This is a genomic window from Pseudomonas sp. SLFW, from assembly GCF_009905615.1.
Lineage (GTDB): Bacteria > Pseudomonadota > Gammaproteobacteria > Pseudomonadales > Pseudomonadaceae > Aquipseudomonas > Aquipseudomonas bambusae.
The window spans coordinates 1-56,251 of sequence record NZ_JAAAKW010000022.1 but is presented as its reverse complement, the minus strand read 5'-3'; the positions used below and the strand labels follow the sequence as shown (position 1 = coordinate 56,251).

The 56,251-nt window shown below is 61.8% G+C and carries 52 protein-coding genes and 2 riboswitches (1 of these 54 cut by a window edge); of the genes, 21 read left to right on the top strand and 31 right to left on the bottom strand.

Annotation, left to right across the window (positions count from 1 at the left end; translation table 11 throughout):
* A protein-coding gene (locus GVN17_RS25735; protein WP_166598099.1) for a serine hydrolase crosses the window boundary here: on the bottom strand, window positions 1-688 show its 5' portion. The gene continues 566 nt to the left of window position 1, outside the view; 688 of the gene's 1,254 nt are visible here — the first part of the coding sequence; its start codon is at window positions 686-688; the stop codon falls past the left edge of the window.
* Window positions 689-843: 155 nt separating this feature from the next.
* Window positions 844-1,863, bottom strand: a complete 1,020-nt coding sequence (locus GVN17_RS25730) for a branched-chain amino acid aminotransferase (protein ID WP_166598098.1) — start codon at window positions 1,861-1,863, stop codon at window positions 844-846.
* Window positions 1,864-2,168: 305 nt separating this feature from the next.
* Between GVN17_RS25730 and GVN17_RS25725 the strand changes: the two genes are divergently transcribed.
* The 3 genes from GVN17_RS25725 to GVN17_RS25715 all read left to right on the top strand — a co-directional run bounded on the left by GVN17_RS25725 (window position 2,169) and on the right by GVN17_RS25715 (window position 4,884).
* Complete coding sequence (locus GVN17_RS25725; protein ID WP_166598097.1) at window positions 2,169-2,561, top strand: VOC family protein; 393 nt, start codon at window positions 2,169-2,171, stop codon at window positions 2,559-2,561.
* Between the two features lie 304 nt (window positions 2,562-2,865).
* On the top strand, window positions 2,866-3,690 hold the full coding sequence (locus tag GVN17_RS25720; RefSeq protein WP_166598096.1) for an HDOD domain-containing protein: 825 nt from the start codon (window positions 2,866-2,868) through the stop codon (window positions 3,688-3,690).
* A gap of 348 nt (window positions 3,691-4,038) precedes the next feature.
* On the top strand, window positions 4,039-4,884 hold the full coding sequence (locus GVN17_RS25715; protein ID WP_166598095.1) for an NAD-dependent protein deacetylase: 846 nt from the start codon (window positions 4,039-4,041) through the stop codon (window positions 4,882-4,884).
* A gap of 6 nt (window positions 4,885-4,890) precedes the next feature.
* Here GVN17_RS25715 and GVN17_RS25710 read toward each other — a convergent pair whose 3' ends face one another.
* The 4 genes from GVN17_RS25710 to GVN17_RS25695 form a co-directional block, all read right to left on the bottom strand.
* On the bottom strand, window positions 4,891-6,039 hold the full coding sequence (locus tag GVN17_RS25710) for an MFS transporter (protein WP_256665385.1): 1,149 nt from the start codon (window positions 6,037-6,039) through the stop codon (window positions 4,891-4,893).
* Window positions 6,040-6,194: 155 nt separating this feature from the next.
* The gene (treS, locus tag GVN17_RS25705) at window positions 6,195-8,264 is read right to left on the bottom strand and encodes a maltose alpha-D-glucosyltransferase (RefSeq protein ID WP_166598094.1); all 2,070 of its coding nucleotides are present in this window, start codon (window positions 8,262-8,264) and stop codon (window positions 6,195-6,197) included.
* A gap of 159 nt (window positions 8,265-8,423) precedes the next feature.
* Window positions 8,424-9,071 (bottom strand): LysE family translocator, encoded by a 648-nt coding sequence (locus tag GVN17_RS25700; protein ID WP_166598093.1) that lies wholly within the window; start codon window positions 9,069-9,071, stop codon window positions 8,424-8,426.
* 69 nt (window positions 9,072-9,140) lie between these two features.
* Window positions 9,141-9,581 (bottom strand): carboxymuconolactone decarboxylase family protein, encoded by a 441-nt coding sequence (locus GVN17_RS25695; RefSeq protein ID WP_166598092.1) that lies wholly within the window; start codon window positions 9,579-9,581, stop codon window positions 9,141-9,143.
* 204 nt (window positions 9,582-9,785) lie between these two features.
* Here GVN17_RS25695 and GVN17_RS25690 point away from each other — a divergent pair, with 204 nt between their 5' ends.
* Complete coding sequence (locus GVN17_RS25690) at window positions 9,786-11,219, top strand: PLP-dependent aminotransferase family protein (protein ID WP_166598091.1); 1,434 nt, start codon at window positions 9,786-9,788, stop codon at window positions 11,217-11,219.
* Window positions 11,220-11,231: 12 nt separating this feature from the next.
* Here GVN17_RS25690 and GVN17_RS25685 read toward each other — a convergent pair whose 3' ends face one another.
* Window positions 11,232-11,657 carry a carboxymuconolactone decarboxylase family protein gene (locus GVN17_RS25685; RefSeq protein WP_166598090.1) on the bottom strand — a complete coding sequence of 142 codons (426 nt, stop codon included), beginning with the start codon at window positions 11,655-11,657 and terminating at the stop codon, window positions 11,232-11,234.
* Between the two features lie 523 nt (window positions 11,658-12,180).
* On the opposite strand from GVN17_RS25685, the gene GVN17_RS25680 reads away from it, so the two are divergent.
* Entirely contained in the window at window positions 12,181-13,764 is a 1,584-nt protein-coding gene (locus GVN17_RS25680) for an aldehyde dehydrogenase (NADP(+)) (protein ID WP_166598089.1), read from the top strand.
* A 293-nt stretch (window positions 13,765-14,057) separates the two neighbouring features.
* Window positions 14,058-14,399, top strand: a complete 342-nt coding sequence (locus tag GVN17_RS25675) for an FKBP-type peptidyl-prolyl cis-trans isomerase (RefSeq protein WP_166598088.1) — start codon at window positions 14,058-14,060, stop codon at window positions 14,397-14,399.
* Window positions 14,400-14,643: 244 nt separating this feature from the next.
* Here GVN17_RS25675 and GVN17_RS25670 read toward each other — a convergent pair whose 3' ends face one another.
* The 14 genes from GVN17_RS25670 to GVN17_RS25605 all read right to left on the bottom strand — a co-directional run bounded on the left by GVN17_RS25670 (window position 14,644) and on the right by GVN17_RS25605 (window position 29,416).
* Window positions 14,644-17,037 carry a hybrid sensor histidine kinase/response regulator gene (locus tag GVN17_RS25670; RefSeq protein WP_166598087.1) on the bottom strand — a complete coding sequence of 798 codons (2,394 nt, stop codon included), beginning with the start codon at window positions 17,035-17,037 and terminating at the stop codon, window positions 14,644-14,646.
* 79 nt (window positions 17,038-17,116) lie between these two features.
* Entirely contained in the window at window positions 17,117-17,578 is a 462-nt protein-coding gene (locus GVN17_RS25665) for a response regulator (RefSeq protein WP_166598086.1), read from the bottom strand.
* Between the two features lie 19 nt (window positions 17,579-17,597).
* Window positions 17,598-19,853: an ATP-binding protein gene (locus GVN17_RS25660; protein WP_166598085.1), complete on the bottom strand. Its 2,256-nt coding sequence runs from the start codon at window positions 19,851-19,853 to the stop codon at window positions 17,598-17,600.
* Between the two features lie 151 nt (window positions 19,854-20,004).
* Complete coding sequence (locus tag GVN17_RS25655; protein ID WP_166598084.1) at window positions 20,005-21,945, bottom strand: response regulator; 1,941 nt, start codon at window positions 21,943-21,945, stop codon at window positions 20,005-20,007.
* Window positions 21,935-22,810: a sensor histidine kinase KdpD gene (locus tag GVN17_RS25650; protein WP_166598083.1), complete on the bottom strand. Its 876-nt coding sequence runs from the start codon at window positions 22,808-22,810 to the stop codon at window positions 21,935-21,937. Before GVN17_RS25650 ends, GVN17_RS25655 begins: the two co-directional genes overlap by 11 nt.
* Complete coding sequence (locus GVN17_RS25645) at window positions 22,803-23,816, bottom strand: ATP-binding protein (protein WP_166598082.1); 1,014 nt, start codon at window positions 23,814-23,816, stop codon at window positions 22,803-22,805. The genes GVN17_RS25650 and GVN17_RS25645 overlap by 8 nt, the downstream gene beginning before the upstream one ends.
* Window positions 23,807-24,211 (bottom strand): anti-sigma regulatory factor, encoded by a 405-nt coding sequence (locus GVN17_RS25640; RefSeq protein WP_166598081.1) that lies wholly within the window; start codon window positions 24,209-24,211, stop codon window positions 23,807-23,809. Before GVN17_RS25640 ends, GVN17_RS25645 begins: the two co-directional genes overlap by 10 nt.
* Window positions 24,208-24,570, bottom strand: coding sequence for an STAS domain-containing protein (locus tag GVN17_RS25635; RefSeq protein WP_062381930.1), 363 nt, complete (start codon window positions 24,568-24,570; stop codon window positions 24,208-24,210). Before GVN17_RS25635 ends, GVN17_RS25640 begins: the two co-directional genes overlap by 4 nt.
* A 4-nt stretch (window positions 24,571-24,574) precedes the next feature.
* Entirely contained in the window at window positions 24,575-25,426 is an 852-nt protein-coding gene (locus tag GVN17_RS25630; protein ID WP_166598080.1) for an STAS domain-containing protein, read from the bottom strand.
* A 254-nt stretch (window positions 25,427-25,680) separates the two neighbouring features.
* Complete coding sequence (locus tag GVN17_RS25625) at window positions 25,681-25,959, bottom strand: DUF1652 domain-containing protein (protein WP_166598079.1); 279 nt, start codon at window positions 25,957-25,959, stop codon at window positions 25,681-25,683.
* 295 nt (window positions 25,960-26,254) lie between these two features.
* Window positions 26,255-26,734, bottom strand: a complete 480-nt coding sequence (locus GVN17_RS25620; protein WP_166598114.1) for a hypothetical protein — start codon at window positions 26,732-26,734, stop codon at window positions 26,255-26,257.
* A gap of 152 nt (window positions 26,735-26,886) precedes the next feature.
* A complete protein-coding gene (locus tag GVN17_RS25615) occupies window positions 26,887-27,132 on the bottom strand; it encodes a hypothetical protein (RefSeq protein WP_166598078.1) in 246 nt (81 codons plus the stop codon).
* 94 nt (window positions 27,133-27,226) lie between these two features.
* Complete coding sequence (locus GVN17_RS25610; RefSeq protein WP_166598113.1) at window positions 27,227-28,342, bottom strand: DUF1615 domain-containing protein; 1,116 nt, start codon at window positions 28,340-28,342, stop codon at window positions 27,227-27,229.
* A gap of 72 nt (window positions 28,343-28,414) precedes the next feature.
* Window positions 28,415-29,416, bottom strand: a complete 1,002-nt coding sequence (locus tag GVN17_RS25605; protein WP_166598077.1) for a GlxA family transcriptional regulator — start codon at window positions 29,414-29,416, stop codon at window positions 28,415-28,417.
* A gap of 103 nt (window positions 29,417-29,519) precedes the next feature.
* Here GVN17_RS25605 and GVN17_RS25600 point away from each other — a divergent pair, with 103 nt between their 5' ends.
* The 6 genes from GVN17_RS25600 to GVN17_RS25575 all read left to right on the top strand — a co-directional run bounded on the left by GVN17_RS25600 (window position 29,520) and on the right by GVN17_RS25575 (window position 36,200).
* Window positions 29,520-30,065 carry a cysteine hydrolase family protein gene (locus tag GVN17_RS25600; protein ID WP_166598076.1) on the top strand — a complete coding sequence of 182 codons (546 nt, stop codon included), beginning with the start codon at window positions 29,520-29,522 and terminating at the stop codon, window positions 30,063-30,065.
* Between the two features lie 555 nt (window positions 30,066-30,620).
* Entirely contained in the window at window positions 30,621-32,024 is a 1,404-nt protein-coding gene (locus GVN17_RS25595; protein ID WP_166598075.1) for a sodium:solute symporter family protein, read from the top strand.
* A 64-nt stretch (window positions 32,025-32,088) separates the two neighbouring features.
* Entirely contained in the window at window positions 32,089-33,042 is a 954-nt protein-coding gene (locus GVN17_RS25590) for a 2-hydroxyacid dehydrogenase (protein ID WP_166598074.1), read from the top strand.
* Between the two features lie 166 nt (window positions 33,043-33,208).
* Window positions 33,209-33,853: an HAD family phosphatase gene (locus GVN17_RS25585; protein ID WP_166598073.1), complete on the top strand. Its 645-nt coding sequence runs from the start codon at window positions 33,209-33,211 to the stop codon at window positions 33,851-33,853.
* 263 nt (window positions 33,854-34,116) lie between these two features.
* Window positions 34,117-35,337 carry a putative DNA modification/repair radical SAM protein gene (locus GVN17_RS25580; RefSeq protein WP_166598072.1) on the top strand — a complete coding sequence of 407 codons (1,221 nt, stop codon included), beginning with the start codon at window positions 34,117-34,119 and terminating at the stop codon, window positions 35,335-35,337.
* A complete protein-coding gene (locus tag GVN17_RS25575; protein ID WP_166598071.1) occupies window positions 35,334-36,200 on the top strand; it encodes a TIGR03915 family putative DNA repair protein in 867 nt (288 codons plus the stop codon). Before GVN17_RS25580 ends, GVN17_RS25575 begins: the two co-directional genes overlap by 4 nt.
* A gap of 267 nt (window positions 36,201-36,467) precedes the next feature.
* On the opposite strand, the gene GVN17_RS25570 is transcribed toward GVN17_RS25575, so the two are convergent.
* Together GVN17_RS25570 and GVN17_RS25565 are read right to left on the bottom strand one after the other, a co-directional pair.
* The gene (locus tag GVN17_RS25570) at window positions 36,468-37,505 is read right to left on the bottom strand and encodes a dienelactone hydrolase (protein WP_166598070.1); all 1,038 of its coding nucleotides are present in this window, start codon (window positions 37,503-37,505) and stop codon (window positions 36,468-36,470) included.
* Between the two features lie 380 nt (window positions 37,506-37,885).
* The gene (locus GVN17_RS25565; RefSeq protein ID WP_166598069.1) at window positions 37,886-38,491 is read right to left on the bottom strand and encodes an FMN-dependent NADH-azoreductase; all 606 of its coding nucleotides are present in this window, start codon (window positions 38,489-38,491) and stop codon (window positions 37,886-37,888) included.
* A 129-nt stretch (window positions 38,492-38,620) separates the two neighbouring features.
* On the opposite strand from GVN17_RS25565, the gene GVN17_RS25560 reads away from it, so the two are divergent.
* Entirely contained in the window at window positions 38,621-39,529 is a 909-nt protein-coding gene (locus GVN17_RS25560) for a LysR substrate-binding domain-containing protein (protein ID WP_166598068.1), read from the top strand.
* A gap of 24 nt (window positions 39,530-39,553) precedes the next feature.
* On the opposite strand, the gene GVN17_RS25555 is transcribed toward GVN17_RS25560, so the two are convergent.
* On the bottom strand, window positions 39,554-40,639 hold the full coding sequence (locus GVN17_RS25555; protein WP_166598067.1) for a hypothetical protein: 1,086 nt from the start codon (window positions 40,637-40,639) through the stop codon (window positions 39,554-39,556).
* 71 nt (window positions 40,640-40,710) lie between these two features.
* Here GVN17_RS25555 and GVN17_RS25550 point away from each other — a divergent pair, with 71 nt between their 5' ends.
* Window positions 40,711-41,055 (top strand): MmcQ/YjbR family DNA-binding protein, encoded by a 345-nt coding sequence (locus GVN17_RS25550; protein WP_166598066.1) that lies wholly within the window; start codon window positions 40,711-40,713, stop codon window positions 41,053-41,055.
* Between the two features lie 18 nt (window positions 41,056-41,073).
* On the opposite strand, the gene GVN17_RS25545 is transcribed toward GVN17_RS25550, so the two are convergent.
* Together GVN17_RS25545 and GVN17_RS25540 are read right to left on the bottom strand one after the other, a co-directional pair.
* Window positions 41,074-41,508 (bottom strand): DUF1294 domain-containing protein, encoded by a 435-nt coding sequence (locus tag GVN17_RS25545; RefSeq protein ID WP_371928618.1) that lies wholly within the window; start codon window positions 41,506-41,508, stop codon window positions 41,074-41,076.
* 4 nt (window positions 41,509-41,512) lie between these two features.
* Window positions 41,513-42,343: an undecaprenyl-diphosphate phosphatase gene (locus GVN17_RS25540; protein WP_166598065.1), complete on the bottom strand. Its 831-nt coding sequence runs from the start codon at window positions 42,341-42,343 to the stop codon at window positions 41,513-41,515.
* A 336-nt stretch (window positions 42,344-42,679) separates the two neighbouring features.
* Here GVN17_RS25540 and pnuC point away from each other — a divergent pair, with 336 nt between their 5' ends.
* Both pnuC and GVN17_RS25530 read left to right on the top strand, forming a co-directional pair.
* On the top strand, window positions 42,680-43,243 hold the full coding sequence (gene pnuC / locus GVN17_RS25535; protein ID WP_166598064.1) for a nicotinamide riboside transporter PnuC: 564 nt from the start codon (window positions 42,680-42,682) through the stop codon (window positions 43,241-43,243).
* Between the two features lie 6 nt (window positions 43,244-43,249).
* On the top strand, window positions 43,250-43,774 hold the full coding sequence (locus GVN17_RS25530) for an AAA family ATPase (protein WP_166598063.1): 525 nt from the start codon (window positions 43,250-43,252) through the stop codon (window positions 43,772-43,774).
* Between the two features lie 254 nt (window positions 43,775-44,028).
* Here the strand turns inward: GVN17_RS25530 and GVN17_RS25525 are convergent, their stop codons facing one another.
* A complete protein-coding gene (locus tag GVN17_RS25525; protein WP_166598062.1) occupies window positions 44,029-45,348 on the bottom strand; it encodes a sigma-54 dependent transcriptional regulator in 1,320 nt (439 codons plus the stop codon).
* Between the two features lie 388 nt (window positions 45,349-45,736).
* Here GVN17_RS25525 and GVN17_RS25520 point away from each other — a divergent pair, with 388 nt between their 5' ends.
* The gene (locus tag GVN17_RS25520; RefSeq protein WP_166598061.1) at window positions 45,737-46,003 is read left to right on the top strand and encodes a hypothetical protein; all 267 of its coding nucleotides are present in this window, start codon (window positions 45,737-45,739) and stop codon (window positions 46,001-46,003) included.
* A 57-nt stretch (window positions 46,004-46,060) separates the two neighbouring features.
* Here GVN17_RS25520 and GVN17_RS25515 read toward each other — a convergent pair whose 3' ends face one another.
* The 4 genes from GVN17_RS25515 to cobW form a co-directional block, all read right to left on the bottom strand.
* Entirely contained in the window at window positions 46,061-46,723 is a 663-nt protein-coding gene (locus tag GVN17_RS25515; RefSeq protein WP_166598111.1) for a VWA domain-containing protein, read from the bottom strand.
* Between the two features lie 2 nt (window positions 46,724-46,725).
* Window positions 46,726-47,736 carry an ATP-binding protein gene (locus GVN17_RS25510; protein ID WP_166598060.1) on the bottom strand — a complete coding sequence of 337 codons (1,011 nt, stop codon included), beginning with the start codon at window positions 47,734-47,736 and terminating at the stop codon, window positions 46,726-46,728.
* 186 nt (window positions 47,737-47,922) lie between these two features.
* The gene (gene cobN / locus GVN17_RS25505; RefSeq protein ID WP_166598059.1) at window positions 47,923-51,696 is read right to left on the bottom strand and encodes a cobaltochelatase subunit CobN; all 3,774 of its coding nucleotides are present in this window, start codon (window positions 51,694-51,696) and stop codon (window positions 47,923-47,925) included.
* A gap of 2 nt (window positions 51,697-51,698) precedes the next feature.
* Window positions 51,699-52,769 carry a cobalamin biosynthesis protein CobW gene (gene cobW, locus GVN17_RS25500; RefSeq protein WP_166598058.1) on the bottom strand — a complete coding sequence of 357 codons (1,071 nt, stop codon included), beginning with the start codon at window positions 52,767-52,769 and terminating at the stop codon, window positions 51,699-51,701.
* Window positions 52,770-52,900: 131 nt separating this feature from the next.
* A riboswitch (cobalamin riboswitch) is annotated at window positions 52,901-53,122 on the bottom strand.
* Window positions 53,123-53,189: 67 nt separating this feature from the next.
* Window positions 53,190-53,403, top strand: a riboswitch (cobalamin riboswitch).
* 96 nt (window positions 53,404-53,499) lie between these two features.
* Between cobW and GVN17_RS25495 the strand changes: the two genes are divergently transcribed.
* From GVN17_RS25495 to cobM, 4 genes are all read left to right on the top strand, one after another.
* Window positions 53,500-53,685, top strand: a complete 186-nt coding sequence (locus tag GVN17_RS25495) for a CbtB domain-containing protein (RefSeq protein WP_166598057.1) — start codon at window positions 53,500-53,502, stop codon at window positions 53,683-53,685.
* Between the two features lie 11 nt (window positions 53,686-53,696).
* Window positions 53,697-54,422, top strand: a complete 726-nt coding sequence (locus GVN17_RS25490; protein ID WP_166598056.1) for a CbtA family protein — start codon at window positions 53,697-53,699, stop codon at window positions 54,420-54,422.
* Window positions 54,422-54,823: a cobalamin biosynthesis protein gene (locus GVN17_RS25485; protein WP_166598055.1), complete on the top strand. Its 402-nt coding sequence runs from the start codon at window positions 54,422-54,424 to the stop codon at window positions 54,821-54,823. Before GVN17_RS25490 ends, GVN17_RS25485 begins: the two co-directional genes overlap by 1 nt.
* A 140-nt stretch (window positions 54,824-54,963) precedes the next feature.
* The gene (gene cobM / locus GVN17_RS25480; RefSeq protein WP_166598054.1) at window positions 54,964-55,710 is read left to right on the top strand and encodes a precorrin-4 C(11)-methyltransferase; all 747 of its coding nucleotides are present in this window, start codon (window positions 54,964-54,966) and stop codon (window positions 55,708-55,710) included.
* Window positions 55,711-56,251 lie beyond the last annotated feature (541 nt).

Below are 56,251 nucleotides of genomic sequence, written 5' to 3'. Positions count from 1 at the left end.
TCATCGCCGCCCCCGGGGTCTGGGCAATCTGCGCCCGCAACAACGCGCGGCGGTCGGATGAAGGGTCGGTAAACGCTTCGCTCCATTTCACCCCGGACGTCATCGTCAGCACGTTGCGAATCGTCACACCCTCGTAAGCGCTGCCCTTGAGGCGCGGCACATAGTCGACCACCGCATCGTCGAGGCTTTTGATCGCGCCATCATGCAGCGCCACAGCCGCCAGCGTAGAGGTGACGGACTTGGCCATGGACATCGACATCCAGCGGGTCCTGTCGGTGTTGCCGCGCTGGTAGGTCTCGTAGGCGACTTTGCCGTCCTTGATCACCAGCATCGCGGTAATGCTGTCCACCGCGACGTAGTCGAACAGGTCGTACTTCTTGCCTTCGTAGGTGAAGTGGACGTTGTCCAGCTGTCGAGGCGCTTTCGGCAGGGCGTAAGGATGGTCACTGCCGTCGATCGTGCGCGTGGGAAATAGTCGATCGATGTTGCGGTAAGTGCTGACCGCGAGGTCAGGCAGCATCGTGCCTTCGTAAATCTGCTCGACGGTGCCGATGGGTTCGTGGGCGTGGGGGTACTCGTAATCGTCTTTGGCCCAGGCATCGGGCACAGCGCCGAGGGCGAACAGGCCAAGGGAAACGGTGAATGGCTGCAAGCGCAGAAAAGGACGGGAAACCGCTCGTGACAGCATAAAACATCCTTGCTTTTGCGTTGAAATCGGACCGATTGGCCACTGAATCGAAGGTGCGGTTTACCACGGTTCGATGACAGGATTCAAAATCAGGCGCAAAAAAAACCACCGCGCGAGGGCGGTGGCTTCTTTATCGAGCGTGGATCAGATCAGGCTCAGACCTTGACGACCCAGCCCGCCGGGCCTTCGATCTCACCAAACTGAATGCCGGTCAGCTCTTTATACAGACGCTGTGTCACCGGACCCACTTCGGTCTCGCTGTGGAACACGTGCAGCTTGTCTTTGTAGCTGATGCCACCGATCGGCGTGATCACCGCAGCGGTCCCGCAGGCACCGGCTTCCTTGAACTGATCCAGCTTGTCGATGAAGACTTCGCCTTCGGTCACTTTCAGGCCCAGACGGCTTTCAGCCAGCTCGATCAGCGACAGACGGGTGATGCCCGGCAGCACGGAAGGCGATTTAGGCGTGATGAACTGGTCATCGTGGGTGATGCCGAAGAAGTTGGCCGAACCGACTTCCTCGATTTTCGAGTGCGTCAGCGGGTCCAGGTAGATCGCGTCGGCGAAGCCGTTTTTCTTGGCTTCGCTGCCCGGCATCATGCTCGCCGCGTAGTTGCCGCCGACTTTCGCAGCGCCGGTGCCTTGTGGCGCGGCGCGGTCGTAGCTGGAGATCACGAAGTTGTGTGGCTTCATGCCGCCCTTGAAGTAAGGGCCGACCGGGATGCAGAACACCGAGAAGATGAACTCGGGCGCTGCACGCACGCCGATGTTGTCACCCACGCCGATCACGAATGGACGCAGGTACAGCGCGCCGCCCGTGCCGTAAGGCGGGATGAAACGTTCGTTGGCGCGGACCACTTCTTTACACGCTTCGATGAACTGTTCGGTCGGAACGTGAGGCATCAGCAGACGCGAGCAGCTGCGTTGCATGCGCGCGGCGTTCTGGTCCGGGCGGAACAGGTTGATCGACCCGTCCTTGGCACGGTAGGCCTTCAGGCCTTCGAAACATTGCTGGCCGTAATGCAGCGCGGTCGAGCCTTCGCTGATGTGCAGCACGTTGTCTTCGGTCAGGGTGCCTGTGTCCCACTCACCGTCGCGCCAGTGAGCCAGGTAGCGCTTGTCGGTCTTGATGTAGTCGAAACCCAGCTTGTCCCAATTAATGCTTTCGTTACCCATGACACCCTCTATTTCCTGGCCAGCGCGCCCGCAGGTGGGGGCTGGCGTTTCATCAATATGGTCGTGAAGGCTCGGCCGAGGGAACGGCCCCCACCGATGTTGCGCCATATTACTGATTTTTTGCCGGACAAACTGCCTTCAACGCTTAACAAGCAAAAAAGAGCACCCAACCGCCTTTAGGCCCTCTTCAAAAACCGCCGCCAAGCTGCGAACCTGACGCCTGTTGCCGTTGGTCCGCCGGCAGTTCGAGGCGGTGGCGGAACACGCAATCGATTCCACAGAGCCTCGTTCAGCAAGGAAAGCCCATGACCGATCTGCCCAAACACGGCGCCGTCCTGTTCGCCAAAGACTTGCCCCGTGTCGCCGCGTTTTATCGCGAACTGCTGGACATGACGCAGACCGTCACTGAAAAACGGTTGATCGTGCTGGAGTCGCCGACCTACCAACTGGTGATTCATGGCATTCCGAAAGCGGTTTCCGACCGGGTCATCATCAGTTCTCCGCCGCAGCGGCGCGTGGACCTGCCCATCAAGCTGGTGTTTCCCGTGAAAAACCTGGCAGACGCCCGCGCAGCGGCGGTCGCGTTGGGTGGGCAGGTGGACGCGCCGGCCGGGCAGTTCACCGCCCGCGGCTTCACCGCCTGTGACGGGTTCGACCCGGAGGGCAATGTCGTACAGTTTCGCGAACCGGCGCCGTGATTGTCAGTAAATGGATGGACATCTGCAGGCGCGAATTCATTCGCGAGCGGCCGATGCGGCCGATAGATCTACATCGTCTGATACATCTTTCGTCGGTATGCCGCCCAGAATGAATTCGCTCCCGCAGGGACTGGGCGTCGCCATGCAGTGCGTCATTTGACGTTCCTGCAGGTCTCGGGGTGTCACAGGGTTCTGTGGATGCACCCGAGATTTCGTGCCGCCTGTATCAAAAGCTTCTCAACCGCCGTGCAGATTCGCCATTTTTGCCTATCGTTGGTAATTCATATGAAACAGGAGCACGTCCATGGGTATCGAGCAACTCTTCGCGGATTTGGGCAGTCTTCCGAGCATTCCCAAAGTGGCTCAAGACCTGATTCAACAGTTCGACAACCCGTCGTCGAACATTGAGAGCATCGCTCGCAACATCCAGAAGGACCCGGTGATTTCCGCCAAGATTCTGCGGCTGGCCAACTCGGCGCGGTTTCGCGGGGCGCGGGAGTCTTCAAGCATCGACGACGCGGCCATGCGCCTGGGCTTCAATACCCTGCGCACGCTGGTGCTGGCGTCGGCGGTGACCGGGGCATTCAAGGCGGGGCCAAGCTTCGACCTCAAGGGCTTCTGGCTGAAAAGCTTTCAAGTGGCGGGGATTTGTCGCCTGCTGGCCAAGCAGTCGGGCGCCGACGCGGAAATCGCTTTCACGTGCGGCGTGATGCATGACATTGGCGAGCTGCTGATCCAGACCGGCGCGCCGCAAGTGGCCGAGCGCATCAATAGCGCCACCAGGACCGGCACCACCAGCCGGGCCGCCATCGAGACCCTGCAACTGGGCTTCGGTTACCCGGAAGTGGGTGCGGAGCTGGCCCGTCGCTGGCAGTTGCCGCCGGTGATCCAGCAGGCGATTGCCTATCAAGCCCGCCCGATGCAGGCCCCCGGCGACGCGACCCAAGCCCGGATCGTCGCCCAGGCGCTGACCGTGTCCGATGCGCTCGAAAGCAACGGCGGCGCGACACCGCAGGCGCAGCAGTCCATCGAAGGGCCGCTGTTTGAAGGCGTTGATCTGGATGCGCTGTTCACGGCATTGCCTGCGGTACTGGAGGCGGACAAAGCCTTTGCGGAGTTGCTGAGCTGATTCCCCCTCTCAGGTCTGACGAATGACCTGTGGGAGCGAATTCATTCGCGAATCGGCAGTACAGACGACGGAGAGGTTGCGCCTGTACGGGCCTTTCGCGAATGAATTCGCTCCCTCAGAAAGCCCAATGTTCGTCTCGAAAACGGGCGCGCCGCTGAACCTGTAGGAGTGAGCTTGCTCGCGATTACGGAGGGTCAGCCAGATGGGTGATATCTGGCCCACTGCAATCGCGAGCAAGCTCACTTGTACAAAGAGCCATAGCATCGATTTCAAGGCAATACCTGCTCTGCACAAATCCTCCACCTCGTTTAGTATCAGCCCACCCGCCACGATCACGAGGCCCCGCGCATGTTCGATACGCCTGCCCTTTCCCACCTCGAATCCCTCCTGCACTGGATGAGCAGACGCTCGTTCACGGTGTTGACGGGCGCAGGCATCAGCACCTCGTCCGGAATCCCCGATTACCGTGACAGCGAAGGCGTGCGACGGGGTCGGCAGCCGATGATGTTTCAGGAATTCCTCAACGCCCCCGAAGCGCGCCGCCGGTATTGGGCGCGGGCCATGCTCGGGTGGCCACGTGTTCGCGCTGCACACCCGAACGCGGCTCACGGAGCATTGGCCGCGTTGCAACAACACGAACTGATCCGGGGCGTGATCACCCAGAACGTAGACACGCTCCATGACCGAGCGGGCAGTCATGACGTGATCGAACTGCACGGCAGCCTGCACTGGGTGCTGTGTCTGGATTGCCGTCAGCGCACCGAGCGCGACGTGATCCAGCTGACGTTACTGGAGCAGAACCCCTACCTGGCCGGTGTCGATGCGGTTCAGGCCCCGGATGGCGACACCTTGCTCGACCCCGCCTTTGAAGAACGCTTTCAGGTGCCCCACTGCCCTCATTGCGGCGGCGAACGCATGAAGCCGGACGTGGTGTTTTTCGGCGAGAACGTTGCGCCGCCCACGGCGGCCAAGGCCATGGACCGGGTGGAAACCTCGGACGGTTTACTGGTGGTGGGGTCGTCGCTGATGGCATTTTCGGCGTTTCGCCTGTGTCGGCGCATCGTCGAACAAGGCAAACCGCTGATCGCCATCAACCTCGGCAAGACCCGGGCGGACGACGTGCTGGACCTGAAGATCGAAGCGTCCTGCGAAGTGCTACTGCCCGAACTGGCGCAGCGGCTCATCGCGCATTGAACCGGCTCAGCCCTTGGCCAATGCCCGCGCGCTGAGCACCTGCGCCAACAGCAAGGTGCCGACGCACAACAGTGCGTCGCGCAAGCCGACGAAGTGTGCGGCAAAGCCGATCAGCGCCGGCCCCAGCAGAATCCCGCAATAACCGATTCCGGTGATGACCGCGATGCCCAACCCGGCGGGCATCGCTGTTTGCGCACCGACGATGGAACAGTAAACCGGGAACGTGTTGGACAAACCCAGACCGATCAACGCAAAGCCGAGCAAGAACAGCGGCCACGGTTGTAACAGCACCGCCATGGCAAAACCGAGCATGACCAGCAGGCCGCCGCCGATCAGCAGTTTCACCGCACCGAAGCGCTTCCTCAAGGCATCGCCGGAAAACCGGCCCGCTGCCATGGCAAGCGAAAACACTGCGTAAGCGCCCCCCGCGACCGACAGGTCAATCTGATGAGCACGGTTGAGAAACACTGCGCTCCAGTCAAGAATCGCGCCTTCCACCAGCAACGCAATGAAGCACAGCAGGCCGATGATCAGCACCTTCACCGTCGGCCATGAGAAAGGCGTCGAAGGGTCGTCCGCGCTGAATGGCAGCAAGTATCGGGCCTGGCTCAGCAACGTGCCCGCGACAATTACCACCATCACCGACACGGCGAATAACGGCGACGCGCCACTCCACAGCATCAACCCCATGGCGCCCGCACTGACGATCCCGCCCAGACTGAACAGCCCGTGAAACCCTGACATCAGCGGGCGCCGATGATCCTGTTCCACCATCAGTCCTTGCACGTTCATCGCCACGTCGATGCTGCCCAACCCCGCCCCGAAAACCGCCAGGGCCAGGGCGAGCGCAGTGAACGACGACAGCGTGGCAAGCAGCGGCAACATGCTGCAAATCAAGGCCCCGCCGATCAGCGCCACGAAGCGGCAGCCCTTGCGCGTGGTCAAGGCGCCAGCCAGTGGCATCGCCAGCATCGAACCTACGCCGAAGCACAGCAACAGCAACCCCAATTCGGCCTCTTCCAGCCCCGCACGGTCCCGGGCAAACGGCACCAACGGCGCCCACGCCCCGAGCGCCATGCCGGACAGCAGGAACGTCAGGCGGTAGCTCCAGAGGTGAATGAGGGTCGGTCTGTGAGCGGGTTGGGCGATGGACAAGGGAAGTTTCCAGAATATTGAGGGCAGTTCACATTGTGGGAAACGCCGGAGGTTACGACGGCAGCGAAAGCGGTGGATCAGTCACAGACAAACTGCCTGACAGTCCGCTTGGCCGCCGTCGTAACCTCCGGCGCCCCCCACAGGGTTCGCAGCCTTTACATCATCGGCGCCACCATGCTCACGACCCGCAACGCCAAGCCTTCGTAGGCATCCAGCGTAATGGTGAACTCACCCTCTTCCGTCAGATCGCCCTCGACCCGCTCGTTGATGATATCCACCACCGGCCCCGGTGCGATGCCCGGCAGGTGCAGGGTTTCGACGATGGATTCGGCGCTGAAGTTGAGCGCGGTGATCTGCGTGCCTTTCCCGGCCGGCAGTTCGTGGACCATGATCAGCAGGCCCGGATGCTCGACGTCAGGGATCATAATCTGGCGACTGGCGGCGATGTCGTAGGCGCGGCGCACGGCGAGGATTTTCTTCAACTGCGAGGCGAACGAGTCCGGCCGTTGCAGCTGTTCGACCAGGCTGCCGTATAGCGCGGTCGGACGCGGCATGCCGCCCGCTGAGGTTTCAGCGCTGGGGTCCAGGTCCACCAGATCGTAGGCGCCGCGATGAATCCAGCGGGTGTCGCCATCGCCCATCAGGTGCGCGACCTGCTCGGCGGGCAGCGGCAGCGCCCCCACCAAATCCCAGCCCGACAGTGCGAACACCCCCGGCTGCATGGCGTTGAACATCACCAGCAACAGGTGGATGTGCTGAATCTTGTTCACGTCGTCGGCGGTGATGGTGTCCAACTCACGAATGCCCAGCGCCGCTGTGATAATGCTGGCGGTGGTGCACGACACCCCATTGGTCACGAACTTGAGGTTGTAAGGCGCATGTTCGCCAGCGAGGCGTTCATACATCTCTTCGCGAATGTGCTCGCGCAGGATATTGCCGGGAAAGGTCTGGCCCATGTACAGGTATTGATCATGGGCGTGCAGCGTCCAGAAATGCACCAGCTCCAGGGTCAGCTCGTCGTGGTTCTGCAAAGCGTGGATCAGCGACGCGGGATCGATCCCGAAGTCATGGACCTGGCGCAGCATGAGCCGCAAAAACTCGGTGCGGCCGGTCAGCAGCGCGTGCTGGTAGGCCGGACGGGTGATGAAGTCATAGGACAGGTCGGCGCCGCCGTGGGACATGGCAGCGATGTCGTCGATGGTCAGGTTCAGCTCCTGAAAACTGAAGCCCCCGGCCTTGCGGATCGCGCCCGCCAGCAACTGGTTGCCGGTAATCGCCAGCGGATGGCTTTCCGACCACGCGGTGCCATCGGCCTTGCGCTCGACGCCAAGGAAGCCGTTGGCGTCGAGACGCAACACCCGCGCGCCCATCACGTCGATGGCGTGCAGCGCGTCGCCGATGATCATCTGTTGCGCGGCGAAGCTCGGGTCCAGCCAGTTCAGCGACGGTTGGCCTTCCTTGAAGTAATGCAGGTACACCCAGCGCCGGTCTTTGCCGTCCACGCCGGTGATGACAGGTGTGGTGCTCCAGTCGGTTTCCTTGACCCCCGGTTCGAAAAAGATCACCCGCTGCAGCTGACCGACGATGTAATGCTTGTCGCGCAAGGCATCCACGGTCGCGGGCGGCAGGTTGATGGCGTCGCGCCCAGCGGGGACGTCGGGCAGCAGCGACCAGTCTTCTTCTTTGATCTCGACCATGTGGTACAGGCCGGGATATTCCTCGTAGGCCAGCTCGGCCAGACGGAAATCCGCGCCTTTGCCGGTATGGGACGGGATCACGTCATCGACGATCACCGCGTTGTGCGCGGCGGCGATGCGGCTGAGGCTGAGAAACTGCGCGTCAGTGCCCAGTTCGGCATCGACCTCGAAGCTGATGCGGTCGAAATTGCCGTCGATGCTTGGGGTTTTCTGCCGCCCCTTGAGGCCACCGGAGGCTTTGAGCGGGCCGTTGTGGATGCCTTGAATGCCAATCTCGGACAAGGCGTGCCAGAGCTTTTCATCCCCCAGTGCTTCCAGCACCGAGCCGCCTTCACGGGTGATGATCGACGCCGGGTAGGCGGTGAACCACACCGACGCAATCGCTGAAGCGTCCCGAGGGCGGGCCTGCGCGTAAGGCCGTTGCCAGAGCCGCCCCTGGCCGCCATAGAGCTTGGCGCGTTGTTGTGCGGCGTTGAGCATCGATTGCTCAACCAGCCATTCCACGTACTGCTTGTCCGGTGTGGTCATAGGGTCCAGGGTTCCGTCTTCAAAGGGATTTGGAGAGGTCGTCCCACACGCTCAAACGCGCGGCTGGGGACGATCCTGTCTACGCCGTTGCTTATGTCTATGAGCGCCCATGGACGTAAACGTTCGGTGTTTGAAGAACAGATGGCGCCTCGGTTCGGCTTACCCCCGCGTCGCGTTGACGATGAATTCGTGATACCCGGACACGATCACGAACACAGCGAAGTAACAGAAGATCGCTGCCGACACCCAGTACGAGTATTTCAGCAGCCGATCCCCCAACAATCGCCCGCCATGGCTGGCCGCGAAGCAGATGAACACGCACCAGGCCACGCCCGCGCTGAAGAAACCGGACAGAAAAAACGCGGTGCTGAGGGAGCCGTGTCCGCCCGCCCGCGAGATCAGCGTCCCGCCCACTGCCGCGAACCAGAGGATGGCCGTGGGCGACGACACCGCAAGAAACACCCCTCGCGAAAACTCCCTCAACCCAGAGCGATTGTCCGCCTCCCCGGCCACGGCCAGGCCACCGTGGCTGGACAACGCGGCAATCACCATCTTCACCGCGAAGCCGATCAACAGCACCGAACCCCCGAGCCATAACCCCCAGCGCACCCATTCGTATTGCAACAGCACGGTCATGCCCGCCAGCGCCAGAATGGCGTAGAACAGATCACCGAAACAGGTGCCCAGCCCCAGCCAGAACCCTTGCAGATAGCCCCGTTGCATCGCCAGCGTGATCATCGCGATGTTGGCCACGCCAATGTCCAGGCACAACGAAAGGCTCAGCAAAAAGCCGCTGGTGAACTCCATGTGTGATATCCGTCCGGCTGCATTTGAAAGGGGGTAAAAAAAGCAGCGGGCAGGATAGCGGGTTTGCCCTCAAACCGCAGGCCCCTTGCGAAACCCCACGGCCATGCGATTCCAGCAGTTGATGGTGGCGATCCCCACCGTCAGGTCCACCCGTTCCCGCTCGGAGAAATAGGCGCACAATGCTTCGTACAACGCCGCCGGTGGCCCCTCCGGTGACAACAACGTTACCGCCTCACACCACGCCAGCGCCGCCCGCTCTCGCGGCGTGAACAGGTCCGACGTGCGCCAAACCGTCAGCGCATGCAGACGCTGCGGGCTTTCACCGTTCAGACGGGCGTCGGTGGCGTGCATGTCGGCGCAGAATGCACAGTCGTTGAGCTGCGAGACGCGTAGCTTGATCAGCTCCATCAGCGGTCTTTCAATGCAGAGGTCGAAATTGGCCGCTTCCAGCAGGATGAGCGCTTTGAGCGCTGCCGGGGATGCGGTGTAGTAGTCCAGACGAAGCGCCATGGGAGCTCACGGTTTCTCAATGATCACGGCCCCCAGCCTAAGGGGCGGCGCGGACGGACGCGACGTCCAATCCCGAAGGTTTTCACCGCACCATTGCGCATCGGTCAGGAGACCAATTGCCGGTTTTTTCGCTGCGCAGCTATACCGCTTCCTCGCCCACTGACTAGAATTCCGGATCGTGGACGCTGAGCCTGGGAGCTGTGCGTGGAACTTCACATCGTCATTCAAGGCCGCAAGGACCTGGCGAATCAGCTGTACCAGCAACTGCGCGACAGCATCGAATCCGGGCGCCTGGCCGCCGGGGTTCAACTGCCTCCGAGCCGCCTGCTCGCGGCGCAATTGGGATTGTCCCGCAAGACCATTTCCGACACTTATAGCCGGCTGACCTACGAAAACTTTCTGGTGGGTAAGATTGGCAGCGGGACATTCGTCAACACCCTGAGCGCTCAACCCCAACGCAGCTCGACTCGCTCGGACCTCGCCAGTCAAAAGGTGGTGAGAAAGTGGCAGGACATCTCGCTGCCCCTGAGACACCCCACGCTGGAGGGCACGCTGCGGTGCGACTTCATTGGTGGCGCCACGGCCAAGACCCAATTCCCCCATGACGACTGGCGACGCTGCACCCAGTACGCCTTGCGGCAGATGTCTCAGGCCCGGGGTTTCTACAGCCAGCCAGAAGGCGTCGCGCCGCTGCGTCACGCCATCGCCGGACACATCGCGTTTGCCCGTGGCGTGAAATGCAGCGCCGACGACGTGGTGGTGTGCAACGGCGCGCAGCAGGCGCTCGACCTGATTGCCCGCGTCTTGCTCGAGCCCGGTTGCACCGTGGCCATGGAAGACCCCGGCTACACCCCGGCGCGGCTGCTGTTCGCGGCTCAGGGCGCGAATGTGGTCAGCGTGCCGGTGGACGAAGAAGGCATCATCGTCGACGGCATTCCCGAGGACGCCCACGTGATCTACGTCACCCCGTCTCACCAGATGCCGCTGGGCATGCCCATGAGTGCGGCGCGTCGGGAAGCCTTGCTGGAGAAGGCCAGCCGTATCGGCGCGATCATCATCGAGGACGATTACGACAGCGAATTTCGCTACGAAGGGCGCCCCACGGATTCGTTGCAGAGCATGGATCGGTTCGGCGTCGTGGCGTACGTCGGGACCTTTTCCAAAACCCTATTGCCAGAGCTGCGGTTGGGCTATGCGGTGCTGCCGAGCGCCATTCTGGAGGCCGTGATCAAGGCTAAACAGCTGACCGACTGGCACACCAGCACCCTGCCCCAATGGGCCTTGGCGAAATTCATCAGCGAGGGGTTGCTGAACAAGCACATCCGCCGCTGTCACGGGATCTATGCCGGGCGTCGCGAGCGGATACTGGCGCGTCTGGCGGGCGACCTGTCGCCCTGGCTGGAAGCGATTCCGTGCACGGCGGGCTTTCACATGGCAGTGATGTTCAAGGTGCCGATCAACCTGCGGCTGTTGGTGGAGTTGGCGCGCAAGGTCGAGATCGGGCTGTACCCGCTGACCGGTTTCTATCACAGCGCCCCAACCCGGGATGGCCTGATGCTGGGGTTCGGTGCCATCGAAACCCTCGACATCGACCCGGCGCTGGACCGGTTGCGGGATGTGCTGGGACAGATTGCGTAGGACGCCCGGCCGTCAGCGGAAACACACTGTCAGCCGGTTCCAACTGTTTACGGTGGCAATCAACAACGTCAGGTCCACCCGTTCGGCTTCGCTGAAGCGCTGCGACAGTTGGTCATAATCGGCGTCGGGGGCGTGGCTCGCAGCGATTCGGGTGATGCACTCGGCCCAGTTCAACGCCGCCTGTTCGCGGTCGCTGAACAAGGGAGATTCACGCCACACCGCCACGGTATAGAGCCTGCGCTCGGACTCTCCTTGCAGACTCGCCTCATGGGCGTAGCGATCCACCGATGCCGCGCACCCGTTGAGCTGCGAGACCCGCAGTTTCACCAACGCCACCAGCGACGCTTCCAGGGGCAAATGACTCACAGCCTGCTCCACGGCTTGCATCGCCTTCATGGCCGTGGGTGATGCCTGATGAATATCGGTTCGGGACGGCATGTCGATGCTCGGAATCGTGGGCAGATGGCGAGGTTATGCGTTGGACGCTGCGGGTAAAACGGCCAATTTGGTGAAAGCTCAGGGGGCCATTGTCGGGGGCGCCCGCAGGATCGCCGCGTTCGGCAAGCCCGCCTGCTACAGGGCACGACGGCGCGCCGGGATCTCGCGTCTGGCCTCGATCTTCTGTGGGAGCGAATTCATTCGCGAAAGGGCCGGTTCAGCCGCTACATCTCCACCGCCTGTCCCCCCTTTGTCGGAATGCAGCCCAGAATAAATCCGCTTCCACAGAGGTTTGCGGCGTGCTGCCATGCTGCGAACGACACAACCCGTGCCGCTACCCTTGAGTGTCGGCATCCAACCGGAATCGCCCCTTCCCTTGCGGCCACAAAAATGCAGTTGTATGATGACTGTCAACTGCGATGACCCGCCCGGCGTTATCGGCGGCACGCTTCACGCACTTTTACCGATTCCTCGTCAGACACCTTGTCCGACCGTTTCGACCCAACAATAACAGGAGAAGCAGATGCCTAATGTTCTCGGCCAGAACTTCATCGGCGGCGCCCGCAGCGGCCTCGGCGAAGCACGCCACAAGAGTCTGGATGCCACTACTGGCGAAGCCCTGCCTTACGCTTTCCATCAGGCCACGGACGGCGAAATCGACGCTGCCGCCCTCGCTGCCAAAGACGCTTTTCTCGACTACCGCCAGTTGAGCCCGGCTCGCCGCGCTGAGTTCCTCGACGCTATTGCCGACGAGCTGGATGCATTGGGCGATGACTTCGTCGCACTGGTCTGCCAGGAAACCGCATTGCCTGCGGGTCGTATCCAGGGCGAGCGCGGTCGTACCAGCGGCCAGATGCGTCTGTTTGCCAAAGTCCTGCGTCGCGGCGACTTCCTCGGCGCACGTATTGACCAGGCCCTGCCGGATCGCAAACCGCTGCCTCGCGTCGACCTGCGCCAGCTGCGCATCGGCGTCGGCCCGATTGCTGTCTTCGGTGCCAGCAACTTCCCGTTGGCCTTCTCCACTGCCGGGGGCGACACCGCTTCCGCATTGGCGGCCGGTTGCCCAGTGGTGGTCAAGGCCCACAGCGGCCATATGGCAACCGCTGACCTGGTCGGCCAGGCCATCGTGCGTGCCGCCGACAAAACCGGCATGCCGAAAGGTGTGTTCAACATGATCTTCGGCAGCGGCGTCGGCGAAGGTCTGGTCAAGCATCCGGCGATTCAGGGCGTGGGTTTCACCGGTTCGCTGCACGGTGGCACCGCCCTGTGCAAACTGGCCGCCGAGCGTCCACAGCCGATTCCGGTGTTTGCCGAAATGTCGAGCATCAACCCGGTGGTGTTGTTGCCTGGCGCTCTGACAGCCCGTGGCGCGACCATTGCCGGTGAGCTGGCGGCGTCCGTTGTGCTGGGCGCAGGCCAGTTCTGCACCAACCCGGGCGTGGTCATCGGCATTCGCTCCCCTGCCCTGACCGCGTTCACTGAGCAGCTGAAAGAGCACATGGGCGGGCAAGCGCCACAGACCATGCTCAACGAAGGCGGCCTGCGCAGTTACGGCAAGGGCGTGCAGAAACTGCTGGCGCACCCGAGCGTCACGCACTTGGCGGGCAAACCGCAGGAAGGTCGTCAGGCGCAGCCGCAGCTGTTCAAGGCGGACGTGAGCATGCTGCTGAACGGTGACGAACTGCTGCAGGAAGAAGTTTTCGGCCCGACGACGCTGCTGATCGAAGTGGCGGACGACGCCGAACTGAAAGCGGCGCTGCAAGCGTTGCGCGGCCAACTGACCGCCACGCTGATCGGTGAAACCGCTGACCTGCAGAAATACCAATGGCTGGTGCCGGTGCTGGAAGAGAAAGTCGGCCGCATCCTGGTCAACGGCTACCCGACCGGTGTGGAAGTGTCTGACGCGATGGTCCACGGTGGCCCCTTCCCGGCTACTTCCGACGCGCGGGGCACCTCCGTCGGCACCCTGGCCATCGACCGTTTCCTGCGTCCGGTCTGCTACCAGAACTACCCGGACAGCCTGCTCCCGGCCGCGCTGCAAAACGCCAACCCGCTGGGCCTCAAGCGCCTGGTGAATGGCGAGTGGAGCAGCGACGTCATCGCATGATGATGGCTTGATCCGCTAAACGAAAACGGCGCGCCTCTCGCAGGACGCGCCGTTTTTTATGCCCCCCAAAGGGTTATCCGTGGGGAGTTGAACGCGTGTCCGCAAATCCGTCCTCTGTGGGAGCGAATTTATTCGCGAATAATCTCCCAGACGATAGACAGGTGTCGGATGTACCGCCCTCTCGCGAATGAATTCGCTCCCACAGTGAACCCCGTCGCGCTGATGAATATTGCCAGCGATGCACCACGCCATTAGCATCCCCCGCCTGCTTCGGTTTCCACGAGAACGACACCATGAACGACGAACTCCAGATCATCGACCTGCAAGAAGGCACCGGCAAAGTGGCGGTCAAGGGGGCGCTGATCACCACGCAATACACCGGCACGCTGGAAGACGGCACCGTGTTCGATTCCTCCTGGGAACGGGGCAAGCCGTTTCAGTGCGTGATCGGCACAGGTCGAGTCATCAAGGGCTGGGACATCGGAATCATGGGGATGAAAGTCGGCGGCAAGCGCAAGTTGCGGGTGCCGTCCCGTTTGGGTTACGGCGAACGCAGCATGGGAGCGCACATCACGCCGCATTCGAATCTGATTTTCGAGATTGAGTTGCTGGAAGTGCTGACACGGGAGGACTGACCCGGCACCGGTCGCTTCTGGCCGCAGGCCGTGGGAGCTGGCTTGCCTGCGATCTGGCGCGCAGCGGCAGCAAAATCTGATCATGCGTTGTGTCAGGTAAAAAGAGTCGCGAGGTTTTGCTGCTGCTTCGCAGCAGATCGCAGGCAAGCCAGCTCCCACGGCCTGCGGCCAGAAGCGAATCGTGCGGGTTTCGTGCCCCAGATTCAGCCCTGCCGATGAGCCAGACACCAATGTGCGGTGGGGGCTAAGACGCCACGCCCGCCCCGTTCTTCGTCAACACATTCGCCAACTTGCGCGCCAGTTCTTCTTCCTTGTAGGGCTTCTGCACGATCAGCTGCTGATCGACGTCAAGGATGTCGATGTCGGCGAACCCGGTGATGAACATGATCGGCAGCCCCGGATGGTCGCGCCTCACGATCTCGGCCAGTTCGGCGCCGGTCATGTTGGGCATGGCGAAGTCGGTCAGCACCAGCTCGATGCCGCTGTCGATTTTCTTCAGCGCTTCATCGCCATTTTCCGCTTCGACGACCGAATACCCCAGCGAACTGAGCATCATGGCGGTCACCGAACGCACTTCGGGATCATCGTCCACCAGCAGGATCGTGCGATGCAGGTCGTCGGCGTCGGCGTGGCCCGGCATGTCGGACACGCTGACCATCGGTATCGCGGTACGAGCGATGCTCGGCAAGAACACTTTGATCGTGGTCCCGGCGTTTTCGGCGGTGTCGATGCTCACGCCACCTCCGGACTGCTTGGCGAAACCGAACACCTGCGCCAACCCCAAACCGGAGCCTTTGCCCACCGCCTTGGTGGTGAAGAACGGCTCGAAGGCCTTGGCCAGCACCTCTTCACTCATGCCACAGCCGGAATCGCTGACCGACAGCACCACGTAAGCGCCGGGGTCCGGGTCTTCGGGGCGTTGCGGCAAGCGGTAGACGATCTCGTTCCAGGTGCTCAGGCGCAATTGCCCGCCCTGAGCCATGGCGTCCCGGGCGTTGATCGCGAGGTTGAGGATGATCATCTCCGTCTGCGTCGGGTCCACCAGCGCACTCCACAGGTCATCTGCCAGTTCGGTCTCCACCCAGACACTGCCGCCCAAGGCCCGGGCCAACAACTCGCGCATGCCGCCAATGGTGTCATTGAGGTTCAGCGCCACCGGCTCCAGCCGCTGACGGCGCGAGAACGACAGCAACTGGCTGGTGAGCTTGGCGCCGCGCTCGCCTGCCGAGCGGATGTTTTGCAGGCGCTGAGGCGATTTGGTGAACACGCCTTTTTCCAGGTCGCGTGCGAGGAAATTGGCGCTGGTGAGGATCACGGTAAGCAAGTTGTTGAAGTCGTGGGCCACGCCCGCCGTCAACTGGCCCACCACCTCCAGACGCTGCATCTGCTGCAACGCCGCTTCGACCCGTTCGCGCTCACGAATCTGGTCTCTCAAACGTTTGTTGGTGGCCGCCAGTTCATCGACCACCGCCCGTTCGCTGGTGATGTCCCGCACGGCGGCATACATCAGGCCCTCGTCAGGCACGATGGTCCAGGACAGCCAGCGGAAACTGCCGTCGGCGTGGCGCATGCGATTGACGAAACGGGTGGTGACATTGCCTTGGGCAACGCTCGCGGTCTCGCGCAAGGTCGCTTCGAGGTCGTCGAGATGAATCAGCTCGCCCAGCGATTGCGCGTGAAAATCAGCGCGGGTCCAGCCCAGCGTCGCTTCCCAGGCAGGATTGAGCGCGATGGGCGTCATGTCGAAGCGCAGCACGCCGAGCAGCTCTCGGGACAGCTCCCAGGTGCGGTCGCGTTCGCGGGTGCGCTGGACCACGCGCTCACCGAGAATTTCATTAAGCTGATGCAGCGCCTGCGTCGCCTGCTTGCGTTCGCTAATGTCCTGCATCACCCCGGTGAAACGCACGCATTTACCGTCTTCGAACAGCGAGCGACCGTTGGAAAACACCCAACGCTCGGTGTCTCCCTCGACCAGCAGGCGGTGTTCGATCTGGAAGCCGGTATCGGCGGCAAGGGCTGCCATGACCTTGCTTTGCAGCAGGTCGCGGTCATCGGGGTGGCAACGGGAAAACATGAACGCCATGCTCACCGGCGCGTCGGCCGGCACGTCGTAAAGCGCCTTGCAGCGCTCGTCCCACAGGAGGGTCTCGGTACGCGGGTCGTAGGTCCAGACGCCCATTTCCGCCGCTTCAATGGCCAGATGAGCGCGGACCTCGGCATCCTGCAACGTCGCCTCGGCGCGCTGGCGTTTTTCCCGTTCGTGGACCTCGGAGACCGCACGAATCACGGCCTTGGGCAGCATTTTCAGGTTTTGCTTGAGCACGTAATCGATGGCGCCCATGCGCATCATCTCGACCGCGTGCTGTTCACCAAAAATGCCGGAAAGAAAAATGAAGGGCGTCTGCGGCGCAAGACGCAACGCGCTATTGAGCACTTCGGGCCCGGAGGAGCCAGGCAGCAGGTAATCGCTCAGGATCAGGTCGAAACGCCGGACCAACAGTTCCCGCTCCACCTCCTGGTGGTTGTAGACCAGGGTGGCGTCGATTTTCAGCCCACTGCTTTCCAGCGTGAGCAGGGTCAGTTCGGCGTCGTGCGGACTGTCTTCAACCAGCAGCAGTTTGAGAAGCGATAGCGGCATGAATAGTCGTCGTGTATTGCGCAAAAAACCATCGCCGCCAGCATTTCGCGGGACAGATCAGGCCATGGGAACGGGTGAATCAAGACCCCGGACGGCGTGTCAGTCGCAGTGAGCCGGGCGGCGGCTCGTTGAGAACGGCCCAGAAAATCCCGAGATCAGAGATGGCTGAGACGAATTCCTTGAATTCGACCGGTTTGACCACGTAAGCGTTCACTCCCAACGCGTAGGCGCGTTGCAGATCGGGTTCTTCGCGGGACGAGGTCAGCATCACCACGGGAATGCTGCGCAAATCCTCGCTCTCACGGATGGCCTTGAGCACTTCAAGACCGTCGAGTTTCGGCAGCTTCAGGTCCAGCAGCAGCACAGCAGGATTGCCGGCGACGCGATCACTGTAGGCATTGCGGCGGAAGAGATAGTCCAGTGCCTCGGCGCCATCGCGCAGGACGATCACTTCGTTGGCCAACTGGCTGCGCTCCAGCGCGACGAGGGTCAACTCCAGATCGTTGGGGTTGTCTTCTACCAGAAGAATGGGTTTCAACATTGGGCGTCTCCTCGGACACTCAAAGGGTTACAGAGAGGCTGCGCTTGGGTAGCGCAAAATAGAATGTGGCGCCCTGCCGGAGCTCGCCGTGCGCCCACACCGAACCGTCATGCCGTTCGATGATACGCCGCACGCTCGCCAGGCCGATCCCCGTGCCTTCGAATTCTTCCATCCGGTGCAGCCGCTGGAACACGCCGAACAGTTTGCTGGCGTATTGCATGTCGAAGCCCACACCGTTATCGCGGATGTACACCACGACTTTGTCGTCTTCTTCGTAGCTGCCGATCTCGATCACCGCCGCACTCTGATTGCGGGTGTACTTGATGGCGTTGGACAGCAGGTTGCGCATCGCGAGATGCAGGAACGCCGCGTCGGCGATCACCACCGGCAAGGGCTCGGGAACGTGCCATTGCAGGTCACGGTCCTGGTAATCCGGCAGCATCTCGCGGCGGATCGCGTCGACCATTGCGTTCAGATCGACTTCCGAATAGCGCATCGCCGAACGGCCCATCTGCGAGAAGCTCAGCAGGTTGTCCACCAGCGTCCCGGCAAACCGCGCGGACTCACCGATGTTTTCCAGAAAACGCACGCCCCGCTCGGACAGCTTGCTGCCTTCGATGTCGCCCAGCAGCTCGGCGTACCCGGCGATATGCCGAAGCGGTGCCCGCAGGTCATGGGAAACGCTGTATGAAAAGGCTTCGAGTTCCTTGTTGGACTTTTTCAGTTCGTCCGCAAGTGCCGCCATTTCTTCGGCTTTCCGCAGCACGATGCCGAGCACGGCGGCCCGCAGTTCGACGACGCCTTCGGTGTCCAGCTCATCCCATGGTCGGGAGAAGCCGCGCACGGTTTCCTGCCAGAGCGCAAAGCTGTGACGAGGGCTCAAGGAGCCGCTGTCGCTGACGGATTTTTCCGGTTTGCCCGCCCAGTTCACCACGCGGGTCTGTTCAGGGCGGAACCAGATAATGTAGTTCGAATGCAGCTCGGAAATCGCCATGGCCAGCACGCCGCTCACCGACTCGGCGAGTTTCGGCAGCTCTGGAATGTCACGTCCGACATTGTCCGACTGGAACACGTCGTGGATGCCGCGCTTGCTCAGCCATTGGGTCAGGGCCTGGATCTGTTCGCGTTTCGGGGTTTCGCCGTAGACGTCCAGCGTCGATTCGGAAATCACCGCCGCCCCGCTCGCCTCAACGAACGCCAGCAGCACATCGGGCATGGCGCGCAAGCCGCCGATGACGCTGTCCAGATCGGCCATGGCGGCCAGCATCTGCACGATCTGCCGACGCAGAATGAGCATGCGTTGGTTCTTGGCCTGCGCTTCCTTGGTTTCGATCTGCAGGGACAGCACGCTGCCGAGCAATTCGCAGGCGGTGCGGGTCTGGAAACTCACGGCGCGAGGAGTCGAATGGTGACAGGAAATCAGGCCCCACAACTGGCCTCGCACCACGATGGAAATCGACATCGACGCCAGTGTCTGCATGTTGCGCATGTACTGCAAATGCACTGGCGAGACGCTGCGCAACGTGGCAAAACTCAAATCCAGCGGCGCACCGGTGACGGGGTTGTTGACCGGCACGAGCGGCGACGCTTGATAGTCGGCGTCTTCGATCACGCGAATGCGGTTGGCCAGGTACAACGCCCGCGCCTGAGCGGGAATGTCAGTGCCCGGAAAGCTCAGCCCGAGGTAGCTCGGGTAGCCTTCATCGGCGACTTCGGCATTGACCAGCCCGTTACCGTCGGCATCGAATCGGTAGACCTTGACCCGACCAAAACCGGTGATGCGCTTGACCTCTGATACCGAACGCAGGCTCAGCGCTTCGATGGTCTCGGTCTCTTCCATCTGGCTGATGAACGTGCGCATCAGCGGATAGACGTTGCCGTAGGCCGAGCCCATGTCGCTCGCAGGTTCGAATTCGGCGATCAGCACCCGGTCGTGGCGGTGCACCATCATGGCCGTCGGCTTGCCGGCACGGGAGCCTTCAAGGAAGGACACATCACCGACATGGAACGGGTTCTGGTCGTCTTCAGGCAGTGCGGCCAACCGGTCCAGCAGGCTCGGGCAATCATCGAAGACGCGGGGCAACGCCATGCCAATCAGGGATTCAGGCGCCATGCCCAGCCACGTGCTGACGTTGGCGCTGACCTGAACGATGGTCAGCGCCGCTTCGTCGATCACCAGCAGAAAGCCCTGGGGCTGAATGCTGCCAGGAATCTGGATGGGTTCACGGGCGCAGTTGTCGATTGCGCTCTGGTGAAGTTCCGGACTAAGGGTCAAAACAGGTTCTCCTTCACCTTCCGCACAGATGCTCGACGAAGGTGGGCGCCAAACGGATAGCGTCTGACACTCAAATGAATTGGCGTAAACAGTAACAAAAATCTCAATCGCGTTGGGCGGTTGTTGCGAAAAACGGTGAAAAAACAACGCTTCACCCGTCCAGCATCGACCTCACTTTGCCGAGGAAGTCCACCAACTGAAACGGCTTGGTGATCATGTCCATGCCGTCTCCCAGGAAATGCTGCCGGTTCAGCGCATTCTCCGCATACCCCGTCATGAACAGCACCGGCACATTCGGCCTCCAACTGCGCAGCCGTTGAGCCAGTTCACGGCCGTTCATTTGTGGCATGCCGACGTCAGTCAGCAGCAGGTCGATGGACGGGTCGTGTTCAAGCAATTCCAGCGCCGTGGCGACGTCTGCCGCTTGGGTACAGCGATACCCGGCGTCGCTGAGGATTTCGTTGACGAACATGCGCACCGACGCCGTGTCCTCGACGATAAGGACATGCTCCCCTGCGCCGAGTTCGGCGTTCTCGACGACCGCCGCCGGCTCCACGGTCTGATTCATCGCAGCGGGCAACATGAGCGTCACTTCGGTTCCGTGGCCGACCACGCTGCGAATATTGACGTCGCCGCCGGATTGCCGGGCAAAACCGTAAATAGTGGACAGCCCCAACCCGGTGCCCTCGCCGATGGGTTTAGTGGTGAAGAACGGATCGAACACCTTGTCGACCAGGTGGTGTTCGATACCCACGCCGTCATCGCGCACGGTCAGCGCGATGTAGGGCCCATCCGCCAGGCGCGAATTGCCTTGGGAATAGGCCTCGTAGGTACTGATCCAGACGTTGCCGCCTTCCGGCAGTGCATCCCGGGCGTTGATCACCAAGTTCAGCACCGCGCTTTCGAGCTGCCCGGCATCGACCATCGCGACGGCACCGCGTGACGTCAGTTCAAGGGTCAGGCCGATGCGCTTGCCGATGGTCCGGCTGAGCAAGTCTTCGAGGGAGCGAACGTACTGATTGACGTCCGTCGGGCGCGTGTCGAGAGGTTGCTGGCGAGCGAAGGCCAACAGCCGATGGGTCAGGCTCGCCGCGCTTTTTGCCGAAGCCAGCGCGGCGTCGGCATAGGTCAGGACTTTTTCGGGACGCTGGTCTTCGGTGCGCTTCTTGATCAGTTCAAGGCCGGTGACGATGCCCGTCAGCAAGTTATTGAAGTCGTGGGCAATGCCGCCGGTGAGCTTGCCGATGGCATCCATTTTCTGTGCTTGCAGCAGTTGCGCTTCGGTGCGGGCGCGCTCGGCCACTTCGTGGGCCAATTGCGTGCTGACCGTATCGAGTTTTTGCAGGTGCGACTGCTCGCGACGCCGGTGTTCGGTCACGTCTTCAATGAACACCAGGCTCAAGCCTTCGAAGCGGTACGGCGACACTTGCCACTCGGTCTCGCGCACATCGCCCTGCACGCGCATGCTCAGCACGCCTTTCCAGCGCTCATCGGCATTCAGCGCGTCTCGAAGGCCGGCGATGGCCTGATCCTGATCGTCGGCGAAGCAGCTCAGCACGGCGTTTTGCGCCGAGCCGGTGGCGATCAAACGGGCGAATGCGTGGTTGCATTCGTGGACCTTCAGCTCGCCATCCATGACCGCAATGGGGGCCGAGACGTTGACAAAAATCTCGCGAAAACGGTCTTCGCTGTCACGCAGGGCAAATTCGGTGTCGCGCACCCGCAATAGCGTGCGCAGGGTCGCCAGCAGCACGTCCGGGTCCACCGGGTGGACGAGATAGGCGTCTGCCCCGGCTTCCAGCCCGGTGACGATGTCGCCGGTCTGGATCGACGCTGCGGACACGTGCACCACCGGCAGCAACGCGGTGCGCGCCTCGCTGCGCAACTGTCGCACGATGTCGAAGCCGCTCATGTCCGGCAGGTTGACGTCGAGGATCAGCGCGTCCGGCACCTGGGCGGCGATCAGCGCCAGGCCTTCGGTGCCGGTGCCCGCCTCCGCCACGATAAAACCTTGTCGCTCCATGCGTCGGCGCAAGGCGTAGCGGGTCGCGGCGTTGTCGTCGACGATCAACAGCCGGGTGTCAGCTTTCATCGCCGTGCTCCTGCGCCAGCGCCAACGGGATCACCACATAGAACGTCGAACCCACGCCCGGCTGGCTTTCCAGCCCCACGCGGCCGCCCAACAGCTCGGCAAACCGTTTGCACAGCGACAACCCCAGGCCGGTGCCACGCAAGCGTTTTTGCAACGGTGAATCGACCTGGGCGAAATCTTCGAACAACGCGCCGTGCAGCTCCGACGGAATGCCGATACCGGTGTCGGTCACGGCGAAGCGCACTTCCCGCTCGCTTTCGAGGCGGGCAGACACACGCACTTCACCACGCTGAGTGAACTTCAATGAATTGGAAATGAAATTGCGCAGGATCTGCGCGAGCTTCTTGTCGTCGGTGTACAGCCTTGGCAGACCTACCGGCTCCTCGAAAATCAGGTCCACCGCCGAGGTGTCGACGATGGGCCGGAACATGCCACGCAGCGCTGAAAACAGGTCGAACATGTCGAACCAGGCGGGCGAAATACTGATCCGTCCCGCCTCGATCTTCGCCAGGTCGAGCAAGTCGTCGACCATGTCGCTCAACTCGCGGGCGGCCGTGCTGACGAAAGTCACTTGCTTGTGCTGTTCCGGGCTGAGCGGACCGTCGAGTTCGTCGCTCAGCAGGCTCGCGATGCTCAGGATCGAGCCCAGCGGCGTGCGGAACTCGTGGCTCATGTACGACAGAAAGCGGCTCTTGAGATCAGAGGCCTGACGCAATTGCTCGGCCTGGGTGTCCAGTTCGGCGTACAGGGCGAGCACGCCCTGATTGGTCTCATCCAGTTCAGCACGCAACGCGGCGGCCTCGTTGCGCACTTGCTTCAGTTCCGCTGACTCTTCAGGAGCGCCGTGGGCAGGGTTGTCAATCATCGAGCGTCTCCAGAGCCATCACCAATACCGTTACGTCATCCCTGCCGCGGCAGAAATCGCGGTGCAGCACCGCCGCGATAATGGCCGGGTGTCGATACATCAGACCCGGATAATCGCGAAGATTCCAACGCGATTGCAGGCCGTCGCTGTACATGATCAAAAGCTGTCCGGCGCTTTGAGGGTAGCCCACCGGCGGCACCTTCCGGTATTGCAGCCCGACGATGCCGGGGTGCGACGCCAGCCCTCGCGGTTTGTCCTCGCCAATCAGCGTCGCGCCGATGTTGCCGATGCCAATGAAGCGCAGACGGTCCTGTGCTCCATCGAATTGCGCGATCGCAACGGCCCCGCCACGGGTTCCGCGCATCTCGTGGTGAATCTCCTCAAGCAGCAGGGTCGGATCGGCAAACGGTTCGCGGCCAAATGCGAGGGTACCCGCCTTCGCCGCGCTTTCAGCCTCCGGGCCGTGGCCAAGGCCATCGATCACCAGAATGCTGAGCTGCTGCCCTGTGATCGCCACTTCCCAGGCATCGCCACAGGCCGGGTCGTCGTGCAGCGAATGTTGGGAGACGCCGAGCCGCACGTCCTTGACGGTCGCCTGACGCGGGTAGAACCGGGTAAGCACCACTGTGCCCCGGTTATCCGAATGCACATCGAACACCTGAGCCTGACGCAGCATGGCGCCGAGGCCGATGCCTTGGGTGCCCCGGGTGGAAAAGCCGTCGGCCATGCAATCGTCCAGGTCGAAGCCTTGCCCTCGGTCGATGGCGATGACTTCGACACCCGGCACAGCACCCGGCAGCGCACGCAGGTGCAGCTCGCCGTTGCTGGCGTGCTTTAGGATATTGCTGGCAACTTCCGTGACGACCAGCGCCACGCGACCGGAATCCGTGGCGTCGAAGCCCAGCTGTTCGGCGAGTTTTTGCGCGATGCGCCGCGCGTGCCCCACCTGACTCGTGTCTTCGATCGCCAACACGCGGGTCAGGCTGCTGTGCAGTCTCAGGTCCATTTACAGATCATCACCCGAGTGCCCGCGCCGGGCGCCGTGTCCAGCTCGAAATCGTCCACCAACCGTTTGGCGCCGGTCAGCCCGAGGCCAAGGCCACCGCCCGACGTCCAGCCGTCGGTCATCGCCAGTTTCAGGTCGGGAATGCCGGGGCCTTCGTCGCGAAAGGTCAACCTCAGGCCGGTGCGGGCACCGTCTTCGACGATCTCCCAGTCCATGTCGCCGCCACCGCCGTAGACCATGGTGTTGCGCGCCAGCTCGCTGACCGCCGTCACCAGTTTGGTCAGGTCGATCAGGCGCATGCCGCATTCCTGCGCCAGCTTGCGCGCCAGTTGCCGCGCCAGCACCACATCCTGTTCGATCTGAATGCCTTGGGTGCCGCTGCTGCGCACGCTCATTGGGAATAAGCCCGCTCGCGCAACAGCGTCATGCCGCGCTCGACGTTGAGCGCCGTGCTCACACCCGGCAAGGTCATGCCCAGTTCCACCAGCGTGATCGCCACCGCAGGCTGCATGCCGACCAGCACGGTTTCGGCGTCCATGATGCGGGACAGGCCGGAAATCATGCCGATCATGCGGCCGATGAACGAATCGACCATGTCCAGCGCCGAGATGTCGATGAGCACGCCTCGGGCAGAGGTCTTGCTGATGCGCTCGGACAGGTCGTCCTGGAGCGTCAGCGCCAATTGGTCGTGCATGTCCACTTGAATGGTGACCAGCAGGAAGTCACCCATTTGCAGAATCGGAATCCGCTCCATGGGCTTATACCGCCTTGGTGACGGTCAGGCCCAGACGGCGCAGGGCCAGCGCCAGCGCGTCGGCAAGGTTGGCCTTGGTGACCACGCCTTGCAGGTCCAGACCCAGATGGACGATGGTCTGGGCGATCTGCGGACGCACGCCGCTGATGATGCAATCAGCGCCCATCAAGCGAATCGCGGTTACGGTTTTCAGCAGGTGCTGGGCGACCAGGGTGTCGACGGTCGGCACGCCAGTGATGTCGATGATCGCGATTTCGGAACCGGTGTCGACGATGCGTTGCAGCAGGGACTCCATGACCACTTGGGTGCGCTGGGAATCCAGGGTGCCGATCATTGGCAGGGCGAGCACGCCGTCCCACAGTTTGACCACGGGGGTGGACAGTTCCAGCAGTTCTTCCTGCTGACGCTTGATCACCGACTCGCGGGATTTCTGATAGGTGCGAATGGTGTGCATGCCCAGCACGTCCAGCAGTTGCGAGATTTCCCAGAGTTGTTCGGCCAGCGCGATCGGGCTGTCGGCGTATTGCTTTTGCAGCAGCGTGAACACGGGGCCTTTGAGAGCAAAAATAAAACTGGCCGTCTGCTGGGAATCCTGCCCGGCCAACGCGCGCTGGTGGGACAGTTTTTCGAGGAACTGACGGGCTTCGTCCCAATCAGCCGTGGTGATGTTCTGCGAGCCGCCCTTTTCCAGCACGGCGATGAGAAGGCGCAAAAACTCTTTGGTCTGCTGGTCGACATCGTCCGCTTTCAGATTGCGCGTAGCGCCGCTCGTCTCCAGATCGGCGCGCCAGCTGGAAGCCAGCTCGGCTTCGGCGCGTTTTAGGGATTCCACGGTGGTTTGCTGCAGTACTGCCATGAGGTTGGCTCCTGAAGGTGCGCTCGTCGGGTCCGATAGAGGGAGGACACGACGACGGGCGAACACACGAAAATGAGTCAGGCGCGGATTCGGCAACCGAATCGGGGCCTAACTGGTTCAATATAAAGCGCTTTTACTACGGCGAGCGGGTGCGACGAATAACCCGCCGCCCGCTTGGTGTCAAGGTAACATCACCGTACACGAAAGGTTCCGTAGCCGGTGAAGATAATAGACCACGCGGCGGATGGCGCTTTTCAGAGCCCCCCGCTGGCAGCGGCGAAGCGTGTCGGGGTCGAGCCGAAGGGCGTGCGGGTGGTGCGCAAGTCGTAGCGCAATTCGGCAACCAGTTCGGCCACGGCGCGCATGGTGGTGATATTGGAAATGGACACGTTCTCGACCTGCATGGCGACGGTACCGGTGGTGGCGTCGTAGATTTTCACCAGCAGGCCGCCGCCGGGCATGAGGGTGCATTCACAGGCCAAGGGCAGAAACGCGCTTTCCAGGGTCCTGCGCAGTTCCGGGGTAAACAGCATCACACCACCTCCATGTTGATCAGGCCGGGCACCGGTGTGCCTGCCTTTCCGGGCCGATGATGGAGTGTAGGTCGGGATTGACGAGGGCCCGGCTCGCCCAGCGGAAATTGCGGGCTTGATCACAGATTCATGCTGGCGCTTTATGAGGCAGCACACCCAGCAGCATGACCCCCTCAAGACTGTAGGAGCGAATTCATTCGCGAGGGGGCCGGTACAGCCGACACATCCCCATCAATCACACCACCGCTTCGCGAATGAATTCGCTCCCACAGTTTGGCCAACTGTACGGCTTCTCTCAAAACGCCATATCCGTCGTCTGCGCATAAATCGAAAACGCGCCCAGCAAAAACCAGAACCCACTGAACAGCCACGGCGTGCGCATCGAGAACATCAGCGACTTCCGATAGCCCTTCTCGCTCGACTCGTGCTCACTGAACAACGGCGAATCGTCATAGGCCAAGCCCATGGCGGGCTGGCTGTGCAGCAGCTGACTTTGCTTGAAGTGCCAATGATCGATGATCTCGTAGGCCGCGCGAATCCCCGGCCAGGCGTGCATCGAGCTGATCAGCCCCAGGAGCGTCAGGAACGGCGGCACGACCAGGGTGAACAGCTTGCCCCACTCCGGATTCAAGTTCGCCATCGACGAGGCAAACGCGATCACCAGAAATGACTGGGCCGACAAATAGGCGTTGGTGCGGTTGGACAGGATGGCGGTCTCGTACTGGATTTCCTTTCGGTAGAAATCCAGCCGTTCCTTGGGGGTGCCGAACAGCATCGTCTCGGCGGTTTCGACGTCGGAAATCGGCACGCTGCTGGTGATAATGCCGGGTGACACGGTTTCACGCTTCACAGCCAAAAGCTCCCTGATTCACAACGATAAAAGGCCGGAGTGGACATCGTGTTCGCTCCGGCGCAGATACAGGTTTGTTAACGCAGATCATCGGACAGCGGCGTCGGCTCGTCGGGCGGAGGCACTGGAGTGGCGGCCGGCGGCTCATTCCAGTCCGGGGGACGCGGCGCGTCGGGCTTTTGCCAATCCTCGGGTCGCGCTTCAGCGCTTTCCTTTTTGTCCTCCTCGAAGTCTTCGTCATCCTTGGCATCGGGATCGAGGTCCTGATCCGCGGTCGGCAGCTCTTCGGGGCGGGTGATCGGCGTGGTGGGATCGACTGACATAAGCACCTCTCTCTGCTGAGCCCAACGATCGGGCTGTCTCAGGTTCGAAGCAGTCGACGCCCAGAGGTGCCACGAATATGACCAGCGGTCGCCTTCATTTCAACGCGCCCGACGCCCGCGCCATGCAGCGCACGCGACGCTCTTCGACCCGTTGGGCGAACCAAGCGGTGGTCAGCTTGCGGGTGATCTTCGGGCTTTCCAGCACAATGCCCGGCAAAATCGCCCGAGGCAGCGACTTGCCTGCCGCCTTGTCCGCCAGGGCGAACACCTGTTTGTAGAGATCGGTGTCTTCGAACTCAAGCGTCTCGCCTTTTTCCAGCGCGCTGCGAATGGTCGGATTGCGCATGCCCAATTGCGTGTGCAGGCTGCGCACGGCCAGTTCGGTCTGCCCCAGCGAAGGGCCGAAACCGTAGCTGATCAGGTCGCCATCCAGCGCCAGCCGTTTGCCGGTCAAGCGCGCAACCGCACTCTGAAACGCAGCGTTGCGGCTGGCATACCAACCGGCGTTGAAGTCGGCGAAGCGGTAGATCGGCTTGTCGTAGCTGACCGGGTAGCCGAGCAAATGGGCGATGCCGAAATACACCCCGCCGCGACGGCTGAACACTTCATGGCGAATTGAATCCTCCACGGGGTACGGGTAGCCCCGCGCCTGCTGTTCGGCGAACTCGATGCTGACCTGCATCGGCCCGGCCGTGTGCACCGGGTTGAAGTTGCCGAACAACGTGCGGCCCAAAGGCACCATGCCGATGAAGTCGTCGAAAATCGCGCTGAGGTCTTTTTCGGTGCGGGCCGCGCTCAGGCGTTCGTTGTAGGTCTTGCCGGTGGGCGAGCGGATGTCCAGCGCACTGCGCACCAGCAGATTGGGGATGTGGGCCTTGCTGGCGCGACGGTCAATCTCGTCTTGGGCGATCTTGCCCATGCCGGGCACGGCCGGGTCGACCTGATAGTTGGATTCTTGCTCCGCCACCGCCAGCACCGAACAGAGGTTTTCGACAGTGGGGTCGATTTTCTGCGCATCGAACGCGGTATAGATGTCGGTCGCCCAGCCTTTGCGGTCCGGCACGCTGGCAGGCAACAGCCGCACGATTTCGCTGCGCACCACGTCGGGCGGGGGTGGCGGCGCCTGAGTCCGCTGCGAGCCGCACCCGGCCAGCAACGCCAGCAGCAGCGCGGCGGCAAGGGCATGGGCGTGGCGAGTGAGTCCGTTCATGAGCATGAAATGTCGGTCTTCCAGAAGAGAGCTGTCGCGTTGGACAGCGCGGGGCGTCGAGTGACTCATGATTCAACCACGGGATGACACCCCCTGCGAGCCAACGCCGTATTTGGTGCGGTATTCGCTGGGGGCCAGTCCTGTAATTTTTCTGAAGGTCGAGCGGAAAGCCGCAGGGTCCTGATAGCCCACGGTCCAGGCGATGTGGTCGACCGTGGAGGTGGTGAATTCCAGCATCTCCCGTGCCTTGCCCACTCGCAGATGCTGGCAATACTCGGTGGGTCTCAGGCCCGTTGCGGCCCGAAAGCGTCGCAGAAAGGTGCGCTCCTCCAGCCCGGCGCGCCGCGCCATCTCATCGACCGACACGTCCACCGCACCGACGCTTTGCAGCCAATGCTGGACCTTCAACACCGGGGCATCGCCGTGGTTCAGAATCGGCGCAAAGTTGCTGCCGTATTCCTGCTCGCTTTCGCTGTGTTCGATCACCAGAAAACGTGCCGTCCGGGAGGCGATCCCGGGGCCGAGCAATCGGCTCACCAGACGCAACCCCAGGTCGGACCAGGCCATCAGCCCCGCCGTGGTGATGATGTCGCCGTCGTCGATGATGGGCTTGTCGACATTCACCTTGATGTTGGGAAAGCGTTCACTCAAAGGACTCGCCTGACTCCAGTGGGTGGTCGCGGCACGACCGTCGAGCAGCCCCGTCTGCGCAAGGACAAAAGCGCCCAGGCACACCGTGCCGATGGTCGCTCCGGCCCCATGCTGGGCCAGCACCCAGCGCGAAAGGCCGTCCATGGCCTCCGTTCCCGGTAGCCCAATCAACGAGGGCGGAATCAGCACGGCGGCCAACGGTCCCTGCCCGTCCGAGGCAAACGTCTCGAACACCCGCTGCGGTTCGCATTGCGCATCAACCTGCCAGTGACTGACCCGCAGCCGTGGCAGTTGCGAAGACTGCTGTTCGTCCGCCATGCGGTTGGCGACTTCGAACAGGTCGGTCAGCCAATGCACCGCCGCCATTTGCGCGCCGGGGTAAATCAGCACCCCGATGTCGGCCACCGCCCGTTCAACGCTCATTGTCAGTTTTCCCTCGCCATATGTCGGTGCTGACAATCCTCCTGCGCGACAGAGAGGTCAATACTGAACGCCACACCACACACATCCCACCAAGGAAACAGACATGTCCCACACCGCACTCATCGTCGTCGACATCCAGAACGATTATTTCCCCGGCGGCAAATGGCCGCTGACGGGTGCCGACGCCGCCGCCGACAACGCCGCCCGTGTCGTTCAGGCGAGCCGTGATGCAGGCCACCCGGTGATCTTCGTGCGCCACGAATTCACCAGCACCGACGCCCCGTTTTTCGTGCCGGGCTCGGAGGGCGCGCAGTTGCACCCCAAAGTGGCGAATCAGGGGCAGGAGTCAGTGGTGCTCAAGCATTTTCCCAATGCCTTTCGCGAGACCGGCCTGAAGGCGCTGCTGGACGAACAGGGGATCGAGGACTTGGTGGTGATCGGCTCGATGAGCCACATGTGCATCGACGCCACGGTTCGTGCAGCAGCGGATCTGGGTTACAAGGTCAACGTCATCCATGACGCCTGCGCGACCCGGGACCTGGAATTCAACGGCACGACTGTTCCCGCCCCACAGGTGCATGCAGCGTTCATGTCGGCGTTGGGGTTTGCCTATGCGGAGGTCATTTCGACTGAGGCGTTTTTAGGCTGAGGCGGTAGGCCTTCTCGCTGCCGTCGTAACCTCCGGCGTCTCCTACGAGATCAGTGTCGAACTCAAGATGTGTGATCGACGCTGAATGGCAAAACAGCATCAGGCCGAACATGCAAATTCGACGCAGAACCGGTGGGAGACGCCGGAGGTCACGACGGCAGCGAAGCTGGTCGCGCAGACCTTCTCTACCACCTGGCCAGCGACAAACGGCCCTTGATTCACCGGAGCACAACGGTACGATTGCAGGACGTTGTACGATGACGTATAACGAACGCTTCGTATTGAGTTGCTTTCCAACGTAAATCACGAGCCTCTAATAAAAATGAACACACACACGATTTTCCGCCTTGCATCCCACGTTGGCTGGGCCTTTACGCCCGACCGCTCTTCTCCCAATCAGTCTCCCGGCACAGCATAGCCCTGGGCAGGTTAAATCTGCCTTTTCTACATTCGGCTTTGAATCAGCCCTGTCGTCCTACAACGACCTGTGACTGTGCAGCCCACTCACGCCCGCATTACCTTCCACGCGCCCTGAAAAAGGGGAACGGAGCGAACATGGACCCAAGAATAACAATCATCCTGTGCTTGACCGCCGGCTACTTCGTGGTCATGTCCTACATCGGCTACAGCGTGCGCAAACACGCGAAAAGCAGCGACGGTTTCACCGGTGGCGGCCGCAGCTTTCCACCCTTTTTGATCGGTGCCCTTCTGCTCTCCGAGTTCATCGGCAGTTCAGTGAGCATCGGTACAGCACAAAAGGGTTTTGAAGCCGGGATTTCCGCGGCCTGGAACCTGGTCGCGCTGTCCCTCGGCTTTCTATTGCTGGCCTTGGTACTGGCGAAGAAATACCGCGAGACCGGCCTGAACACGATCTCCGGCATCCTCGCGCAGAACTACGGCCAAGGCACACGCTACGCCGCTTCGGTGCTGACCATCTGTGCGCTGAGCATCGTTTCCGTGGCGCTTTACGCCAGCGGCGGCGCGGTGTTGGCGGCGGTGCTGAACATCGACAAGACCCTCGCGATCCTGTTGGTGGGCGTGATCACCGTGTTCTATGTCAGCGTCGGCGGCATGCGCTCGGTGGTCTACACCAACTTCGTGCACGCCGTGATCAAATACATCGGCATCGCCCTCGCCCTGGCGTTCGCGCTGAGCGCAAGCGGTGGCATCGGCGCGCTGCAAGCCAAGCTGCCTGCGACCATGTTCGATTTCACCGGCGTGGGCTGGGGCCAGATCTTCGCGTGGATGATCGGCGGCGTTGGCTCGATCTTCGCCACCCAATACGTGATTCAAGCGCTGGTCAGCACCAAGGACGAAAAGACCGCCAAGCGCGCCTGCTTCTATGTGTCTTCGCTGATGATTCCTTTCGGCCTGATGGCGGCGCTCATCGGCATGTGCAGCGCCTACTTGTACCCCGGCATCAAATCCATCGACGCCTTCCCCGCGCTCATCGCCCACATGCCGACCTTCTCCGCGAGCCTGGTGGTGATCGGTCTGGCGGGCGCGCTGTTCGGTGGTATCTCGGCCAACACCCTCGCCTCCGCAACACTGGCGATGAAGGACTTCTACGACCCGTTCTTCAACAAAGAGAAAAATGACCGTAAATCGGTGGTGTTCATTCGTCTGGCAATCATCGTCATCGGCTTTCTGCCGTTGATCCTGGCGCTGTTCGCCGACAAGATTCTGCTGATCGCCTTCCTCGGCAAAGCCCTGCGGGCCACGCTCGCGGTGATCGTGCTGATGTGCTTCTACGCGCCAAAATTCGGCAGCGGTCGCGGCGCACTGGCAGGCGTGATCCTGTCGGTGTTCTCGACCATCGGCTGGTTTCTGGCGGGCAATCCATACGGCATCGACAGTTCATACTTCGCGCTTTTCGCCCCGCTGCTGACCATGGCCATCGCCGAACTGCTCAAAACCGGGCGTTCCGAACCGCAACCTGTGTTAAACAAGAACGGCTAAAACGTTTTTCGATGCTGTCACCCAGGCGCGCCTCGGTCAGAGGGCGCGCCGCAAGGAGGAAACAATGAGCGACAAGAAAGCCGATGTGCTGGTCTGGGGTCCGGTGCATGCCGCACTGACGCAAAACCTGGAACGTGACTTCACCGTGCACAACCGCTGGGAGATCAAGGACATCGACGCCTGGGCCGCCGAGCATGGCGCCAAGATTCGCGGCGTGGTCACCAGCGGCGTCTACGGCACCGACAACGCGTTGCTCGACAAGCTGCCAAACCTGCAAGTGGTCAACAGTTTTGGCGTGGGGTACGACCCCATCGACACCGCCTACTTGGCGAAACGCGGCATCCCACTGAGTAATACCCCCGATGTCCTGAACAATGCCGTGGCCGAAACCGCCTTGGCCCTGATGCTGGCCGTGTCCCGTCGTATCGGTGAAGCCGAGCGCTTCGTGCGGGCCGGCAAATGGCTAAACGCCAAACTGCCGCTGGGCAACAGCCTCAATGGCAAGACCTGCGGCATTGTCGGCCTCGGCAAGATCGGTAAGACGATTGCCAAACGCGCCGCTGCGTTCGACATGGACATCGCCTATTACCGTCGTGGTCAGGCCTATCCGGATGTTTCCTACACCCACTACGGCAATCTCATCGAGCTGGCCAAGGCGTCGGATTATCTGATCCTGATTGTGCCGGGCGGGGCTGACACGCAGCACATGGTCAACGCCGACGTCTTGAAAGCCCTGGGGCCGAAATCCTTCCTGATCAACGTTGCCCGTGGTTCTGTGGTCGATGAGAAGGCGCTGGTCGCGTCGTTGCTGGAGTCGGGCATCGCGGGCGCAGGTCTCGACGTGTTCGAAGACGAGCCCAATGTTCCAGCCGAGCTGCTGACCCTCGACAACGTGGTCCTGACGCCGCACATCGGCAGCGGCACACACGAAACCCGTCAAGCCATGGCCGATCTGGTTTTCGCCAACGTCAGCGGTTTCTTCGACGAAGGTAAGCTAGTGACCCCGGTTTCTGTGTAAACCGGCCGCTGTTGCTACAAGGCCTACAGCCCAGTGCGTGATCATATTCGTCTGGGTCTGTAGGCCGATGCCTTTATGACCGTAGGTCAGTGTTCCCCCCTCCCCGCCAACTTTTCTGGATAATGCCGGTCCAATCGCCCCGAACATGAACACGGGAGAATCCTGTTTGAACATTGCAGGCGTCATTTTCGACTGTGACGGAACCCTGGTGGACAGCGAACGGCTGGCTGCGGGGCTTTTGCGCGACATATTGCAGGAACACCGGGTCACCCTGACCCTTGATGAAGTGCTGGAACGCTTCCGTGGCGTGCAATTCGCGCTGTGCATGGAAGGCCTGTGCCGCGATTACCCGTGGCTGCCCAACCTCGAAATCGTCAACAGTTTCCGGGCGCGCACCCTCCCGCTGTTGCAGTCTGAACTCGAAGAAATGCCCGGTGCGGTGGACTTCGTGCGCAGCCTGTCCCTGCCCAAATGCGTGGCATCGAACGGCCCGCGCAGCAAGATCGAAACCTGCCTGAGCACGGTCGGCCTGCTGGACGTGTTTCATGGCCTGATCGTCAGCGCGTACGAAGTGGATGCGTGGAAACCGTCGCCCATTCTTATCGAGCATGCGGCCGATTTGCTGGGCCTGAAACCGGAGGAATGCCTGTTGGTGGAAGACAGCATCCCCGGCGTCATGGCAGGGCTCGGCGCGGGGGCTCAAGTGGCCGGGTATGGCGACACGGATTTTTCGGACTTCGAAGACCACGTCAATTTTCACCCGGTGAAAAACTTCGGTGAGCTGCGGGAATTGGTGCAGCGGATCAGCTAAGCACTTCCGAAGTGCTATGCAAATATCTTCTGTGGGAGCGAACTCATTCGCGAAGCGGTGGTTCAGGCGATAGAAACGCTACGGCTATACCGCCCTCTCGCGAATGAATTCGCTCCTACAGATACATCTGCACCTGAGAGAACGATCGCGGTCCGGCCTTTTCGGTCACCCGGATGCGTCAGCACCCCCTCATCCCTTCAATCGGCCCTTGTTGATTGTCGCGGAACTCGATACTGTACATAAAACCAGTATCGAGAAATCCCATGCAGCTGATCGACAAGCTCAGCATCCTCGCTGACGCCGCCAAATACGATGCTTCCTGCGCCAGCAGTGCCGCGCCCAAGCGCAGTTCCGAGGGCAAATCCGGGATCGGTTCCAGCACCGGCATGGGCATTTGCCACAGCTACACGCCTGACGGGCGCTGCGTCTCGCTGCTGAAAATCCTCCTGACCAACTTCTGCCTCTACGACTGCCAGTATTGCGTCAATCGCCGCTCCAGTGACGTGCCCCGCGCGCGGTTCAGCCCGGAAGAGGTCGTGACCCTCACCCTGGATTTTTACCGCCGCAACTGCGTCAGCGGGCTGTTCCTCAGCTCCGGGATCATTCGCTCGGCGGACTACACGATGGAGCAACTGGTGCGCGTCGCCAAACTGCTGCGCGAGGAACACGAGTTTCGCGGTTACATCCACCTCAAGACCATTCCCGAAGCCGACCCGGCCCTGATCGAGGAAGCCGGGCGTTATGCCGACCGCTTGAGCGTGAACATTGAGCTGCCCACCCAACTCGGCTTGCAAACACTGGCCCCCGAGAAGGAAATGGGCTCGATCAAGCAGGCCATGCAGACCATTTATACCGGCCAGCAGACCATCCTGAACGAGCCCAAGGCCCCGCGTTTCACCCCGGCCGGGCAAAGCACACAGATGATTGTCGGCGCCGATGACACTGACGACAGCACCCTGCTGCACACTGCTGAATCCTTGTATGGCGATTACCGGCTCAAGCGCGTCTATTACTCGGCCTTCAGCCCCATCCCCAACAGCCCGAAAAGCGTGCCTCTGGCGGCCCCGCCGCTGATGCGCGAACACCGGCTGTATCAGGCGGATTTTCTGCTGCGGGGTTACGGCTACAGCGCCAACGAGCTGCTGAGCGGACCGGGGGACCTGGCGCTCGATATCGATCCGAAGCTGGCCTGGGCCCTGGAACACCGCGATATTTTTCCGCTGGACCTCAACCGCGCAGAACCGGCGATGATCGCGCGCATTCCCGGCATCGGTATCCGCACCACCAAGCGCCTTGTCGAACTGCGTCGCCAACGGCGGATTCGCTATGAAGACTTGACCCGCCTGCGCTGCGTGCTGGCCAAAGCCAAGCCTTTCATCATCACCAGCGATTACCACCCCCGACAGGCAGAAAGCTCCAGCGTCATGCTGCGCGAGCAATTGCGCGACCGCCCGCAGCCTCAACAGATGGCGCTGTGGGCATGATCATTCTCGATTGCGACGACCTGTTCGAGACCTGGCGACAGCAAGCCCGCTGGCTGCTCAGTCATCAGATCAATCCGGATCAGGTCAGTTGGACCGTACGCGATGACGCGGACCTGTTTGCCAGCGAACACGACTACCCTGATCACCCCGGCCCGTTTCAGGCGCGGGTGCCTTTGGAGCTGATTGAACTGCTGCAAAACGCAGCGCAATATCGCGGCGAACAGCGCTGGAGTGTGTTGTATGAGGTGTTGTGGCGCGTCGTTCATGGCGACCGCACGGCGATGCTCGCAGGCGACAAGCTGGGCAGCGAGCTTCACCGGAGACTGAAGCAGGTCAGCCGCGAAGCCCATCACCTGCATGCGTTTCTGCGCTTTATCGCCTTGCCCGTCGATCCGAACCCGAAGGACCTGGCCGTCAAGGCAGCACTGCTGGAAACCCGGTCATTGCCGGAATACGTGGCGTGGCATGAACCCGCACACGACATTTTGCGCACCGCCAGCGAGCATTTCATCGGCCGTCTGGGCCGTCATCGCTGGATGATCGCGACGCCTCAGGACGGCGTGTTCTACGACGGTCAGCAACTGATCCATAAGCGCCAATGCCCCGAAGCCTGGCAAGCGTTGGCGCGCAACGCCGACGATCCCCACGGCGAGCTGTGGTTGACCTATTACAGCCACATCTTCAACCCCGCGCGGCTCAACCCCAAGGTCATGCAGGGCCACCTCCCTGCCCGCTTCTGGAAAAACCTGCCCGAAGGCCCGTTGATCCCCGCATTGATCAGCGAGGCACGTACGGGGAAGCAGCGGGACGGTCAAGCGAGGAAGATTGGGGAGCGTCAGGGGAAAGTGATCAGAGCGAGATAGGCGCTGGATGCGATCCAACTGTAGGAGCGAATTTATTCGCGAATGGCCCTCACAGACGACGCATCTCCAGCGTCTGGTCAATGTTTCGCGAATGAATTCGCTCCCACGGTAGAGTCCGCGTCTGCTCGCATTTCGCGGCGCAGGGATACATCTGTGGGAGCGAATTTATTCGCGAATGGCCCTCACAGACGATGCATCTCCAGCGTCTGGTCAATCTTTCGCGAATGAATTCGCTTCCGCAGGGGCCCTTGAACGCGCAAGTGGGCGTTAATGCACCGCCGCCTGCTGCATGCCTGCCGTGCTCAACGGCGTACCCAGAGTCGAACCGAAGAACTCCACCGCCTCACTGCTCAAATTGCGATGAATGTCTTCGCGGTCCACGCCCACGGCGTCGGTGCACAGCCCCGGTTGGGTGGCGCGCTGCATGTCGTCACACGGCGCCATGAACACGAAGTGCCCTGCCCCGGCCAACAGCTTGAAGTTCGACACGTCCGGCAGCTTGCGCGCCAGCGCTTCGGCATTTTTGTCGATGGCCAGCAGCTCATCACCATCGCCGCTATACAGCAACACCGGCACGTGCACATCCGCCAATGTCTGACGCCCGAACATGATGCCCAGGGGTGCCATCAACATCAGCGCGCCGACGCGAGGGTCCGCCTGGGCATGCAAGTCCTCACGATCGACCAGCAATTCGCCTTGAGTCTTGCAGGCGTCAATGTCTTGCGGACGCTCGACACAGTACTGGCGAAGGCGTTTGAGGTCAGGTTTGGCCCCCGCGAGAATCAACGCGGTCTCGCCCCCGGCGGAATAGCCGATGACGCCCACGCGACGGGCACTGATGTAAGGCGACAGCATCGGGTCAAGCAACGCCGCGCTGATCGCTTCCGAGATCTGCAACGGTCGCCCATACAGATTGCTCAAACTGCCGAGGCGGCTGTGATCGAGGTAGTTATCGCCGGGGTGAAAGACCGCCACCACCACGAAGCCTTTACGGGCCAAAGACGTGGCCAGGTCGTGTTGAGCGAGTGGAGTGCCGGTGTTGCCGTGTGACAGCATAAGCATCGGGAACCGGCCCATGGCGATGGTCGCGTCCTCGGTGGCCCGGATCGGATAGCCCTGAACCCGGGTTACGCTGTCCGGGTCGGTGGACGGATAAAAGGCGTAGGCGTGCATCGGCTGGGAATCCAGCGGATCGAGAAACGTCAGCTCATGAAAGCCGACGCTCCAGTTTTCCGATTCACTGGCCTGCACTGAAATCAGGCCGCTGAACAGGCTAATCACCATCACTGCACAAAGACGCATCATCGCAATGCCCCTCACCTTCTCAATCCGTGGCCGTCGAATCAGACCCGATGGGCCTGAACTCCTTGTAAACCGCAGCCTGTCGCTATCTGACCGGTAAAGATCGATAACATTCGGTGCGGTGCTTAGATCGATATTGCACAAGGCGGGCCAAGCTCGGAAATATGAGAAAAGCTGGCCATTTGTAATCAATAAGCGGCCGGTTACGGCAATTTTAGCGCTATCCGGAGAAGCTTACCCGCAAAGAAATCGCAAAGTCTGTCGCCCGGCTGAACGCGCGTGATTCCACCAGGCCTGAAACGACAAAAGCCCCGGCATCGATGGGATGACGGGGCTTTCGACAGCGTTGTGGCAGCGGACAAGCGGCGTCCGCGATCGAGGACTTACGCGAACAGCGTTTCTTCGATGTGCTTTTGGGCGGCAGTCAGTGCGGCGGCACGAGGCTCGTCGCCATAGGCCAGGCCGTGAGCGGTGACGAATTCCAGGTCAGCAACGCCCAGGAAGCCGAACAGCACCTTGAGCAGCGCGTCATGGCCTACACCGGTAGGTTGACCCACGTGCAGGCCGCCCGACGTGGAAACGATGATGACTTTCTTGCCTTTGCACAGACCTTCGGGACCGGCTTCGGTGTAACGGAACGTGCGGCCGGCGACAGTGATACGGTCGATCCAGGCTTTCAGTTGGCTTGGGATGGTGAAGTTGTACATCGGCGCGCCGATGACCACGACGTCAGCCGCCAGGAATTGCTGCAGGGTCGCTTCGTTGGTGTCCACTTCCAGGTTCTGAGCGGCGTCGCGGCCCTCAGCCGGTGTGCCCGCAGCGGCCAGCGCCGCGCCGGAGAAGTGACCCAGTGCTTCGCTGGCCAGATCGCGATAGACCACGTCGGTGCCAGGGTGAGCGGCGACGTAGGATTGAACGACGCTGCGGCTCAATTGGCGCGAAGCGGAGTGATCGCCGAGGATGCTGGAATCGATGTGCAAAAGAGTCATGAATGTGCTTCCTGAGTGGGAATCGCCGCTTGGCGATCAAGTGACGATAATCCTACCCGGTAAGCCAATGGCTGATTAGTCGGCAAAAATGCGATAGTTCGTCCCACTCACAGGACAATCGAGTTCATCATGCAAGATCTCAACGACCTTTATTACTTCGCCAAGGTGGTCGAATGCGGCGGTTTCGCGGCAGCCGGGCGTGCGCTGGGTATTCCCAAGTCGCGCTTGTCACGGCGGATTGCCGAGCTGGAAATGCGCCTCAACGCCAGCCTGCTGCAGCGCACCACCCGCAAACTGGCGCTCACGGCGGTGGGCGAACGTTACCTGCAACACTGCCAGGCGATGCTGCTGGAGGCTGAAATGGCCGATGAGGCGGTGGCGTCGCTGTCGGCCGAACCGAGGGGGCGCCTGCGGGTGTCCTGCCCGGTCGGCATGACCCACTGGAACCTGAGCAACGTGGTCACGGCGTTTTTGGCGCGCTACCCCCAGGTCCAGCTGGAGCTGCTGCTGGTGAACCGTAGGGTCGATCTGGTCAATGAAGGCATCGACGTGGCCCTGCGCGTGCGCGACATCGGTGATGAAGACCCGAACCTCATCGTCCGCCAATTGGTGCCGGCGTTCGCAGCGCTGGTCGCCTCTCCTTCGCTGATTGCTGGAATGGACATCCGCACCCCCGACGACTTGAGCGCCCTGCCTGTGCTGGGCGCCATCGAGGCCGACCGCAAGGTGCACTTCCTGCTGATTCACGAAGACGGCCGTCGCCAGGAAGTGGTGCTCGACGCGCGACTGGCCGTGGATGATTTCAACATCCGCAAGGCGGGCGCACTGGCAGGGCTGGGCATGACCATGCTGCCGATGATGAATTGCAAGGACGCCCTGGCCGACGGGACGCTGGTGCAGTTGCTGCCGGACTGGTCCATGTCCACCGGCAACCTGCAGGCCGCCTACACCCAGCGACGGGGCGCGTTGCCCGCCGTGCGCGCATGGCTCGACCACGTGACAGAGGGTTTCAGCCAGTTCGCCTCGGCGTGCCCATGAGCCAATCCTGACGTTTCTGGCGGGTCACGTCAGATTCAGCGGTGCGGCGCCGGTGAAATGTCGGTACAGCACGACAGAACGGAGCATCACCGTCGCCCGGCGCTCATAGGCACTGGGCGCGCACTTGGCGTATTCCTCCAGCTCACGCCGCACCCGACCTTCGACGTCAGAGGCCGGGGTTTTCACGGCACGATCGGCGCAGGCCGGCAGGGAGTTGCGCAGGCGCACGTTGACCAACAGCTCTTCCGCAGCGCCCTCGCCCGCAGGCACGGCAGCAAGGCTTCTGGTCCAGTACTTTTCCAGCCAGCTCTGAAACAGCCAGCGTTGCCCGGCCTTGGTGCGCAGCGCCGCGCGGATGAAGGTCCGGAACGTTTGCCAGTCCAGGGACGTCAGCGAAGGATTGCGGTACTTGTCGCAGTAGCTGGGGTAATGGGGGTTTGAAAAGTGCTTGAACGCGGCGCCTTCCAGGTCCGCCTCGATCTGCACCGGCGCACATAAACCCGCCGCTCGAAGCTGACCATAAACGCCGACCCCTTCGGCCGGGTACAGCGCGGGGTCCGCAAGGCGCAGGAGCGCGACCTTGTGTTCGGCGGGCACCAGCCCGGACTGGGCGACGTAGGTGATGAACTCCAACAGATCGCCCTGATCCATGTGAGCAATGCCCACCCCACCTACGCCATAGCTCATGAGGTGCTTGCCGGTGTTGGCGCTGGTCTGTGACTTCCAGTCATTCTGCACCGGGTCGGGGGGCAGGCCCGAGGGATCGTCGATGCCCCATTGCGCGACGCCAAGAGTCAAGGCAATCAGCCCCAATCCTTGTTGCGCCGTGGAATTCTGAGGGTTGTTGCGATAATCGAGCATCAGCGTTTTGACGAACCCGACGTCCAGGGTTTCCCCCTGAATGTTGTCGTCCGCGGACGGCGACCAGCCCCCTCGTTCGAGAATGTGTTCGATGGCCGCATCCGGCAGCCCGGCAGCTTGAGCGTGGCCGTCGCCCCCCGCCAGCAGCTCCGGCCATGTCGTCCAGTTAAAACCCACTGCGGCACTGGCCGCGCCCGGCAGGCACAGCGCTGCGCCACCCATCAGAAACCCACGACGTGTAAGAGGCATTGCGGTATCCCCCAAATTCACACTGATTCTGTTAAAACGTGCACCGGCAGAAGTTTTTCTACAGGAAGCCTATGGATATCGAAGACGTTGCCGCCTTTTGCCTGGCATTGCCCGGCGCAAGGGAGGACTACAAATGGGGTGGCGTGCGGGTGTTCTCCATCGCCGAGACCAAGATGTTCGCGGTCATGGGGCTGGCGGGGAACGATCTGGCGTTCAAGGTCGGGCCGGACCTGTTTCTGGGTTACGTCGACCGACCCGGCGTGCGCCCTGCGCCCTACCTCGCACGCGCGCACTGGATCACCCTGTCGCATCCCTACCCCATGGGTGATGAAGAATTGCGGGAATTATTGACCCGCTCTCACCAATGGGTGGTGAGCAAATTGCCGAAACGGCGGCAGGTCGCGCTCAAGCTCTGAACGCCCTCGACCGCGTTGTCAGTACAGGTGCCGGACCAAAAAACGCCCGCCCATCAGCACCCGGTCGACCCAGAACAATTCGTGCAGCAGCACGATCAGCCAGAACACCGCCTGATAGGACACTTTGCGTGTCTTGTGGCGGAACAGTTGCTGTGCGATCAATGCGCCCGGCCAACCGCCCAGCAGCTCGACGCCGTGCAGGACTTTCTCCGGTGTCCGCTGGCCTTGAGTGCGGGCCTGTTTCTTGTCATAGCCGTACAACGCAACCGCCGGCAGGCTCATGAGCGGATAGACCGCCAGCGGCCACCACGATCCGCCGCGCACGCCCGACACGATCAGGCCGTACAGCGGCAAGGCGCACAGCACCGCCAGAGCCAGCAGCTTGAATTTCAGCCCGCGAACCGGGCCGTTGTCGTTGCGACGGGAGACGTCGGGTTTGACGCGTTGGTTCACCGCATCAGCCCTGCACGCTGGACCAATCGACCCAACCGAATACCCAGGTCGCCAGAATCAGCAAACCAAACGCGATCCGGTACCAGGCAAACACCGCATAACTGTGGGTCGCGATGAACTTCAGCAAGGCACGCACCGCGATCATCGCGAAGATGAACGAGGTGATGAATCCGACGGCGAATACCGCGAAGTCATCGGGCTGGAACAGGTTGCGGTATTTGTAACCGGAGTACAGCGACGCGGCGATCATCGTCGGCATGGCGAGGAAGAACGAAAACTCCGTCGCCGTTTTGCGCGACAGGCCGAACAGCAGGCCACCGATGATCGTCGAGCCGGAACGCGAAGTGCCGGGAATCATCGCCAGACACTGTGCGAAACCCACCTTGAGCGCGTCGGACCATGTCATTTCATCAACGGTTTCAGCGTGCACTTCGTGCTGGCGGCGTTCAGCCCACAGCATGATGAAACCACCAATGACCAACGCCGCCGCCACCGTAATGGGGTTGAAAAGGTATTCATGGATCAGGTCGGAAAACAGCACACCTAGTACCACCGCCGGCAGTACGCCGATGATCAGATTCACGGTGAAACGGCGGGCCTGGGGCTGGGTCGGCAGGCCGGTGACGACCTGGAAAATCTTGTGCCGAAACTCCCACATCACCGCCAGGATCGCCCCCAGCTGGATGATGATGTTGAAGGCCATTGCCCGTTCGCCGCCGAAGCCGATCAGGTCGGCGACGATGATCTGGTGCCCGGTGCTGGAGATCGGCAAGAACTCCGTCAACCCTTCCACGACACCCAGTATTAACGCCTGTGCGGCGGTCCAAAGATCCATCATTCCCCCAGAGTGGAGCCTGCTCGTGGCAGGGCTCTCTTGATATGTTTCCAGCACTGTTCAGGACACGATAAACGGTCCGATGTAAAAACAGCATGAACAGTCAAGATCGCGGCTCGAACACGCGAGCGGCGCGATCCTAACAGACCTTCACGACGAACGCTCTAGCCCGGATACGGGTGCGCAATCTTTCATGTGGAGGGGCAGTAAAGTGCATCTGACCGGTTGCTGGCGGGTCTTTGCCCGCCTTGAAATCTGCGCGCCACAACGGTCCTCAAACCGCTTACAATCGCAGGCCTTTTTTCTCTCTTCCCCTTCCCCTTCGCAGGAGTCTCCATGTCCGGGCTTGAACTGTTCGCCGCAGCACTCGGTGTCATTGCCGTCTGGCTGACAGTCAAACAAAACCCCTGGTGCTGGCCGATCGGGCTGGTGATGGTGCTGCTGTACGTCTGGATCTTCTTCGACGTGAAGCTGTATTCCGACATGCTGTTGCAGGGTGTCTATGCCGTGTTGCAATTGTATGGCTGGTGGCAATGGACCCGTCGCGGCGCCGTCGCCGAAGGCCGCCAGGTGACGGCACTGGGCGGCAGCGCGTTGGCCCTGAGCCTGGCCATCGGCGCGGTGGTCAGCCTTGCATTGGGGGCCGCGATGGCGCACTTCACCGACGCGGCGCAGCCGTGGCTCGACGCCGCCCTCACCGGCTTCAGCCTGGTGGCGCAGGTGTGGATGGCCCAGAAGCGCGTGCAATGCTGGCCGCTGTGGATCGTGCTGGATGTCATTTTCGTCGGGCTGTTCCTTTATAAGGCGCTGTACCTGACAGCAGCGTTGTACGCGTTGTTCACCTTGCTGGCTGTGCAAGGGTGGCGCGACTGGCGAGCCGACCCGGCCCTGGCGCGCTGATCCCCCATGAAAGTTCTGGTATTGGCCGGCCCCGAATCCAGCGGCAAAAGCTGGCTGGCCGATCATCTTCAACAGCGCTTCGGCGGCGAACTGGTGGGCGAATACGTGCGCCAGTTCATCGATGAGGAACAACGTGACACCTGTTACGCCGACATCCCGGCGATCGCACGGGGACAGCTGGCGCAGGAAGACGCGGCCCGGGCACGTGCGCCTGAACTGCTGATTCTCGACACGCATTTGCTGAGCAACATCCTGTGGAGTCGCACGTTGTTCGGCGACTGCCCGCCATGGCTGGAACAGGCCCTGCTTGACCGGCACTACGACCTGCATCTGCTGCTCTCCCCCGAAGGCGTGGAATGGATCGGCGACGGCCAGCGTTGCCAGCCCTCGCTGGCCGAGCGTCAGGCATTCTTCGACGCCAGCCGGGAATGGCTGGACCGGCACGGCCAACGCTATGAAGTGATCGGCGGCAGTTGGAGCTACCGCAGGGACAGGGCGGTTGCGGCGTTGGAGCGGTTGTTGAACGGCTGATTCCGGTGGTGGCAGCAACCTGAGTTACCAAGTCGAACACCCTCCCACAGGACTTCGCGATCACCTTCACATCCGCGCCCGACGCGATCCCTACTGTGGGAGCGAATTCATTCGCGAAACGGCCGTACATTCAATGCAGTTGCGTCGTCCGTACCACCGCTTTCGCGAATGAATTCGCTCCTACAGATGATCCCCGTCACGCCAAGGCCTTCGGGCGTAACGGGGCTTGATTCCAACCCCTACTGTCAGGCCACTCACCGAATCTGATGCTTATGCAGCAACCGGTAAAACGTCGGCCGTGAAATCCCCAGGACTTTCGCCGCGACGCTGAGGTTGTCGCTGTGGCGTGTCAGCACGTCACACAGCGCCTGACGCTCCGCCCGGCATTTGTATTCGTCCAGCGTGCCCATGCTGGAGCTGATTTCCTCTTCCCCCAGCAACCCGAGGTCGAACGCTTCGATCTGCCGCCCTTCCGCCAGTACCAGCCCGCGTCGCACGCGGTTTTCCAGCTCGCGAACGTTGCCGGGCCAATCATGCTTGCCCATGGCGACCAAGGCGTCCTGGCTGAAATTACGCGGACGTCTACCGGTTTCCTGGCTGTAGAAATGCGCAAAATGGTTGGCCAGCAACGCCAGATCGCCATGCCGCTCCCGCAGCGGCGCCGTGCCGACTTGCAGCACATTCAGCCGGTAATACAGGTCTTCACGAAACCGCTTCTTGCGAATGGCGGCCTCAAGGTCCACATGGGTCGCGGCGAGAATCCGCACGTCCACCGGAATCCGCTCGCCTCCCGTTTCGACATGACGCTCCTGCAAAAAACGCAGCAGATTGGCCTGGACGTCCAGCGGCAGGTCACCGATCTCGTCGAGAAACAGAGTTCCCCCATTCGCGGCCTCGATCCGACCGGGCTTGCGTTGCACGTTGCCGTTGGGGCCTTCGGTCTCGTAGCCGAACAACTCCGCCTGCAATTGATGCTCGGCGACGGCGCCACAGTTGATCGAGATGAACGGCTGTAGCCGCCGCTGGGATTGCATGTGCAGCGTGCGCGCCACCAACTCCTTGCCGGTGCCGGTTTCGCCGCGGATCAACACCGGCGATTCAGTCGGCGCCAACTTGGTCAGCAGGCGACGCAGCTCGCGAATCGGCCGACTTTCCCCGAGCATTTCGTGCTCGGCCCCATTCCCGTATCGGGCGCCTTGAGCCCTGAGACGGGCCATGCCATAGGCGCGACCCAAGGTCACCTGCACGCGGGCGACGTCGAACGGCAAGGTATGGAAATCAAAAAACCATTCGCAGACGAAATCCCCGATCAACTCCCGCCGCAGGTCATCAGCGGTCAGCACAGCGATCCATTCCGTATGGCTGCGGATAATCAGGTCTTTGATGAGCTGAGGCTGCTCGAAATGCTGAGGCATCAAGCGAATCAGGCCGACGTCGCATTGGCGGGACGCGGCGGACGCGAGGGTGCAACTGTCCACTTCCCAGCCGGCTGTACGTAAACCGGGAATCAGACGCAAACATTCCTCGCAGGGTTCGACAATTAACAGGCGGCGGATCGATGCCATTTCATGCATGGGAGATTCCTTGGCGCCAGGATTCAAATAACATTTCAGAATAAAAAAAGTTTTAGAAACAGTGTCTTGGCGACCTTGGTTGTTACATTAGCAAATATTTGACACTCGCTTGGATTGTTTATCTATAAGCCTAAGAACTAAACGCGATTAGCATTGGCGAAATGGCACTAAAAGGGGTATCAGCCGACTGAATCAGGCCTTTAACACCCGTAAACGCCACGAAACACGGACATGCGCCGAAAAATAAATCGGTTCTTATGAAATAATTTGAAAAAAAGCGGCTCATCGTGTGACTCAACCCCCCGCGAAGGTCATCAGTACAAGTACGCACCGCTTGGGACGCCCGCCAACGGTGATTGAACTGATACGGGCACTTTGAGGACTTTCCATGAACGCCCCTTTGCGCTTTAACGATGCTCTCTTGATCGCCGGTCACGCCTTCGAACCTTTCCGTTGCGTCGCCTGGGCACCACAGGACGGTAACGGCGAGTTGAGCCTGACCGTGGTTGATCGCACCAGCACCCGTATTGGCCGCAAACAGATCCCAAGCAGCGCCTACTCCGATCCGAAGCAACTGGCGCAATTTCTCGAACAGGCCCGTGCAGAAATCAGCGACGAAGGCTACTGCCTCGAACCCTGGACCATGCCCGCCTGATCATCGGACGCGGCACTATACGGGCCGCCCTTTAGCTGCTTTTTATAGGGAGCAGCTTCAAGCGTCCGTCAATGCATCGATATGCCGGTATTCGGCGTTCAATTGACGGGCGAGTTCGACGGCCCTTCCCAGCCGGATGGGCCCACGCTCGATGTCGATCAACAGGCTCGGGCAGTGGAAGCCCGTGAGAGGCGGAATGTCCTTCACGCGGCCATCTGTCAGGATCAGCACCCGTTGCGATTCGCCCGGATGACGTTGCTGGCGTTTGCCCAGCCACTGCCCTGCCTCTTCGATGGCCTCGAACAGCGGCGTCCCACCCCCCGCCCCCAACGTTTCCAGCCACGGCTGCAACGCCGAGCCTGCTTTCAGGCCGTGATGCTGCCAGCGCGCCTGCGCACCGCCGGCGGTCAACAACGCCAACCTCGCCCGCTGGCGATACGCGTCATCGAACAGCTGCGCGAGAACGCCTTTGGCGAGGCTCAACGCTTGATGGCGTCGGGTCGAGGCCGAGGCGTCGACGATCACCAGCCACAGGGTCTGTTCACGCCGGGTTCGCGGCTGGCGAACCAGATCGGCGCGGCGCTGGGGGCGGCCTTTCAACAGCGTCGGCAGCCAGGCAATGGCGCCGTCGGTCCCGGAACGGGCAGCACCGCTTTTACCGCCGTTGAGTCGACCCGGTCGGGGGCTGGCATCCGCCCCCGTCTTAAGGCGAGGGCGAATGCCTAGGGCTTTTTTGGCCAGCTGGGCACTTCCCGGCGAGCACCGGTGGCGACAGTCTGGGCGGGCAGTTCACCCCATTGGCCGTCGCCCTGCTCTTTTTGCGTGTGGGGTGCGTGCGCGGGCGCGTCCGGTTGCGAGGCCGCTGGCGACTGGGGTGGTGGAGCCTCACGACGTCGATGGCGCAAGGCGAATTCGGCCACGGCATCGATGTCTTCGTCCGTAATGGCCGAAGCGCCCCGCCATGCCGCATGGGCACGGGCAGCGCGCAGCCAGACAAGGTCCGCCCGCAGCCCATCGACCCCCGCCGCGAAACAGCGCTCGGTGATAGCAGCGAGGCTGACGTCGTCCAGTTCGATGCCCGACAACAGGCCTCGGGCGTTTTCGCAACGGTCTTTGAGCTGTTGCTGTTGGGTTGCCCATTGCTGACAAAACGCTTCAGGGTCCGCGTCGAAGTCCAGCCGACGGCGAATGATCTGGCCACGCTGCTCGGGCAAGGTCTGGCCGCTCAACGCGACGTTCAGGCCGAAGCGGTCGAGCAGCTGTGGACGCAATTCACCTTCTTCCGGGTTCATGGTGCCGATCAGCACGAAGCGCGCCGGGTGACGATGGGAAATACCGTCGCGCTCGACCTGATTGACCCCGCTGGCCGCCACGTCCAGCAGCAGGTCGACCAGGTGATCCGGCAACAGGTTGACTTCATCGACATAGAGCACGCCGCCATCAGCCTTGGCCAAGACCCCCGGCGAAAACCGCGCCCGCCCTTCCCCCAGCGCCGCGTCCAGGTCCAGCGTGCCCACCAGCCGCTCCTCGGTCGCACCCAACGGCAGCGTGACGAACTGACCGCTGGCCAACAGGTCAGCGAGCCCACGGGCCAGGGTGGACTTGGCCATACCCCGCGGCCCCTCGATCAACACCCCGCCGATTTTCGGGTCGATGGCGGTCAGGCACAGCGCCAGTTTCAGCGCGTCGGCGCCCACGACGGCGGCCAGGGGGAAATGAGGGGTGTCGGTCATGGTTGGGCTCTGGTCTGATTACAAATAGTCGGTGCGCTAGAAATACCCTGTGGGAGCGAATTCATTCGCGATGCGGTCGATCGACCGACACACATGTGGCGAATACACCGACGCCTCGCGAATGAATTCGCTCCCCAGTTTCTGTCCGCGCCCTGCCCCGACCGCTGCGGCGCACAGACGAAAACATCATGTCTCTTCAATATCCAACAACAGGTTTTCCAGCGCCGCGCGGTACTCGCCCGGTTCCTGCCACAACCCGCGCTGCTGAGCTTCCAGCATCCGCTCGGTCATGTCGCGCAGGGTATCGGGATTGTGTTGCTGGATGAAGTCCCGCGTCGAGGCGTCGAGCAGGTAGGCGTCCGCCAGCAACGCGTATTGGTGATCGTCGATCAGCTCGGTCGTCGCATCGAACGCGAACAGGAAATCCACGGTCGCCGCCATTTCGAACGCGCCTTTATAGCCGTGCCGTTTGACGCCTTCGATCCATTTCGGATTCGCCGCCCGCGAACGCACCACCCGGTTCAGCTCTTCTTTCAAGGTATGGATTTTCGGCAAGTCTGGCTGGCTGTGGTCGCCGTGGTAGCTCGCCACCTTGTCGCCGCTGAGGCTTTCCACCGCTGCCAGCATGCCGCCCTGAAACTGGTAATAGTCGTTGGAGTCGAGCAGGTCGTGCTCGCGGTTGTCCTGATTCTGCACCACGGCTTGGACCTGGCTCAGGCGTTTGGCGAAGTCGTTGCGCGCGGGGGTGCCTTCATCGGCGGCGCCATAGGCATAGCCGCCCCAGTTCAGGTACACCTCAGCCAAGTCTTGCCGCGTTTGCCACAGGCGGCCGTCAATGGCGTTCTGTACACCCGCGCCATAGGCCCCCGGTTTGGCACCAAAGATGCGCCAGCCAGCCTGTTTCGCCGCCTGTTCGACGCTCAAGCCTTCGCCCTCCAGTTGCTCGCGCTCCTGACGAACGCGGGCGGCAAGCGGATTCATGTCGTCGGGCTCATCCAGCGCGGCGACGGCTTGCACGGCGGCATCAAACAAGCGAATGAGGTTGGCGAAAGCATCGCGGAAGAATCCCGACACCCTCAGCGTGACATCCACCCGTGGCCGGTCCAGCAAACTCAGGGGCAAAATCTCGAAATCGTCAACCCGCTGACTCCCCGCCGCCCACACCGGACGCACGCCCATCAGCGCCATGGCCTGGGCAATGTCGTCGCCTCCGGTGCGCATGGTCGCCGTGCCCCAGACCGACAAGCCCAGTTGACGTAAATAGTCACCATTGTCTTGTAAGTGCCTTTCCAGCAAGAGATTTGCTGATTGAAAGCCGATGCGCCACGCGGTCATGGTCGGCAGGTTGCGCACGTCCACCGAGAAGAAATTACGCCCTGTCGGCAGCACGTCCAGCCGCCCGCGACTCGGCGCGCCACTGGGGCCTGCCGGGACAAAACGGCCACTCAGCGCATCCAGCAAGCCTTGAAGTTCAGCAGGCCCACAGCTGTCGAGACGCGGCATTACGACCTGTGTAATTGCATTAACAACTTCAGTTAATTCGTTGTTTTCAAATGAATTAACATCTTGAATACCGCTCGCGATCTGCTCAATCAAACGCGCTGCATACAGCTCCAGCCGTTCCCGTGTATCCCCTACCGTGCGCCACGGATCATCACTGACTTCATGTAAAACCTGAGGTGTCGGCCCCGCCCACGGCGCACCCAACTCGCAGTCCAACGGGTCAAAACCCATCGCCAGCGCGTTGCTCAAGGTCCGCAGTAGACTGGCATTCGCCCCCCGGCCATCGCCACGGGGCACCCGCAGGATCGCCACCAAGGTATCAATACGCAGTCGCCCGCTCGGGGATTCGCCAAACACGTGCAGCCCGTCGCGGATCTGCGATTCCTTCAGATCACACAGGTACGTGTCCAGCCGGGGCAACCAGATCGCGGCATCGGCATCGCTGTCGAGGTCTTCGCTCAGCGCCAGTTCCCGGTCGATGTGGGTTTCGCGCACCAGCCTGAGAATATCCTTTTGCAGCTCACGGGCGCGGCGCGGATCGAGCATCTGCGCTTCGTAATACTCGTCCGCGAGCAATTCCAGATTGCGTAATGGGCCGTAGGTTTCGGCGCGGGTCAGGGGCGGCATCAGGTGGTCGATGATGACGGCCTGCGTGCGACGCTTGGCTTGGGCGCCCTCACCCGGGTCGTTGACGATGAACGGATAAATGTTCGGCATCGGCCCGAGGATCGCGTCCGGCCAGCACTGTTCGGACAGGCCGACGCCCTTGCCCGGCAGCCATTCGAGATTGCCGTGCTTGCCGACGTGAATGACCGCGAGTGCGCCATACGCCTTGCGCAGCCAGAAATAGAAGGCCAGGTAGCCGTGGGGCGGAACGAGGTCCGGATCGTGATAAACCGCGCTGTGATCGACGTTGTAGCCCCGAGCCGGCTGAATGCCGACAAAGGTCAGGCCGAAACGCAGCCCGGCGATCATCATTCGGCCGTTGCGACACATCGGGTCGCTCTGCGGTGAACCCCAGCGCTCGATCACGGCGTCGCGATTGGCCTCAGGTAGCGCATCAAAGGCCGCCAGGTAGTCGTCCATTGCCATGCTCTGGTGGCAAGGGCGCTGATCGAGACTGTCCGGGTCGTTGGTGACACCGCCCAGCAAGGCATGAATCAGCGCGGTGCCCGATGCCGGCAAGCCTTCGACGGGATAGCCCTCGTCTTGCAGGGCCTTTAGGATGTTCAGCGCTGCTGCCGGAGTGTCAAGGCCGACGCCGTTGCCAATGCGCCCGTCGCGGGTCGGGTAGTTGGCCAGAATCAGCGCCACACGCTTGTCGGCGTTGGCCGTGCGCGCCAGCAACACCCAGCGTCGCGCCAGTTCGGCGACAAAATCCATGCGTTCGGGTTGGGCGCGGTAGCAGACCACATCGGACTGACTGCGCTCGCTGTGCCAGGCCAGGTCCTTGAAGCTGATGGGCCGACTGATGATGCGCCCGTCCAGTTCTGGCAGCGCGATGTGCATGGCCAGATCCCGAGCGCCGAGGCCCTGTTCGCTGGCTTGCCATGCGGGTTCGTTGTCCTGGGCGCAGATCGCCTGAATCACCGGAATGTTGCGGCGAAACGGTCGCAGGTGCGGGGCTTCCGGGCTGGATTGGGCGAAACCGGTGGTGTTGAGGATGACTTCGCACTCGGTCTCGTCGAGCCAGTCCTGCACAGCACTGAGGCACGCCGGTTCCTTCAGGCTGGCCACCGCAATGGGCAACGGGTTAAGGCCCTGGGCCAACAGCCGCTCACAGAACACATCGATGAACCCGGTGTTGGCCGCCTGCAAGTGCGAGCGATAGAACAGCACCGCCGCCACCGGTTGATCGACGTGCCAGTCGGCTTGCCAGTCAGCGAGGTCGGCGCTGGCCTTGCGCGGGTGATAGATCGCCACCCGGGGCAGCGTCTGCGGCTCGTCCCAGGCGTAATCGCGATCCAGCCAGCGATTGGCCAGGCAATTGAACAGCTGTAACGCGTTGTGTTTTCCGCCCTGGCGCAGGTAGTGCCAAAGCCGGTCGCGGTCCGCGGCAGGTTCGGTGCTGAGGTCGCTGAGCTCCGGGTCCGGGCGATCGTCGCCAGGCACCAGAATCAGCTTCACCCCGCCGTGCTTTCGAGAGGCCAGCTCCACCAGCCGCTCGACACCGTAGCGCCAGTAGCCGATGCCGCCGTGCAGCGAGATGAGAATCACCTTGGCGTGTTGCAGCACCTCTTCGACGTACAGGTCGACCGAGGCGTGGTTTTGCACCTGCATGGGGTTGGCCAGGCGCAGGCTGGGGTAATCGTCCGGCAGTTGCTGCGCGGTTTCCGCGAGCAACGCCAGATGGGAGTCACCGCTGCACAGGATCACCAGATCGGCGGGGGTCTGGCCGAGGTCAGCGATGCTGTCGTCGGGGACGAAGCCGCCGGGCTGGGTGCGCAGCAGGTGCATGGTTAGCCTTTGATCTCAAGCGCGGCGCGCAACTGGGCTTCCAGCACGGCAGCGTCGAGTTCCTGACCAATCAGCACGAAGTGGCTGACGCGCTCTTCTTCAGCTTTCCACGCGCGGTCGAAGTGTTTGTCGAAACGTGTGCCGACGCCTTGCACCAGCAGGCGCATCGGCTTGCCCGGAATCGCCGCGAAGCCTTTGACGCGCAGGATGCCGTGCTGCACGACGGCCTGGGTCAGCGCGTCGAGCAACAGCGCTTCGTCGGCCTGGGGCAGCGAGATGGAAATCGAATCGAAAGCGTCGTGATCGTGGTCGTCGTGGTCATCGCCGTCGTGATGATCATGGTGGGTCTTGCGGCCATCGATGTGCAGCTCGGATTCGGCACCCAAGCCCAACAGCACGCTGATCGGCAGCTGGCCGTTACTGGCTTCGATGACTTTCACCGCAGGCGGCAGTTCTTCGGCGACTTCAGCGCGCACGGCGGCCAAGGCAGCAGCGTCGAGCATGTCGGCCTTATTAAGGATGACAAGGTCAGCGCTGGCCAGTTGGTCGGCGAACAGTTCGTGCAGCGGCGATTCGTGGTCCAGGTTCGGGTCGAGTTTGCGCTGGGCATCGACCTGATCCGGGAAGGCGGCGAAGGTGCCGGCGATGACGGCCGGGCTGTCGACCACGGTGATCACGGCGTCAACGGTGCAGGCGTTGCGGATTTCCGGCCACTGGAAAGCCTGGACCAGCGGCTTTGGCAGCGCCAGGCCCGAGGTTTCGATGAGGATGTGGTCCAGATCGCCGCGACGAGCAACCAGTTCCTGCATCACCGGGAAGAATTCTTCCTGAACGGTGCAGCACAGGCAGCCGTTGGCCAGTTCGTAGACGCGGCCGTTGGCTTCTTCTTCGGTGCAACCGATGGTGCATTGCTTGAGGATTTCACCGTCGATGCCCAGCTCGCCGAATTCGTTGACGATCACCGCAATGCGACGGCCTTCAGCGTTGTCGAGCATGTGGCGCAGCAGCGTGGTTTTGCCCGAGCCGAGAAAGCCGGTGACGATGGTGACGGGAAGTTTGGCCAGTGTTTTCATGGTTGCCCTCAGGCGCAGCGGCGGGCAAACAGGACGAGAACCGCGTGCCCTCGCAGAAGACAGGCCCGCCGTTCGATTCGCCACCGGATCACCCCGCCCGGTTGTGTTGAGAATGCGTCGGGCTGTCTGAAAAACAGGCCCGTGTTCGAGGCAGGTCTCCTGGCTCACGGCGGCGAATGGCTGGCAGTGTTGCCAGATCAGACGCATTCATCGCGCCTTCCCGCTCGCGCAGTGGCTGTGCAATGAACATGACCGTTTACAGTTGCGGGGGCAGCTGTGGCTTGCACCACATTCCCTTCTTAGCGCCGCGTCCGAGTCAAGCAGAGCAGCGAACCTCAAGTGCGCAAGGCTACGCAGTGGCCGGGGGAAGGTCAACGATGAAACGGCGCTGCGATTGACTGCCAACCGGCTCCGTGGTCTCCTACACGCCTTGTTACGGGTGCCCTTCACAGGGTGAAACGGGAAACCGGTGCGTGCAGACCTCTTGTCTGTGCAAGTCCGGCGCTGCCCCCGCAACGGTAAGCGAGCGAAGAATCAGATCCACTGTGCCATTGCGGCACGGGAAGGTGATTCTTGACGGCAGGTCCACTGTCCCTCGCAAGCCCGGAGACCGGCCCGACACATTCACATAACAAACCCGCGGTGGGCGGGCGCTGTTGAGTTGGCTACTGACGTCGGTCAGTGGTTTGCTTTGCGCCTTCCCTTCGCTGAGACCTCAGAGGGAAGCGCCATGTCGATCAGCACCACATCCCAATCCGCAAGCACTGCCAGCACCCAAAGCCAACGCCTCACTGCCGCCATCAGCGCGATGATCCTTGGCGCGTGCCTGGTCTATTTCGCCGGGTTCTCGCACATCGCCGCCGTGCACAACGCCGCCCACGACACCCGTCACAGTTCCGCCTTTCCTTGCCACTGAGACCTGCCGCCATGTTCAAGCGAATCGCTCAAACGGCCGGTTTCACCGGACTGCTCGCCGCCCTGCTGCTGACCTTGCTGCAAAGCTTCTGGGTCGCGCCGCTGATCCTCGAAGCGGAAACCTACGAACACGCCCCCGCCGCTGCAGAAGTGCATGAGCACGCGCATGGCGACGGCGCCATGGCGGCTCACGTTCATGATGAAGAAGCCTGGGAACCGGAAGACGGCTGGCAGCGCGTGCTGTCGACGACCGGCGGCAACCTGGTGGTCGCGGTCGGTTTCGCCCTGATGCTCGCGGCGCTGTACACACTGCGCACGCCAAACAGCGTTCGCGAAGGCGCGCTGTGGGGCCTGGTCGGTTTCGCGGTGTTTGTCCTCGCGCCGACCCTCGGTCTGCCGCCTGAATTACCGGGCACCGCCGCCGCCGACCTGACCCTGCGCCAGACCTGGTGGGTCAGCACCGCAGCGTCAACAGCCGTCGGCCTGGCGCTGATTGTCTTCGCCCGCCATTGGCTGCTGAAAGTGCTGGGCGCAGCGATTCTCGTCGTGCCCCACGTGATCGGCGCGCCGCAACCGGAGGTTCATTCGGCTTTGGCCCCTGAAGCGCTGGAGGCACAATTCAAGATCGCTTCTCTGCTGACCAACGCGGCGTTCTGGGTCGCGATGGGCCTGATCAGCGCCTGGCTGTTCCGTCGTCACAACACGCAACTGACCGCCACCGAGCTGAGCCACGCCTGATGAACCCGGGCACTCGTGTGATCGGCCTCGGCTGCCAGCGCGACTGCCCGGCGTCGGTGCTGCAAGGGTTGATTGAGGTCAGCCTGCTGGAACATCGCCTGTCGCTGTCCGACATCACCGCCCTTGCCTCTATCGACAGCAAAGCGTCAGAGGCGGGGTTGCTGGAACTGGCTGAACGGCTCGGCCTGCCGCTGGCGTTCTTCAGCGCCGAAGAACTGGCAGCGTTCGAGCCGCAGCTGAGTCATCATTCGCAGATCGCGTTCGACAGCACCGGCTGCTACGGCGTGGCCGAAAGCGCAGCACTGGCGATGGCGGCGCGGTTGGGCGGGTCGTCGGCGAGGTTGGTGATCGAACGGCGAAACAGCTCACGGGCCACGTTTGCGTTGGCCGCCAGCCCATGACGCATTTGGCGATGCAGTCTCTGTAGGAGCGAATTCATTCGCGAAGCGGTTCGGGCGCTAGAGATGTATTGGCTGTACCGACCCTTCGCGAATGAATTCGCTCCCACAGAGGATCAACCCCGCTATACGTTGGAGATTCAATGACCGTTTACTTCATCGGCGCAGGCCCCGGCGACCCTGACCTGATAACGGTCAAAGGCCAGCGCCTGATCCGCACATGCCCCGTCATCATCTACGCCGGATCGCTAGTGCCCGAGGCCGTTTTAGAGGGTCATCAAGCCGTTCAGGTGACCAACAGCGCCGAACTGCACCTCGAACAGATCATCGCCTTGATGAAATCTGCTCATGCACAAGGCCAAGACGTGGCCCGCGTCCACTCCGGCGACCCCAGTCTTTATGGCGCCATCGGTGAACAGATTCGTCACCTGCGCGAACTGGGCATCCCCTTCGAAATCATCCCCGGCGTCACTGCCACCGCCGCCTGCGCCGCGTTGCTCGGCACCGAACTGACCCTGCCGGACATCTCGCAAAGCGTCATCCTCACTCGCTACGGCGACAAAACCGCCATGCCTGAAGGCGAAGACCTGGGCGAACTCGCGCGACACACAGCCACCATGGCGATTCACCTGGGCGTGAACAACCTCGGCAAAATCGTCGCTGAACTCACCCCCCACTACGGCCAAGACTGCCCCATCGCCGTCGTACACCGCGCCAGCTGGCCTGACCAGGACTGGGTCACTGGCACCCTCGCCAACATCGAAGGCAAGGTCGCCGCCAAAGGCTTTCGACGCACAGCACTGATCCTCGTGGGACGTGTCCTTGGCAACGACACCTTCAGCGAATCATCCCTCTACCGCGCAGGGCATGCGCATGTGTACAGGCCGTGATATTTCAGCTGCGGGCTGTGAAACGGGGGTTGTCTGATCGTCCGCCTTCGCTGCCGTCGTAACCTCCGGCGTCTCCCACGGGTGTTGAGGCGTACCATAATCCTGCGGACAGATGCCAACTCTGTGGGAGCGAATTCATTCGCGAAAAGGGTTCAGGCGATGGAGATGGGTTGGGTGTACCGGCCATTCGCGAATGAATTCGCTCCCACAGGGGGATTGGGGTTAGAACAGGAATCGCGTTGCTATCCAGAGCCGCGAAGAGCGTTAGCTCCAGCCAGAAAAGCTCTTTTGCGTGCCAGTCCAGACACCGCAGAACGCGACTTGCGTGCAGGCCGAACGCAGGCGGCGCGGAGTGGGTCGAGCGGCATGGATGCCGCGAGAGCGCCGCAAGGACATGGATGTCCGTTCGGCGCGGGCCCACGGAGCGTCGCCGGAGTGAGGGCACCCGAGGAACGAGGGCCAAACCAGGAGCAGGGCCTTTTTGGTTACTTTTTCGGCTCTCCCTCCATGTCAGGATAGTTGTCGCCTCTTCATAGCTGGA

What these genes read in the sequence shown, in the direction of transcription:
- GVN17_RS25730 (WP_166598098.1), bottom strand. Translation starts at nt 1,863, where the DNA reads ATGGGTAACGAAAGCATTAATTGGGACAAGCTGGGTTTCGACTACATC.
- GVN17_RS25725 (WP_166598097.1), top strand. Translation starts at nt 2,169, where the DNA reads ATGACCGATCTGCCCAAACACGGCGCCGTCCTGTTCGCCAAAGACTTG.
- GVN17_RS25720 (WP_166598096.1), top strand. Translation starts at nt 2,866, where the DNA reads ATGGGTATCGAGCAACTCTTCGCGGATTTGGGCAGTCTTCCGAGCATT.
- GVN17_RS25715 (WP_166598095.1), top strand. Translation starts at nt 4,039, where the DNA reads ATGTTCGATACGCCTGCCCTTTCCCACCTCGAATCCCTCCTGCACTGG.
- treS (WP_166598094.1), bottom strand. Translation starts at nt 8,264, where the DNA reads ATGACCACACCGGACAAGCAGTACGTGGAATGGCTGGTTGAGCAATCG.
- GVN17_RS25700 (WP_166598093.1), bottom strand. Translation starts at nt 9,071, where the DNA reads ATGGAGTTCACCAGCGGCTTTTTGCTGAGCCTTTCGTTGTGCCTGGAC.
- GVN17_RS25695 (WP_166598092.1), bottom strand. Translation starts at nt 9,581, where the DNA reads ATGGCGCTTCGTCTGGACTACTACACCGCATCCCCGGCAGCGCTCAAA.
- GVN17_RS25685 (WP_166598090.1), bottom strand. Translation starts at nt 11,657, where the DNA reads ATGCCGTCCCGAACCGATATTCATCAGGCATCACCCACGGCCATGAAG.
- GVN17_RS25680 (WP_166598089.1), top strand. Translation starts at nt 12,181, where the DNA reads ATGCCTAATGTTCTCGGCCAGAACTTCATCGGCGGCGCCCGCAGCGGC.
- GVN17_RS25675 (WP_166598088.1), top strand. Translation starts at nt 14,058, where the DNA reads ATGAACGACGAACTCCAGATCATCGACCTGCAAGAAGGCACCGGCAAA.
- GVN17_RS25670 (WP_166598087.1), bottom strand. Translation starts at nt 17,037, where the DNA reads ATGCCGCTATCGCTTCTCAAACTGCTGCTGGTTGAAGACAGTCCGCAC.
- GVN17_RS25665 (WP_166598086.1), bottom strand. Translation starts at nt 17,578, where the DNA reads ATGTTGAAACCCATTCTTCTGGTAGAAGACAACCCCAACGATCTGGAG.
- GVN17_RS25655 (WP_166598084.1), bottom strand. Translation starts at nt 21,945, where the DNA reads ATGAAAGCTGACACCCGGCTGTTGATCGTCGACGACAACGCCGCGACC.
- GVN17_RS25650 (WP_166598083.1), bottom strand. Translation starts at nt 22,810, where the DNA reads ATGATTGACAACCCTGCCCACGGCGCTCCTGAAGAGTCAGCGGAACTG.
- GVN17_RS25645 (WP_166598082.1), bottom strand. Translation starts at nt 23,816, where the DNA reads ATGGACCTGAGACTGCACAGCAGCCTGACCCGCGTGTTGGCGATCGAA.
- GVN17_RS25640 (WP_166598081.1), bottom strand. Translation starts at nt 24,211, where the DNA reads ATGAGCGTGCGCAGCAGCGGCACCCAAGGCATTCAGATCGAACAGGAT.
- GVN17_RS25635 (WP_062381930.1), bottom strand. Translation starts at nt 24,570, where the DNA reads ATGGAGCGGATTCCGATTCTGCAAATGGGTGACTTCCTGCTGGTCACC.
- GVN17_RS25630 (WP_166598080.1), bottom strand. Translation starts at nt 25,426, where the DNA reads ATGGCAGTACTGCAGCAAACCACCGTGGAATCCCTAAAACGCGCCGAA.
- GVN17_RS25625 (WP_166598079.1), bottom strand. Translation starts at nt 25,959, where the DNA reads ATGCTGTTTACCCCGGAACTGCGCAGGACCCTGGAAAGCGCGTTTCTG.
- GVN17_RS25620 (WP_166598114.1), bottom strand. Translation starts at nt 26,734, where the DNA reads ATGCTGTTCGGCACCCCCAAGGAACGGCTGGATTTCTACCGAAAGGAA.
- GVN17_RS25615 (WP_166598078.1), bottom strand. Translation starts at nt 27,132, where the DNA reads ATGTCAGTCGATCCCACCACGCCGATCACCCGCCCCGAAGAGCTGCCG.
- GVN17_RS25610 (WP_166598113.1), bottom strand. Translation starts at nt 28,342, where the DNA reads ATGAACGGACTCACTCGCCACGCCCATGCCCTTGCCGCCGCGCTGCTG.
- GVN17_RS25605 (WP_166598077.1), bottom strand. Translation starts at nt 29,416, where the DNA reads ATGAGCGTTGAACGGGCGGTGGCCGACATCGGGGTGCTGATTTACCCC.
- GVN17_RS25600 (WP_166598076.1), top strand. Translation starts at nt 29,520, where the DNA reads ATGTCCCACACCGCACTCATCGTCGTCGACATCCAGAACGATTATTTC.
- GVN17_RS25595 (WP_166598075.1), top strand. Translation starts at nt 30,621, where the DNA reads ATGGACCCAAGAATAACAATCATCCTGTGCTTGACCGCCGGCTACTTC.
- GVN17_RS25590 (WP_166598074.1), top strand. Translation starts at nt 32,089, where the DNA reads ATGAGCGACAAGAAAGCCGATGTGCTGGTCTGGGGTCCGGTGCATGCC.
- GVN17_RS25580 (WP_166598072.1), top strand. Translation starts at nt 34,117, where the DNA reads ATGCAGCTGATCGACAAGCTCAGCATCCTCGCTGACGCCGCCAAATAC.
- GVN17_RS25575 (WP_166598071.1), top strand. Translation starts at nt 35,334, where the DNA reads ATGATCATTCTCGATTGCGACGACCTGTTCGAGACCTGGCGACAGCAA.
- GVN17_RS25570 (WP_166598070.1), bottom strand. Translation starts at nt 37,505, where the DNA reads ATGATGCGTCTTTGTGCAGTGATGGTGATTAGCCTGTTCAGCGGCCTG.
- GVN17_RS25565 (WP_166598069.1), bottom strand. Translation starts at nt 38,491, where the DNA reads ATGACTCTTTTGCACATCGATTCCAGCATCCTCGGCGATCACTCCGCT.
- GVN17_RS25560 (WP_166598068.1), top strand. Translation starts at nt 38,621, where the DNA reads ATGCAAGATCTCAACGACCTTTATTACTTCGCCAAGGTGGTCGAATGC.
- GVN17_RS25555 (WP_166598067.1), bottom strand. Translation starts at nt 40,639, where the DNA reads ATGCCTCTTACACGTCGTGGGTTTCTGATGGGTGGCGCAGCGCTGTGC.
- GVN17_RS25550 (WP_166598066.1), top strand. Translation starts at nt 40,711, where the DNA reads ATGGATATCGAAGACGTTGCCGCCTTTTGCCTGGCATTGCCCGGCGCA.
- GVN17_RS25540 (WP_166598065.1), bottom strand. Translation starts at nt 42,343, where the DNA reads ATGGATCTTTGGACCGCCGCACAGGCGTTAATACTGGGTGTCGTGGAA.
- pnuC (WP_166598064.1), top strand. Translation starts at nt 42,680, where the DNA reads ATGTCCGGGCTTGAACTGTTCGCCGCAGCACTCGGTGTCATTGCCGTC.
- GVN17_RS25530 (WP_166598063.1), top strand. Translation starts at nt 43,250, where the DNA reads ATGAAAGTTCTGGTATTGGCCGGCCCCGAATCCAGCGGCAAAAGCTGG.
- GVN17_RS25525 (WP_166598062.1), bottom strand. Translation starts at nt 45,348, where the DNA reads ATGCATGAAATGGCATCGATCCGCCGCCTGTTAATTGTCGAACCCTGC.
- GVN17_RS25520 (WP_166598061.1), top strand. Translation starts at nt 45,737, where the DNA reads ATGAACGCCCCTTTGCGCTTTAACGATGCTCTCTTGATCGCCGGTCAC.
- GVN17_RS25510 (WP_166598060.1), bottom strand. Translation starts at nt 47,736, where the DNA reads ATGACCGACACCCCTCATTTCCCCCTGGCCGCCGTCGTGGGCGCCGAC.
- cobN (WP_166598059.1), bottom strand. Translation starts at nt 51,696, where the DNA reads ATGCACCTGCTGCGCACCCAGCCCGGCGGCTTCGTCCCCGACGACAGC.
- cobW (WP_166598058.1), bottom strand. Translation starts at nt 52,769, where the DNA reads ATGAAAACACTGGCCAAACTTCCCGTCACCATCGTCACCGGCTTTCTC.
- GVN17_RS25495 (WP_166598057.1), top strand. Translation starts at nt 53,500, where the DNA reads ATGTCGATCAGCACCACATCCCAATCCGCAAGCACTGCCAGCACCCAA.
- GVN17_RS25490 (WP_166598056.1), top strand. Translation starts at nt 53,697, where the DNA reads ATGTTCAAGCGAATCGCTCAAACGGCCGGTTTCACCGGACTGCTCGCC.
- GVN17_RS25485 (WP_166598055.1), top strand. Translation starts at nt 54,422, where the DNA reads ATGAACCCGGGCACTCGTGTGATCGGCCTCGGCTGCCAGCGCGACTGC.
- cobM (WP_166598054.1), top strand. Translation starts at nt 54,964, where the DNA reads ATGACCGTTTACTTCATCGGCGCAGGCCCCGGCGACCCTGACCTGATA.